The sequence below is a fragment of the Paenibacillus harenae DSM 16969 genome (genome assembly GCF_000422465.1).
Classification (GTDB): Bacteria; Bacillota; Bacilli; order Paenibacillales; family Paenibacillaceae; genus Pristimantibacillus; species Pristimantibacillus harenae.
Genome location: NZ_KE383842.1, coordinates 41,040 through 98,710, shown reverse-complemented (window position 1 = coordinate 98,710; position 57,671 = coordinate 41,040). Strand labels below are relative to the sequence as shown.

The following is a 57,671-nucleotide window of genomic DNA, read 5'->3' as shown; positions in this document are numbered from 1 at the left end:
ATGAGCGAGCGGTCTGCGATCAGCAGCTGCGGAATATTTACATACGGGAGATTGAATTTATTGGCTAATAAAGCCAGTGTCGTGCCCGGATTTACAATTTCCACATGATCGATCATTACTCCGACCGGATTTTTGCGGATGAAGTGCTCTAAGGTGTTAATTATTTTTATCGATTTGATCGATTGCGTATAGAGCCACTTCGAAAATGCGCTTGTTCCGAAAATAGGATGAGCCGTATTTTTCCTGACTAGCTGATAAATGATTCTTTTTACATTCTGATTGGTCTTCGCAGCTACCCTCTGCGATCTCATCGCTTGGTGATAGTCAAACTTTTTAAAGCTGCGCGGCAGCCGTTTCCCTTTTAGAGCCTCAAGGTCCTTCTTATCGGCTACAACGAGTACAACAGGCTGTGACTTCATCTTATCCAGAGCGAAGTCGACCAGCTTCGCGGGCATCATCGTCGTCGTGCGATGGCTGATCTTCGCTAGATTTCGTTCGATCTTGGGTTTGCGAACAAGAGCGGTCTGCACGTTGCGCATCGTAACGAGCTTATGCTTCGCTCTGTACCGGGCCGCCAGCGCCGTATTCGACTTCTGCGCGATCACATAATCTTTAATATAAACATGGAAGGACCTGATAAGTGTAAGGGGGATTTCTATCCCCTTATAACGAAGCGATTTGAACTGTTCGAAAAACTCCTTCGTCAAGCCGTAGCGCAGCGTATTATGAGCATTTAACTTCTCTTCACCGTACATGAAACGCACCTTCTTCTTCTTATTTTATAGATTCCCGGCACCAATCATCGGTGCGTAGAACCTGTCGTGCCAATCGCATTGCTGACCAATCGTTATGAGCGAGGAGGGGTCGCACTGGTCGAGGAAAGCTGCCGCCAAACGGTAGAGCCCCGGTTTATAGAGCAGGTCAATTTCGTCCTCCAGCTCGGCCTGCTCGGCTGCCGTACTCCCGATTTGCTGAACATACAGCTGCTCTAACGGTCTCATGATTAATCTGCGCTTTCGGGTCATCAGCTCGATTCCCCAGCGGCCGGGCGCTATCCAATTCGCGTGATACGAGAACAATGCGCCCGTATCCGTGGAACCTGCGCCGCTGAAGGCAGCTGCCGCAGGATGCCAGGATAAGGCTCCCGAGATAAAACAGTTCATCGTGCGGGGCGGTCCGCCAAGGAAGAATGCCAGGTCCGCCACATGCGTCGAATTCGCGAGGAACCACTGTTTTTTCACTTCCGGCGATTGGGCCGACCGGGCAATGAGATGGCTCCACTCCGAGAATTCGAAGTGAAAGGAGCTGACGCCGCCATCCTCTTCGATGAGCTCGATCGCCTTTCTTGTCGACGCGTAGAACCTCCGGTTGTAAGCGATGAATACTTCCGCTTGTACGGCCTTTGCTGCTTCCCGGATGCTGTGCAGCTCGCCCCCGTTCAAAGCGCCCGGCTTTTCGAGCAGCAGACGTTTCACGCCGCGGCTTAGCAAGCATAACGCCGCTTCCGCGAGCCCCTCGACCGGCAGCGCAACCACTGCCGTTTCAGGTAGGCGATTGATTTGCGACAGCCCGGTCTCAAGGCCGCCGGTTATAGGCGGAATGCCGGTCTCCCGCTCGAACTGTACGGCGGATTGCGGTCCGCGGCCAATGACGAGCATGCTCCGGTTCATCGCACGAAATACTCTCGCATAGGCTGCCGCCATTTTCCCCGCTCCTATGAGCAGAAGTTCGGAGCTCAAGTGATCGGACATGCCATCACCCCTCCAGGTACGATCGATTGGTATTTTTCCGTGAGCGCGGTAATTAGAGGAAGATGCAGTCCGGTAGATGCGGAGTAGGGCGTCAATTCACAGCTGCCGCTGTTAAGAAGCTGCTGGATCGCGAGATGAGTAAGCTGGCTTTGAAGCGGCTCGGTATAGTTCATTTCGGTAATGGACCAATTATGCCCGGCTTCGGCGATCCAAGCCTTATGCTCGCTCGATCGAATCAAGCAGTGGAAGGTGTCGGTTGCCAGATGAATAAGCATGGGGGTCTCCCCTTTGGCATGCGAGGTAATCGAGATAAACGCCTTGTCGGATCTGGCTTCCAGCGTTCCGGCGAATTCCACGTAGCCCGGTCTCTTGCTTCCCAGCAAGCGGTCGCTAAGCTTGCTGCCGTTCAACGTGAAGGAATAACAATCCGTTAAATAAGCCACTAAGTCCAAATGATGAATCGCGTTAGTGCCAATGCCTAAGAACGATGCGCTTACCTGGTATTTCATTTTTGCAGCGGGATCCAGCTTTGCTTTCAACTGCCGGTAGAACGGGAGCATCCGCATCGGGCAGTTCACCCAAGCCGATACCTTCTTTGCTCTGAGCAGCTCTTCCACTGCGCTGTAATCTTCCGGATTCTGAAACAATATCTTTTCCAATATCAAATGCTTCACTTTTTTGGCTGCAAGCAGCTGTTCGATAACCGCACGCCGAATACCGCTGTTTGTTGCAACGATGACGGCATCCAATTCATCCGGCAGTCCGGTGATAGCGGTTAGAAACTTCGGAGACGGTGCGCTCGCAGCAACCGCAACCTGTTGATAAAAAAGCTTGGCTCTCTGCAGCGACTGAACCGAAGGATCGACGACCCAGACGGCTATCGTATGCCCGAGAAGAGCAAGCGCCTGCAGATGACGGCTGCCGATGTTGCCGGCACCGATGATCGCAATGTTTGGCAGAGTCATACTATTTCCTCCTTTCTTACCACGCGCTTAAACCGCCGTCGATAATAATGTTTTGGCCCGTTACGTAGCTTGAGGCGTCCGATGCCAGGAATATAAAGGCTCCGACGATTTCATCCGGTCTGGCCATCCGGCCGAGAGGAGTCCTTGCCGCATACTTTTGCTGAAAGGTGTCATTATGACCGCTCTCGATTCCGCCCGGCGTAACGGCATTAACCCGAATACCGTGACCGGCCCAATAGGTAGCCAGGTATCTGGTCAAGCCGTACACGGCCGCTTTCGATGCTGAATAGACGGCAGGCGAATTAATGGGACGCCCCATGAAAGAGGAGCCTTCGTATACGCGATGATCCGGTCCGAGCATACCGTATATCGACGCCGTCTGTATGATGGACCCGCCGGTACCCTGAAGAATCATATATTTCCCGACGGCTTGCGCAACGAGAAACATGGCGTCGATGTTAACGTCCATCACTTTCCTCCACTGCTTCAGAGAATACTGCTCGAAGGGAGCAAAGAAGCTGTCCAGATCGGAGGATTTGGTTGCCGCATTGTTAAGCAAAATATCGATTTTACCGAAATCCTGAAAGATACGTTCCGCTTCCCGGCGAACCTCATCGACCGAAGTGATGTCGCAGCCGTAACCGCGGCAGACGGTTCCGTAGCTTACGCTGAGCTCAGCCGCGAACGCGGAGGCCGCGGCTTCGTCCAAATCGATGACGGCCACATTCGCCCCGCATTCCGCGAGTCCCGCGCATATCCTTCTGCCGAGTATGCCGATGCCGCCCGTGACGACTGCCGTTTTTCCCTTTAACTCAAACATGGACTTATAATGAGAATTCATCTAGCTTCACATTTCTCCTTTCTTCCACGGAGCGGCGGCCGGCCGCCAGTATCCGCATGATGGTCAGGGTCGTCTCCGCCGGAATGGCCGGCATCCCCGTTCGAATAGAATGGAAAAAATGCCAAAGCATCCGGCGAAACATGGAAAAATTATTCTCGATATGAAAGACGCCGCGCCTCTGGCTGCCGAACACATCGATTTGGAATACGGGAGGAGCGTCGCCCAGACAGTCAATTTGCAGCAGGAGCCCGCTCTCGAAGGTAACGGCTATCGACGGATGATCGGCGTTCAGCGCCATGACGGACTGCGGTTTCGAACCGATGAACGGCATAACGGCTTCGAGCATATGCACGCCATACTTCTCCCAGGAACGGACGACCGCGCAGCGCAGCAGCAGCAGCTCGCCGTAAGAAGAGAGGCCGGCGCGAAGTCCATCCAGCTCCTCGGCGTACCGCATGCCCGAACAGGACATAAGCAGCCCGTTCTCCAGATACGGCCGTAATAAGCGAAGCTGCTCCATGCTCGTAGTGAGAGGCTTGTCGACGAATACGGGCACTCCGCGTTCAAGGAACGGCAGCGCGAGCTCCAGATGCGATTGTTCATCGTCCCTTGCCACGATAACGGCGTCCGTCTCTCCAATCATTTCCCGCCAATCGGTAAGCCGGTTGGGGATGCGGCACGCTTCGCACAAGCTTAACGTTGCGTCCGGATATTGCGTCCAGGCATGCGTCACTTGGATCCCGTCAAATCCGAATTCGGAAGCGTCGCGCTTCGCAAGGTAATGTTGGATCGGCTTCCAGCCGGCGGCTGCCAGCTTCTCGGAGTCGTAGCCGTTAAGGATAGCCGAGAAGGAGTAAGGATGGCCGTTGCCCTCGGACTGCCCGATGACGCCGACCTTCATTACCATACCGTCCATCCCCCGTCGACACACACGTTCTGCCCCGTCATATAACTGGAAGCATCTGAGCAAAGCAGGGCAACCGCTCCTTTTAATTCATCGGGCTCGCCGATCCGGTTCATTGGATTTTTGCCGGAAAGCTGCTTCATAAATGAGGTATGCTGCCGGGTAACCGGGTGTGGAAAGGCTCCGGGACTAAGGCAATTGACCCGGATGCCGTAAGGAGACAGGAAGCTTGCCAAATATTTAGTAAATTGGATTACGCCGGCTTTGGCCGCGCCGTAGCTGGGCGGATTAGTAAATTGCACGCCGTCGTAGATCCGGTAGTCAGGGGCGACATGTCCATACATGGAAGTAACGTTTAGGATGACGCCCTTCTTGGCGATTAAACCGGGCATCGCTTCCTTCACGCACCGGAAGACGGAGGTCATGCTCATTTCAACGTCATACAGCCAATCTTCGTCCGTAATGGATTCGAAGGAGTTTTTATTGCCGGACCATGCATTATTCACGAGAATATCCAATCCGCCGAAATCGGCATTGATCTGTTGAAAGCATTGGCGGATAGACGATTTGTCCATTAAATCCAAGGCGATTGCCGTCGTCTTCGAGCCGGCAACGCGGCCTTCGATCTCTTTCCCCTTCTGCACGCACTTCTTCAGGTCCCGGCTGGCAATTATGACATGAGCGCCAAGCTCCGCCAAAGTCTCGCAGATCGCCGTGCCCAAATAACCCGCGCCGCCGGTTACGAGCGCAACCTTACCTTGCAGCGACAATAATTGATAAATGTCAGCCATGGCTATCCCCTCTCTGCATCAGCAGCTCCGCCAGCAAAAAATCGATTTCGTCGTCGATATCAACCGAACGGCTGCCCGGCATAACGACGGCGCCGCAGCGGTCTGACAGAACGGAAATGCCGGAGCCCGAAATACTTTCCAATGTTAAGGCATACACGGCGCCGTTCAACTGATAAGCGTCCGAAAGCTGCTGCCGGGGCAGCCAGGGGACGGCGCCGTCCATGAACATGCCGGGTTTGTCTCCGACCAGTTTCCAGGCGCGGTACGGATGAAGGTCGGCCTTTTTGAACGTGGCAACCGTGTTAAAGCCGTTCCGGGGATCAGCCAGCAGAGCCAGACAGCCGCTAATATCTTCCGGCTTGCGCAGCGGACAGGTCGGTTCCAAATAAACGATGATATCAGCCGCCTCTTTTTCCGCTTGCAACTGCTCCATGCAGTACCTTATGACGTCGATCGGCAGCGAGTCGTCCTGCGCGAAACGGTCCGGCCTTATCATCACTTCAGCTCCGTATTGCCTCGCTGCCCGGGCGATTTGCTCATGATCCGTAGAGACGATGACGCGGTCGATTTCTTTCGTTTGGAGCGCTGTTTCGATCGTCCATGCTAGAAGCGGCCTCCCATTCATCATCTTGATGTTTTTGAGCGGGATACTTTTGCTGCCGCCGCGAGCCGGTATAAGAGCGACGACTCTTCTATTCTGAATCATTTGGTTTGCTCCTTTCTCGGTCCTAAACTCTAGCAGTCCTACTCTACTGTATGAAAAAAAAAGTAGAAAGGTTATAAGAAAAACATCCAACTTTGCTAAAAATGATAGAGATCATAGAGAAACTCCCCTGAAAATGGGTATCTGCCCTATATCACCCGGCTGCTGCCGCTCATACGATAAAACAGAGCTTTTACTGCGGATAAGGGGGGCTTTCATGTACGGAGCGGACCGCATGAATCCTTATTTACATCTAAAATACGGTTTAACGCGGGAGTTCTTCGAGGCATTTCGCGGCTTAACCTATCGCGGTATCGAGCTTCCGCTTGTACTTATGCGGAATTTTCACAGCTACACGAAAGCTCAGCTCCTTAAAAAATTGCGTCATTCGCTATATGTGCGTCAAAAAATAAAGCAGCACCGCTTTCGCTCTATCGCCGATGTGCAGCAGAAGCTTGTTCGCTGGCCGAGGCCGGCCCGCCCGCTCAAACGGGAACGCGGCCGAAACCGGATTCTTCTTCCAGGGCGGCTCGTTTTTCTCGCCAAGAAGCAATTTCCAAAGCACCGGGTCATCTTAACGGTCTCTAATCGAATCGATTGGGATGCGGTCAAGAAAACTAAATTGCCCAAACGCTTTGAAATCTACCGCTTTGACTCGCGAATGAGGCGAACGAGCGTCCCGCTGCGTACGCGGCGCAGGCTGCGGCGCGAGATTCATCGTATATGCCGGCTGAAACGGAGACATGAAGTGTTCGGAAAAACCGGGTTCCCGAGGTGGCTCTATGCGCAATGCCTGACGGCAGTCAAGCAAATTCATGCCGCGGATGCTCTTCTTCGCCGGAAGCCGGTTCGCGTCGTATTGGATTATGACACCTCCGTTGTGCCGGGAGAAGCGCTCTCGCTGTTAGCGCGCAGATACCGTCTCCCGTATGTGTACCTGCAGTATCACATGCCGATGATCGCTCCGTTACTGCCTTTCCGGGCGGCTTATTATTGCATGTGGGGAAAAAACTATAGGGAGTGGCTGCAGAATAAAGGCGTTCCGGCCGCGCGTATTCGGGAGATCGGGAGCATCCGGTTCGAGGAGGCCTTTAAAGGTTCGTGGAAGAGCCCGCAATGGTTAAGATCGAAATGGGGGATCCCGGAGCAGCAGCTGATCATCGGTTATACGACACAAACCGCTAAATGGATGAACGACCTCTTCCTGAAATGGCTGCTGGCCGCGATAAAGGATCTGCCGGTAACACTCGTTATCAAACGTCATCCTAAAGATAAACAAACCTACCGCCGGATTGCCGCCGGTCATCCGAACGTTATCGTTTTTCCGGCAAAGCATCATTTGTATGATTTATTGAACGGCATCGACGTGTTAGCGACCGTATCTTCGACGACTGCCGTTGAAGCCGCTATGTTCGGCAAAGGCATTCTCGTTCTGCAAACTGATTTTCCGACCGATTATTACGGCTGCCTGTCGATCCTCTCCCGGTCAAAAGCCGGTTACATCGCTACAGAACCCCAGCAGTTGGAAGCTTACTTGCGCGAGTTGATCGAGAGCGAGGATTCAAGGAGGGATCTAGCCGCCATTGGGCAGCAGTTCCTTGCCGAAACCTTGCACCAAGGAGGCTCGCCCAGAAAGCGCGTACGCAGCCTGGTCGCTTCTCTGCTCCGAACTTAATGTCAGGGGTGTATTTTGATGAAATACTTGCAATATCGGGCTTTCGAGCTAACGGCAAGCTTCTTTTATCTGTTCCGCAATGTCAGATACAAACACGTACCCGTTGTGCGGGCAATGGGCTACTCGTTCCATCGCAATGCAGTCAGGCTCTATAGACGGTCAAAGCCTGGCGGCCGGAAGTGGCTGTTCAAGAAACGTACCTTGTATAGCAGGCTTGTCGGGAACGATCACGTCACACCGGTTGCTTATCGTCCCGCCAGCCGAAATCCGGGAAAAATCGTCTACAGCATTTTGGTCACCAAAGGACTGGATGTAGATCGAGGGAATAGTATTACCTGTATCGAGAACAGAAGCAGACGGCGATTAAAGAAGCCGTTATACAATCCGGAGGCGAGCGGTCGTCTGCATGCCGGGCAGTACCGGTCCCTGCTTCGCCAGATTAGGTCGATTGTCAGGCAGCGTGGCATCCATCCTTATTTTAAACGCAAATCATTTATGAGGTGGATTCGGATACAGCTGCGATCCGTCATGCGCAAGATTGACGGAATAGACCGGTTATTCGGGAAAAACAACGTGAAAGGCGTCATTCAGTTTTCTTCCGTTAATCCGATGGGTTATTTGCTTGTGCATATGGGTAAACAGCGCCGCATTCCAACCATGAACATTCAATTCGGATTGAACGATACGTATCAAATCCTGTCAACGAATATCGATCATTACGTGGCTTGGGGAGAGCAGCATAAGAAGCGCCTAACGCAATTCGGAGTCCCGGGTTCCAAATTTCATTTATTGGGGAATGCGCGTTTCGATCCGATCTTTACGAACAAATGGATGAACAAAGCGGAGCTTCTAAAAAAATTAAAAATACGGCCGGGAAAAACCGTTTTCGTCTATCCTGAACAGCCTCTGCCGCAGCGACACAACAGAATCGTCATGAGAGCCATCCTCCGATCGCTGCTTCCGTACCGCAAGAAGGTTGTCCTGCTTGTCAAGAATCATCCCCGTCAGAGAGGAAGCGGTCTGACCCGCTCGTTGGTTCGCAAATACCCGTTCGCGCGGCTTATTCGCCACCGTTCGATTCAGCTTAACGATTTGCTAAACGGTTCGGACGCCGTATTTGTTCAATTCTCTACGACCGGTCTTGAAGCGATGCTGTTCCGGAAGCCCGTCATCTCGCTTGCCTTCTTCCCGGATACGAATAAACACGAGTATTCCTATTACGCCTCCAGCAGGCGGGTAACCTCCGCGAAGGGATACAAGCAGCTAAAGTCAATTATCAAACCGTTCATGAGGAGCGGCTCTTATCGCCGCCTCATGCTGGCTAAGCAGAATATGTACGTCGCCAGCGCCTATAACGGCGGAGGTGACGCCAAGAGAAAGATAAAGCAGTTTATTCAGTCCGTTACCGGTATAAAAATGGGAAAGGTTACGGCCGTCATTCCCGTCAGCGCTAACCGCTACTGTCCCATTAGCTTAATTGAACAGACGGTTAAGGCCGCCCGCGATAGCAAGACTGTCGACCGGATCATCATCGCTACCGACCGGAGCGATCTATCTAACCGTTTCAGCCGCAGCAGCGGTGTCAGTATGTTTCAAGTCAATTCTTCGGAACAGTCATTTTTTAGCATGGATGGAGATTTTGCGGAGCTTTGTTTAAGACAGCTCAAGCAAGAATTCGTCCGCAATGGCGGCGAATCGGATATGATTGCGCTCTTGGCTCCCGCATTCCCGTTCCGAACAAGCAGACATATCGGCAGGGCGATTCAACTGCTCATAAGCTCGCGAGCCGATACGGTACGCAGCGTCAGCACGCCTCCTAATGCTCCCCAAGAATCGGCCTTGGCGCCTAATGGGGCGGTCGTCGCGAGCAAAGCATCGGTGCTGCTGGAAACCGGCAGTCTAATCGGAGCAAATGTGATCCCGTACGAGATGCAGGCGGCCGATGCGCTTGAGGTGAACAACGAAGAGGAATTCGTGCAAGCTGACAGCCTGAGGGCTGAGCTGTCGCGGAATAACCGCATTATTCGCAAAAGAAAACGGGTGCGGCTGCGAAAAAAAAGGAGAAAAAAGCGAAAAGCTTCAAAAAAGGCTTAGGGGAGTTAAGAGCCCTAAGCCGTATTCATTTTCATGATCGTTAATCAAAAATATAACTGCGGTTTGTTGACTTATTATTTGCGGCAGGGGGAAAAATCCTCTCTGCCATCGCATTAAATTCCGCTATAAAGCCCTGGATAGGATGGCCAAGCCTCACATCATTCTTGTAAGAGGCCATTCTCCCGACAAAGTCAGGATTCGCCGATACGTATACATGCTGCACGCCTGGATTCATGCGTCTAACCTCATTGGCGACATTATCCTTGATTTGATCGGTCAGCATATGTTCTCCCGTGGACAAATTGCTCATTCTTCTGCTCATACGGGTACCTTCTTCTCCCATATAAACGGAATTCGTGCGGCTCATCATTTTAGAAGAAGAGGACGGCTCTTGTTCATCCAAGGATACCGCTACATACGCATTTTGATCGGTCAGCATGACGTAAGCTGATTTTACCGCTTCTATTTTCTTAAGGTTCCCGGCGATGACTTCGCTCATTTCCATACGGTAATTTTTATGGGAGCCAACTAAATTATTGCTATTCAGTCGCCGGCCGTTTACCCGGTTCATTTCATTTTTCTGATCAATCGCAAACCGTTTATCACGGATAAGATTGCCATTTGCATCTTGCCTTATACTATTAGTACGAATGTTTTTATTGCCCAAATCGCCTTGCTTTGCCGAACAGCCCGCAAGCATCGTCGAGAGAAGCACGCCTGCTGTCAAAGCCATGATTTGCTTTCGCATTTGATCAGCCTCCATTCCAATTTGATCAGGCTTCAGGCCCTTCTTAGCGTTTGCCCTTTCAGCCGGAACTATACATTTTGGGAGGCGTCAGAACAACAAAAATCAACGCTTATGAATCTGCGTCTTGCTATCGTGATCTGCCATTTTCAGCACACCGTTTTTTGCATACTCAGCAAAACGCAAACAAGTTGGTACAGCTTTGTTTTTGATTTCACATCATGCAGGTGAATGGTCAGACCTGGTCGAAACATGTACGCAGCCTTGAAAGGACGGCGCAATAAATCATTCCTTTCAATTTTGCCCGCATAGACCGCCTTTTTTTCCGAACTGTCTGTCCCTCTTCCGGAAACATTAATAAACGTCATTTGTGGATTCAGACCTGCCGGTTTTCCGCTCGGTTCAATTACTTCGCAGTGAATCCACCATCCATATTTAATAGGGTTTCGGTGGCAAAAGAAGCTTCATCCGAGCACAACCAATCAATGCCATCCGCAATTTCCTGCGGCCTGCCCATACACATCATGGGATGCATTTGTACAATCATATCTTGAATTATTTCGCTTGCACCACCTCCTTTGTGTCCACAAATGTTGGTAATAGTGTAAGCGTTTCCAATTTTGGTTTGAGGAAAGGCCGACATAGTGCTTCGTCGGCCTTCACTCATGCTGTTATTATTTGGTCAAATCACAATTTGCGCCCAGCGGATCAGAATATCCGCTTGTTCCTGTGTGAAATAGTTGCCGGTTTGATCCGTTACTTGCTCGATATAGTCGGCTATCATACTCTTCGCTGCATCTATTTTTCCTTTGCCGGCCGCAGCTTTCGCCTGATCCAGTTTTTGATTATACGAAATTGCAACGGTTTCCCACGATTTGTAGCCCGTCTCCTGCAGGAAAGAATTTGTCACGGTTTTCAAGCTGTCGAACGTTACCGTCACCGTAAACGTATGGGTGGCCGTCGTTTGATGGCCCGCCACGTCCTCTGCAGTGACCTTTGCAATATTCTCTCCGGATTCCAGCATATACGCCTTCACCTGAAGAAGAGGCTGATCGCACGGCTTACCATATACGCTTGAAGTAACATCCGACGCGCTGCACGTAATCATCACCGTCTGATCGACTGTGTACGTTGTCTCGCCCGTTATTTGCACCACAGGCGCTGTAAGGTCGATATGGAGCTCCAGTGACTCCGTCTCTCCCGTGTCGACGGAACGGCGGTACAGCAGCTGTTGTGTTCCCTCTTCGCTCAAGACTACAGGCGCACTGTAGGCCGTCCACGTAATTCCGCCGTCCTGACTGTATTCCGCGATTGGCTCAGGTGACAGTGTTACTGTGACCGGGGAAGTATACCAGCCGTTCTTACCGCTTGGTTCCACAGGATCCAGGGATGCGGTTATGTCCTTCCAATGCAGCCCTTCGAGTGCCGCAATCAGCCCTTCGGATGCCGCATCGATCTCTTCCTGGGTTGCATCAAGTTTTCCATAGACCGATTCTGCATTGGATACGGCCGCCTGAAGCGCTTGTACGCTTTCCTCTTTGTACAGCTCGGTGTCGATCGCCGCGGCTGCTTCCAGCAGCAGCGTGATCAAGCTATTATCTAACCATGTTAACGTATGATTATAAAGCGCTTTGATCTCGTCAGCGCTCAAGACGGAGTTCTTAATGCGGAACTCGTCAATTTTGCCGTTAAACAACGGATCTGCTGCATTGTTGCTCTCGCCGATATAGTTGTTTTTTGGTTTGAAGTCGCTCGGTTTGATCGTCAGATTATTATTCTCATCCTTTAGTTCGCCGTTCACGTACAGCTTCGCCGTACCGCTTCCCAGCGTTACCGCCACATGCGCCCAGTCGCCTACCGGAAGCTGCTGCGTCTCCAATTCCAACTCACTGCTTCCGTTTTTGATCTTGAAACGCAACTTCTTATCATCCCTCGAGCTTGGTGTCAGTATCAGGTATTGACTCGTGCTGTTTCCAAAGTCGAAGATTCGCTGCCACATATTCCCACCGCTCCAGTTCACCCAAGCGGCAATCGTGATGTCATCGGCACCCGACAAATGATGCCCCTGAGGAAGCGTGACATAGCTGTCCGTTCCGTTCAGTTCGATGGCTTGCCCGACTTTACCGGTCGGATAGGCAGGCGATCCGGCGACAGTACCGCTCATTGACCCGAACGTATTGTTCGCATCCCCTTCAAACGAATAAAGTGATATGGTATAAGGAACAAGCAAATTCTTGGCCTGATCGTGCTCGGCCGCAAGCCCGCTCGTATCTGCACCCGGTTCGCTCATAGCCGCTTCGATCCGCGTCACTTCCTTCATGTACAGGTAGTAGCTGCCCTTCGTGTAGTCCGCGGCAGGAAGCGAATGCAGCTTGACATTAACGTTCACCATCTGGCTCGCTTCGAAGCTTCCGTTGCTCACCGTGAAGGTGACCGGATAGGTGCCATAATCCGCTTGGCTCGGAGTCCAAGTGAGGATGCCATTCGCGGAGTCGAACGACGCGCCCGCCGGCAAATTCTCTACGCTGTAAACGAGCGAAGCGCCTGACGGATCGGATGCATCCACTTGGTAGGTGAACAACTGCTTCGCCGTAGCCTCCACCGCCGTGTCGGGAGCGATGACCGGCTGCCCTTTGACGGTGGCCTTGATCGTTTGAGAAGTAGACAAGTCACCGGAAGCGACGGTAAACGTAACCGAGTAAATGCCGCCTTGTTCTAACGCCGGGGTCCATTCGAACGTCCGGGTTTCCGCGTCGAACGTTGCGCCGTCCGGCAAATCGGTTGCCCCGTACACGATTTCTTCCGCGTTCGTTGCGTGAACCGTGAACGCAAGCCGTTCGCCGGCCAGGACGTTTTTATTGCCGATCGGATCAAGCACCGGCAATCCCGCAATATATTGCAATCCGTTCAGCGCCGCCAGCAGCTCTGCGGAAGCCGCATCCACATCCTCCTGCGTCGATTGATCTCCCGCCTGAACCGCTTGCGCATAAACAACCGCCGCTTGCAACGCTTCAAAACTTTCGGCTGTGTAATAATCTTCGACAGCCGCCGCAGCCTCTTCTAACAGAAGCGTAAGCAAGCTATTATCATACCATGTTGATGTTTTATTATATTGCGCTTTAATCTCATCAGCGCTCAAGACGGAGGTCTCAATGCGGAACTCGTCAATCATGCCGTTAAACAATGCATCTGCCGCATTATTGCTCTTGCCGATATAGTTGTTTCTTGGCTTGAAGTCGCTCGGTTTGATCGTCAGGTTATGACTCTCATCCTTTAGTTCGCCGTTCACATACAGCTTCGCCGTACCGCTTCCCAGCGTTACCGCCACATGCGCCCAGTCGCCTATCGGAAGCTGCTGCGACTCTAATTCCAACTCACTGCTTCCGTTCTTGATCTTGAAACGCAACTTCTTATCATCCCTCGAGCTTGGTGTTATCATCAAGTATTGCGATGTACTGTTTCCAAACTCGAAGATTCGCTGCCATATTTCTCCACCACCCCAGTTTACCCAGGCGGCAATCGTGATGTCATCGGCATCGGACAAATCATGCGACGAAGGAAGCGTGACATAGCTGTCCATGCCGTTCAGTTCGATCGCTTGCCCGATCTTACCGGTCGAATATACAGGCGATCCGGTGACGGTGCCGTCAAATAAACCGAATGTATTATTCATATCCCCTTCAAATGAATAAAGGGATGATGTATACGAAACAAGCAAATTGCGGGTATCGTAGATTTCGTCAATCAGCATCGCCTCGTCGGCATCCGGCTTCGCCATCTCCGTCTTGATGCGCTCCAGTTCCTTTTGGTACAGGTAATAACTGGCCTTTGTATACCCCGAAGCCGGCAAGCTCTCCGCGTTCTGCATCACAACTTCAATCGGATCCGCGGTAACCGATGCGGCATAGAACGGCTGTGGCGATCCGTCCCCGTGAACCGGCAATATCCTGTAGTACACGCTGCCGGTCCGCAGGCCCTCTTCCACGTACGAAGTTGCTCTCGTCTCCGCGAGAACGAGCGTCCAGGGGGAACCGTCTGCCGGCTCCGCCCTACCCGGTTTCAATTCCGGATCGGTCTGGCTCGCCGCCGCATCCGCGGCGCGATATACATTGAACCAAGAAGCTTGCTTCGGTTTATTCCAGTACAGTGTCGCTTGATCCTGTACTTTTTCCACGAATGGAGTCAAACTGCCTTGCGGCGTTTCCGCCACGTTGACTTCGCTGAACTCCGCCTGATCGGAAGCGGTGACTCCCGTATAGTAAGCATAAGGAAGCAATGTAGACATCTTCGTCACATACGTCCAATTCGTCCCATCCTTGGATACAAAGGCGTACACCGTCTGCGAGTCATGGTCGCGCATCAGTTTGATGTACGGATACTCCAGAGCGGTGTAGCCTTGAATATTCGCATTCAACGGGCTTACGACCGCCTGATTCGTAAATTGATGGATCGAGATCCTCGTGCGGTTTTGCAGCACAAGGCCGCCGTTCTCGTCCGCGCCGAAATAGATATAGCGGGCTTTTCCCTCAGTGAGCCGGTCGCGCATCATGATGCCGCCCGCTTCTCCCGAAGCGCTGTCGATCTTCGCACTAATGGAGCTGTTGCCGGAAGCGACCCTGCTTACAAAATGCAGCGAATCGAAAATATCCCGCTTGTAAATATTGGAGTCATCTCCTTCACCGAAACCTGTCCCGTCTACAGCATCGATCGATATCGAGGGGCCGTCGATTACAGCGTTGCCTGTCGTGGTCCCGATGCGGTCGTCGCGCCATACTGCATCGGCATCACCGGATACCGGCGCTGTCAAGTCAACCTTAGCGCGCCAGGAATCCCAGCCTGTCCCGTTTGCGTTTACGGCAGCGACTTTGTAATAGTAAACCTTGCCGTTTTGGACCGTCTGATCCTTATAATAATTGCCGGTTACTCCACTTGCGATGGTCTCGTATTCACCATCCTCTGTTTCCGAACGTTTAATCGTATAGGATTGCCCGCCGGAAGTCGTTTTCCATGAGATGCCTGCGTAGCCATTGCCCGCAAGCGCATGGACGAAATCGACGTGGAACGGTTTCGGAGCGAGTTCGAAATCCGACGTCAATTTCAGCACCATAGCGGTTTTTGGCAGGGCGGTCACATTGCCGTCAACGACCGCAATGTTCGTCCCCGAGACAAGGTCGAGCACCTCGCTTCCCGTGAAGTCGGCCGGCAGTTCCACATCGAACGTCATCTTGTTGCCGTATTCATCGCGGGTCGTGTTGAAAATGATGAAATATTTGCCGTACCTTGACGTTTGCAATTCCGGGTAACCGGAATAAGGATTGTCCACTTCAAAGTTATCGCGGTTGATCGTTCCTACGCCCGGCTGATAAGAAGCCGGAGCAACTTCGCCGGCCAGCGCCTGCGGAGCCCCGCTCCAATTGTTCGCCAGGCCGTTAAAGTGAAAATCCCAGTCGATGTAGGGCGCCCGCAAGTAGTAATCTTCATACCGGAACTTGTTGTTGGTTGCGATCTGAACGATATGGTCGTAGCTGTCCTTCATCACACGAAGCCGTCCGTTGCTTGCCATACCGCGATTTCGGTAAAACAGCGAGCCGAACATTCTGAAATCGCCGTCTTTTACCGACACGTACATATTGTCGATATCCGTCCATGCAAACTGCTCGTAGTCGTCCGGATTGACGCCAAGCGCGGCAATTTCTTCCGGCTTGTATACATCGAAATCCGAATGCGGAAGGACAACCCCAGCCATAACATTGCCGTCAAACCGGCTGTAGTCGGCCCGATCGGAAGTCACATAATCATAGTCATCCGCTAAACTGTAATTCGGTCGGCTCATCGAAATTCTACTTCCGAAGTCTCTGGTATGCAATAGCTGGTGATCCGCAAGCTGCTGCTGCACGAAACCGACCGCTTCTCTTGCGTACTGCCAGTACTCGTCCCATTCCGGACCGCTGTATCTTTGCTCGTTCTGAGCCATCGCCTTTTCCAAGGATGCAAACTGCATCCCCATTCCAAAGCCCACTCTTGCGCCATACGCGTGAAGCCCGTTTATCGACTGGTTTCGCTCGTCCGTGACTTGCTCCGCTCTCATCACTCGTTTTCCGTCATCGGTTAGTGAAGAGTAACGGACAAATCCGCGGGCGTGAACCGATTTCAATGCCGCTTTCAGAATTTCGTCATTCATCTCTTCATCGCCGGCATGGTTCAACGTTTTATAGAAATAAGTCAGAAGATAGTTGGCAGCCTCACCATAGTTTGCAACATAACCGTTTTCCCTTGTTAGTCCCGCCTCCGTCAAGCCGGTATAATGCTTGCCGTAAGGCAGTCTTCTAACCACGTTGCCTTCCGCATCCAGCTTGCTCCCCGCAAGCCCTTTCCCGACAATGTGGACAAAATCGTCCGTGAAGACCGCATTTCCATCGTGATAGAACAGCGAATGGTATAAATCCAATTCTTCGCCGCTGGGACCGACCAACACCTCTTCTCCCAAGAATGGCTTGATCCCCAATGATTCCAGAAGGATTTGATTGCTGCGCTCTTTGCCTTCGTAGAAGCTTGAGCCGATAAGACGCAGCCCTTCATGAGCCTCCCACGCGCCTGCGTACGTATAGTACACCTGGTTATAGATATAAGAAAGCCGTGTACGGGCAAAGTCAAAATTCCCCTTCAGCACCCGTTCCCATGCTTCGCGGCGCGTCAGCTCGCCGCCTTCCCAGTCCACGCCCGCCAGAGAGAATTCGCCTTCGGTCGTTCCGGTGACGAACGGCTCGTCCAGAAATGCGCCCCACGCCGCTTCCCCATAGATCGTGTCGTCCTTGATCAGGTTCTCAACTATGTACAGCGCTTCACCGAGCGCGCCGTAGTAGCCGCCCCAGTCGCCCTGATGTCCGCCGCGCAGCACCAGCCTCGTATTGCCATAATAATCTTTGACATGGTTGTCGATCGTTTTGAAAATGCGCTGAAGCGCCGCTTTCTTCTCTTCCGGCGTCTTTGCCGGAGACCAACTTTGTTTCAGAACGTCCGCGTAAAACATCAGTTCGTCCTGATAACGGACGATCGACATCTTACCTCCTGTGCTTCCATCCACTTTATTCGATAACGAGTTAAACAGGTTTACCTGATCTTGCATGTAGCCATCGATCAGAGCCTGTTTCTCCGTATCCGTCAGATCCGGCGACAGCATCGTATCCGGATTCTGATCGGGCCCCCATTTATAGCCCTGCTTTTCCCCATCTACGTTAATATAGGCTTGTGTATGAGTGTAGGCGCTATAATAGCCCCTTGTATCGGAAGTCATGTTACCCCAAGGGTTGAACGATTTAACCGTGATCTCGACGGTTTCCTTCCCTGCCGTCGATTCCAGCGGAAGCATGATCGTATTGTATAAGAAACGGTTCGGCAGTACCCGGCGTTTGTTAATCGTTTCATAATCGCCGTACGAGATATATCCGATCTGCTCGCCGTTAATATTGATCATGCCGATGTAACCATCCGAGCTTTCATTACCAAATTTCAAAGTCAAATAGTTGCGCAAATACGGATCGACCTTCACTGTGAACGTCAGATCCCCGCCCTGCCCTTCAGCCGGAACACGAGGATTCGATACCCGGGCAGGCTCGTCCATAAAGCCGGTCATTACGCTTGTAAAATCGCCCTTGAAATTGTGAGCGCTTTCAGAATCCGTATTGCCGAATATGATTTTATCCAGATAACCATCAGCTGACGGCTCTTCTGCCGCATGCACCACCCCCGGACCTGCTGGTCCGAACGACGGTAAAATCAACGCGGCGAGCAGGAAAACAATCAAAAACCTTCCGGTTTGTCTTGGTGTTTTCTTTACTTGTTTGAGTATATACTTGATTCTGTTTTGCATTTAAATATCTCCCTCCTGAAACATCATTGAACAGTCTTGCCTTTTGGGCTAAATGACAAATTCGAATATGAAATCGCTTTCATATTTATATCAATGGACTCACCTCCCTAGTTAATTTACGCATATAAACTAGTAGACTGTTCCATAAATATCGATATCATCGACCTGCTAGACACGGCCTCTTCGCGTCAAAAGGAATTCCTTCAGTTTTAAATAAGCCAAAGGAATCAACCGATTTTCAAGTTCAGCTTGCTGATGGCATCGGCCGCCATTTGCGCGACAGCCTTCGCACCTTGTTCATTATAATGCGTATTGTCTTCGATCCCTCCGGGTATTTCGGATATTCGCCCGGGTGCAACCATGTTAGTCACTCTCTCGATTTGGCATCTCCCATTTCCTTGAATGCAACGGCACTTCGCCCGCATAAATCGATGAAAGGCACATTTTCCTGAAGGGCCAATGCTTCCATCGACCTAGGATAATCGCCGTGCGTGTTGATCAATAATCCGTCAATGTCAAAATGTCTGCGACAGAGAGACGAAATGAGTACGGGATGAGCCCCCTTCGCTCTCGCTCCGTCTACATATTGCCGTAAATATTGATGGTACGTGCTCCACGGACTTGTATGTCTTTCAGCATCTTCCTTGATGTCATTGTGACCGAATTGAACGAACAAGTAATCACCTGGCTTGATCATGGTTAAAATTTCCTCGAGCCTTCCTTCCTAGATAAAGCTCTTGGAGCTTCTACCGCATACGGCCTTATTTACAATCAAGACGGAATCGGGAATAAATAAATGGCGCTTATTTCCCAGCCCTGCATAGGATAGGATTCCGGCGTATCATCCGCCATTGTCGAGTCTCCTGCCAAATAAATCGTTAGCTTTCCCAAAACATCCTCATCGGTTCATTCCCTTCTCTCTTTGTTGACCCCAATCCCCAAAAAGCGCCGGGCCGGGGCGCTTCAGCCCGGCGTATTTATTTCTTCAACCGCATTATTCCAAAATATACGCTTAGACGCCGAATTTCTCCGCTAGCCTTTGGGCCAGTTCGTCTGAAAGAGGTTTACGATGCGTGTTCTCCAGGTAAATATGCTTCTCTGTTTCCGGCATCAGAAACTGCTTGTACCACGCAAAGAAATTGGGGCTTCGCCGTGCATGCGAAGCCAGCGGCGAAGCGTATCCATGTTTGCACCTTACTCTCGATATTCGTCAGCCAGTCCGCCCGGAAGAAATTCTCCCACTTCCCATGTTCGGCTTGCTTTAACGCGATAAGGCCCTTCTCATACTTCCACATCGCCTGAGCAGCATAAACGAATGCAAGCGGGTAGTTTCCTTCTCGGTAAGCGGAGTGCGATTTTCCCAATGCCTCAAAGCCCTCGCAGCCGGATAAATGCAGCTCTACGTGAAAAAGCAAATGATCCTTTAGCCGAATTCGGTCCGGGTCCGCCAGCTCCGGAAGCAGCCGTTCGATCCGCTCCTTCAGCTCTCGCCAGCCCGGGACGGCCTCGGCGCACTTCCGGCGAAACCATTCGACTTGCTCTGAAAATCGACGGTCCCCGTTACCCACTTCAGGCGGCCATCCGGATGTTCCGATCTTCCCTGAAGCCAGTGACCGACGATTTGGCCGGCCGGATGGGTCCGGTTTATTGCTGCTTGACGGTGATGGTAATCATCTCGCTGGACGTCTCCCCTGCCGCATTGACCAGTACGGCCCGGTACTCGTATTCACCCGACGATTTGCCGGAAACGCTCGTTACCGCTTTCTGGGCATTCGGCGTCGCCTCGCTTAGCGTCTGCGTGTCGATCAATTCGCCGTTCTCGTACAGGCGGTATTCGGAACTGTTCGTTCCCCGCCACATATTCATCGTGACGTCGTAGCTGCCGTCGCCGTCCCAGTTGTTATGGGACAAGACCGGTTTGCCTGGCTCGGCATCGGTGACGGTTAAGACAAACGGATCGCATGCCGTCGTACCGAAGACGTTTGTCAGTTCGCAGGTGTACGTATACGTTCCGTTCGCTTTGCCCGTAATATCGGTCTTCACGGTTTGCGCTTTCGGCGAATAATCGGTCAGAGCCTGCGTATGAATCAATACGCCGTTCTCGAACAGCTTGAACTCGGTGCCGTTATTCCCCCACCACAGGTTCATCGTAACGGTAAAGCTGCCGTCCTTCAGCCCCGTATCGTGACCATTGTTGTCTGAGAGGACCGGTTTCCCCGGTGCCCCTCCCGCGAGCGGCGTCTCATCGTGCAGCCATTGCGCCCAGCGTACGAGCACTGCCGCTTGTTCAGCCGTGAACACTCTGCCGCTTTGCTCATTCACTTCCTTGATGTAAGCTTGGAGGATTTTGCGGGCTTCCGCGCCGTTTCTTTCGGCGGCTCTCGCTTTGGCAATTTCAAGCTGCTGTTGAAGCGATGCTGCAACTTCCTCCGCACCCGCCGCACCGGTTTCGACCGCGAATGTACCGGTTAGTGCGGACAGACTGTCGAACGTCGCAACTACGCTGTACGAATGCTCGGCCGATCCCCGGTGACCCGCTGCATCTTCCGCTTCCGCCGATACGGTATGAACGCCAGGCTCAAGAGTATACGCTTTGCTCTCTTCAAGCGGAATGCCGCATGGCGAATAGGTGACGCCGGATACAGTATCAACAGCACTGCAAGTGATAATAACCGTCTGATCAATGGTATACGAAGCTTCGCCGGCAATCGTGACTTGCGGTGCAATCAGATCGATCTTGACATCTGCCGATTTCGGATATACAGAATCCGTTACGGTAGCGGGACGATACAGCATTTGGTTCGTGCCTTCTTGGTTCAGGGTAACAGGCGCGTCATAGGCGAACCAGTTGCTTCCGCCGTCCAAACTATACTGCACATTCCCGTGAGACGACAACGATACCGTAATAGGTGAAGTATACCAGCCGTTCAGACCGTTCGGTGCGGATGGATCGAACGATGCCGTGATCTTGATCTCCAATCCTTCCAGTGCCTGCAGCAAGCTCGCTGCTGCCGCATCGATCTCTTCTTGTGACGTATCTGCATTGTTGAACACCGATTGAGCGTTCGAAACTACCTCCTGAAGCGCTTGTACGGTCTCCTCATCGTAGAGTTCGGTATCGATTGCCGCGGCTACTTCCAGCAGCAGCGTGAGTAAGGTATTATCAAACCATGTTGATGTTTTATTATAAAGTGCTTTGATCTCGTTAGCGCTTAAGACAGAGTTCTCAATGCGAAACTCGTCAATTTTGCCGTTAAACAACGGATCTGCTGAATTGTTGCTTTTGCCGATATAGTTGTTTCTTGGCTTGAAGTCGCTTGGTTTGATCGTCAGGTTATTACTCTCAGCCTTTAGTTCGCCGTTCACGTACAGCTTCGCCGTACCGCTTCCCAGCGTTACCGCCACATGCGCCCAGTCGCCTACCGGAAGCTGCTGCGTCTCCAATTCCAACTCACTGCTTCCGTTTTTGATCTTGAAACGCAACTTCTTATCATCCCTCGAGCTTGGTGTCAGTAACAAGTATTGACTCGTGCTGTTTCCAAAGTCGAAGATTCTCTGCCACATATTTCCACCACTCCAGTTCACCCAAGCAGTAATCGTGATGGCTTCCGCAGCGGACAAAGGATGAGCCTGAGGAAGCGTGACATAGCTGTTCGTGCCGTTCAGTTCGATGGCTTGCCCGATCTTTCCGGCCGAATAAGCAGGCGATCCGATGACGGTGCCGCCGTTTGACCCGAACGTATTGTTCGCATCCCCTTCAAACGAATAAAGCGATATGGTATAAGGAACAAGCAAATTCTTGGCCTGATCGAACTCGGCCGCAAGCCCGCTCGTATCTGCACCCGGTTCACTCATGGCCGTTTTGATCCGCGCCACTTCCTTCATATACAGGTAGTAGCTGCCTTTGGTATAGCCGTCCGGCGCCTGCACGTTGGAATCAAAGTAATCTGCATCATAATCCAGATCGCCGTGGAATCTCACTTCGGACATATTCCCGAACCAGTTATTCCCATTGGTAATGCGGATATACCGGTAAGGGGTATTGTCGCTAATCGACAAGAACTGCCAGTCCCGCGTGGAGACCGCTCCTGTGGAGAGGGTCTTCCATGTCGCATTGTCATTGGAGCCCTGAATGACCGTTCCGCCAATTCTGGTGTAGTACCCGTCTTGCCTTGCCAGCAGCTCCACATAGGACAATTTCGCATATCCGCCTTGACCGAAGTCAAATTGAACCCATGCTCCGGCACCGCTTCCGTTCAAGCGGTAATCGGTCACCGTACCCGGATTGTTATCGAACAATCTGTTCGCCACCGCGATCGCGTCTGCCGGCGATCTGCCGTAGGAATCGCTCACTGCAGCGATTGACGTCACATCGGGGATCACGTCCGATTCATCCACCAGTATCAAGCGTGACCCGTCGGTTACGAACAACGTTTCCGGGGCTTCAATGCCTTCCGCCGTCTGATAATTGAGTTTAAATAATACCGTGCCGGGCGCCGCTTCCGGTCCCATGACCGCTTCGGCCGTCCAGTTCAGGCCATCCTCCGAATGGACGATCGCGGGTACACCCTGAATCGTAACCTTCACATTCTGAATGGCTTCCGTCGATTGGAAGGACAATTTCGCCGTGTCTCCCAGGACAATCCGCCCTCCGAAGGCCTGATCCGAGCCGATGGAGACCGATGAGATTTTGTTGATGACCTCGTGACGCTTCCCGAAGATCCGGAACTCGGACAATTCCGGCCAAGGAGCGTCGTACGGCTTATTAATCATTTGGATTTTCAGAAAACGGAATGGCTCATTCTGGAGTTCCGGCGACACCGTCAACGTGTGCAGGTCTGCTGACACGGGGGTCACCTCCGGCGTCAACCGGGTCCAGGTTTCTTTGTCATTGGATCCGAACATGGTTATGCCGCCGCCGCGTTCAGGAAAACCGGCCCGTGCCTGAATCTGGAACTTGCTGGCCGAAACCCGGAAATTGGGTCCCATGTCCATATGAACGCCCAGATTAATCGCTGTATTACCGAACGTACTCGTGACACTGTCCAGAAAATTTTTCGGGTTAAAGCCGGAAGATAAGAACATATTCAAATAATTAATGCTGCCGTCGGTGTGCAACGGCGTGGTTAACTGAAGTCCTTGCACGGCGTCATACAGAGCCGCCAGCTTCTGATAGAACTCGGCATCCGTTGCGGTGTCAATGACGCTCATGGTGTCGTCGTATGTTAGTTTATACGTATCGTGCGTTGCCCGGATATAATCCGTATTGGCGTCATAGGGCGCAATGACGGCATCCACCGCCGACTGCCGATCATTGGCGACGGTCACCGTGACATCTCTCGTGGATACCGTCGTGCCGTCGGAAGCTTCCACGCCGAAGGCATACGTTCCAGCTTGCGACGGTTTCCAGTCAAATGCGCCGGTGCTTGTATCGAACACGGCGCCTTCGGGCGCACCCGCAATCCGATAGGTCACAACATCGGACGGGCCTGCGTCCGTTGCCGAGAAATCATAATGGAGCGCCGCCTCGGACCCTGCATAGGCAAACAAGTTCAAAGCGGTATTTCCTTCCTTAAACACCGGCGGCGTCAGTTCATTGGCCGCGTTGACATTGATATGGTCGATATCGACCGTCGTTCCGTTGCCTATAATCGTGAAATAATTCATGGTCCGGAGCCCAGTGTCTTTCGGGAGATTATAATATACATATCTCCATTGCCCCAGGGTATCCGGCAACGTGGTCGTTTCGCCGAAGGCTTCCAGCTTCGCCGCACCATTCGTCCGGATCTTGTATCCGATCGCTCTCGTACTACTATCGGATTGAACCAAAGCGATTTTGCTGCCGGATTCCGTTGCGTTGATGCGGACGAAGGAAACATCGCCCTCTTGCATGGCGGTCGAGTTGCCGTCCAGGTTGGTGAACCGATCCTCGATCTCTTTCCAATTCGGGTTCGGGTTAACCTTCGGTAGATTTGCCGTTCCCTCGGCCTCGGCTTCGTTAGGGATGTACAGCCAATATTCCCCTCCGGAATCCCGTGATGCCCAATGGTAATCCGTCCTCTTTTTGAACATCTCGGCGAAGTACGGAGCAACCTGCTCCATGTCCAAGCCTTGCTCATATTTATAGTAATAGTACAGATCGTAGGCATTGCCGCCGATTCTTCCCTGATATGCGGTATTCAATACCTGGTAAATGACCGGACTGCCATCCTCGCGCATACGCGCCTCTGTCGGGATCCAAGGCGTATCATAGCCGTTCATATACCGGGCAAAATGATCGGTGCCCGCCAGAATGCGCTTGTCGAGAAAATCGTACGTGGTAACCGCGTTCTCCGCAGTGGAAACCGTGCCGTCTACCGGATCCACCTTGGTTCCCTGGGCCTGCAGCAGACGCGACAAAATGGAGACATTGATGACGTCGCCGGTGCTGTGAGCCTGATCCCTGCCCATCTCCGTAATCTGCACCTGCGGGTTATCCACCTTCTCGCCTGTCGCCGCATTCGTATCGACGAGCCGGAACAGTCTCTTGATGGAACCGTTTATGTGCTGATCCACAGCCGTCTTGTTCACCGTGAACCACTCGACTGCCTCGTGATACCGCTCGACATTGCCGGTGAAGATATATCCGGAAATGGCTCCGATCAGCGGATAAAGATGCTGGTTCATAAAGCGGTGATTCGTATGATTGAAGGTATCGGTGACCGGAACGATCACATTATTCGTGAGATTGACCGTATCCTGATCTGTCCATTCCAGTTCCGGCGTCTGAGTACTGGTATACCTCATGATCTCCGCGGCGGTGACCATACGGTAGAGAGGAACTCCCGTGTGAATGTGCGCATCGGTAAAATACGCGTAATTCGCAGGGTTCATCTGCTCCCAGTTGCGGATAATACGCATCGTATTGGCCCGATAAACCTCATCGCCCGTTATCACATACATAAGAGCCTGCGTATACGCTGTTAAGCCGTCCCATACGAATCTTTCGTTAAAGCCCTGGCTGCTAAAAGAGCCGTTGGAAAATCTGGACGAGACCGTCCGGGTCGCAAGCGGGGTTCCCCATGGGTCAACCGACGCGACCAGCTGGTCGAAATAGGTTTTCCAAGGCTCCTTTTGCGCCCGTACCTGCGTTTGCAAATTCTCGAGTAATTCCTTGGTTAGTCCGACACCCGGGTGTTTGAATCCGCTTTCGTCAATGACTTCGTGAATCGTCGGCAAATAATCGGTGATAACCGATTCCGAGCCTGTTTCGGCTGATACGGTTCCCGCCGATACGGGCAACAATGCGGCGAACATGCTGACGATAACGAGTAGCGGCAGAAACTTTTGCAATACTTTACTAGATCTTTTGTTACGAACCTTCATGTTGATTCCTCCATTTCAATTCTTTCATCCGACTTGCATTAGGTGAACTCGACGTCATGTGCATGCTCTCCAATCCGGATATTTCCGGACTCCGGACTGAGGATATGCCGATCGTTGATTCGTAAATTCCGGAACGTCACTCCCTTTACGATTCTGGACTCATCGAAGCCCGCGATAAGCGACGGGTTATCGCAAGTTCCGTTGAACGCGATATTCTCGAAATAAATATTTTCCACCCGGAAGCCGGGACATGGATTATATTTGGGATTATAGAGCACGCGGATATCGATCAGCTGTCCAAGCTCGAACTGTTCTACCCGGATATTCCGATAGGTCACATTCCGGACTGTATTGTTATCGCCGCAGTTAATCGAAAAACACCCCCAATAATAAGGCTGCGGCTCATGATGCTCGAGCACATCGATATTTTCAAAAAGAATGTTTTCGATAACGTCCCCTTTATCGTGATTGCCGTGCCCGCCGACATTCATCGGATGAGCCACGTCCGCCCATAACACCGAATTGCGGACTGTGATATCCTGTGTATCCCCCTGATAGTCCCAGCGGCTGCCATAAATTGCGATGCAATCGTCGGACGTTCGCAGAAATACATCGTCAACGTCCACATGGGCACTTGACATCATGTCGATACCGTCCGACCACCCGCGGGTACTGAACGATTTGATGTTGCGGATCGAGATATGCTCGGATTTCCCGATCTTAACGGTATAATGGGGCGGATCAATAACAATGATTCCTTCGACGGCAATATGTTCGGAGAACAAAATCTCAACGGCGCGATAATACGTCGTTTTCTCGAAGTCGGACATATAGACGATTCCGCGGCCCCGGACCGTCACATCCCGTACATGATCGCAGATGAACGCCCCATAGACGACCGATCCTCCGGCAACATAGACCGTTACACCGGAAGGCAAGCGGAATTGCGGCTGTTCCAGAACATGTATGCCGGCATCGAAGTAGATGACCGATACTTCCGGCGTGATCAGACGCTGAAGATCTTCGGTCTGATGTTTGCCCGGCGCAACGACGATTATGCCCGGATCTCCAGGGTTCGGCGCGTCTTCCTCCACCGGATTGGCAAAGATATGCAAATTGTGGAATCGGTCTCCGTTCACTTCGAGCGACAATTTACGGGGCCCGTCCATTGTGAACGTCACGCGGTTTCCGCCCACGACGCCGTCAATCCCAGCTGATGAGGGGCGGATCGTCACGTCGCGAATCTCCCCGTCATTCTTGGTGACTTCGACTTCAACCGCGCCGGCACAATCGAAATAAACCATGGAGGCGTCCCGCACATCATGCATGTCCACCTTCACGTTATAGCTGAACAGCTGCCGCCATTCGCCTTGTCCCTGCCGGACGCGTACCGTATAATCGGAATTGCCAATCGCTCCCTCGGGATCTGGATATGTGATTAATCGATTTGACATGTATGTCATGATTGTCTTGTCCTTTCCTCAAATCTAATTTTGGATGCTGCGCTCTGCTTGCCGTGAAATCGCTTTCACGCCTAAATTATGGGACTCACCTCCCGAACTAATGTACGCATATAAACTAGTAGACTGTTCCATAAATATCGATATAATCGAACTACTAGACATGGCCTCTTCGCGTGAAAAGGAATTCTTTCAGTTCTAATAAGCCAAAGGAATCAACCGATTTTCAAGTTCAGCTTGCCGATGGCATCGGCCGCCATCCGCGCGACAGCCTCCGCACCTTGTTCATTAAAATGCGTATTGTCTTCGATCCCCTCCGGGTATTTCGGATATTCGCCTGGGTGCAACCATGTCAGCCACTCTCTCGATTTGGCGTCTCCCATTTCCTTGAATGCGACGGCGCTTCGGCCGCATAAATCGATGAAAGGGACTTTTTCCTGAGCGGCGAGCGCTTCCATCGACCTGGGATAATCGCCGTGCGTGTTGATCAAAAGACCGTCTACGTCAAAATGTCTGCGGCATAGAGGCGAAATGAGTACGGGATGAGCCCCCTTCGCTCTCGCTCCGTCTACATATTGCCGCAAATATTGATGGTACGTGCTCCACGGACTTGTATGTCTTTCGGCATCATCCTTACTGTCGTTGTGACCAAATTGAATGAACAAGTAGTCGCCCGGCTTGATCATTTGTAAAATTTCTTCGAGCCTTCCTTCCTCAATGAAGCTCATGGAGCTTCTCCCGCACACCGCCTTATTCACCACGCGAACGGAATCCGGGATAAATAAATGGAGCTTGTTCCCCCAACCTTGCATGGGGTACGATTCAGGTGGATAATCCGCCATGGTCGAATCGCCAGCCAAGTAAATCGTTTGTTTTCCCAAATCAACCACTATCTTTTCATTCCCTTCTCTCTTTGATGCATGAAAGATGCCGCGCCTTTAACTCCAGACCCAATCTTCCACAAAAAGCGCCGGGCTGGACTTGATTGGATTAGCAATTTCCGATATAAATATGTATTGCTAGACACTTCACTTTGTTAGAGGTTGAGGCAAAACCCATGCTAATCATCATCACCTCATTACCCTCAGCGCCGCCAGAAAGATCATACATAAATTCCGTCACTAGGGCATCATACTCAGCTTTGCGACTAGCCTACTAATCACTCTTCAATCCTGCGGTATCGAAATCGAGAAAATTCAACATCCCCGTTACCTGCCGCATAAATACCTAGACGAAGGCCAATAAACTCGCCAAACGTATTATGGTGATAACCCGAGACTTCCAATGATGAAGGATGGCGATTCCATTCTATGCCATCGGTACTGTAAAATATCGATACGGTATGATGGTCGTTCCTAAGCTTCAAATAAAGCCTGCAGCCCAGGCCTCGTACAGAATAGCCTTTGATACCTCGCCGCAGTCGATAAATTTCATGCTCCGTAAAGCAGATTCCCGCATAACAGCTGTCGTTATAAAAGAGTACAAGTCCTGCTTCAGCTTCTGGCCCGACCTTAATCTCAACTTCAGCTTCATAAGCCCGGTCGGGCGGAATGACGACGAGCGGTGCCGAATCCGCTGGTGAATCCCCTTTGGCCTTCAGCTTCAAGACGCCCCCGCCTGCTTCATAACGTTCAGGATCCAATTCCTTGTAAAATCTCCACTGCCAACCAAGTGCGGCGCCTAGGAAATCGTCAGACAGCTCCGGAGAATTCCCTTGCACCGGATTCATCTCTCCGCCCGTATCCTGCGATACGATCGGCCAGCCGTCTTCCGTCCACTCGATAGGGTCCAGCAAGGTCTGTCTTCCAAGCGTGTAATAATCCTTTTCATAGGCATGATAGACGAAATACCATCTTCCATCAGGTGTATCGATGAGCGTACCGTGCCCCTTGGACCACCAGCGTTCTTCCTTCGACCAAGTATGCACAAGAGGATTATAGGGAGAGTTCTCCCAAGGCCCTAAAGGATGTTTGCTCCTGGCTGCAACCGCCATATGGGTCGTCGCAGGACCAGCCGTTCCGCCTTGCGCGCAAATCAAATAATAATACTCGCCTCGAACAAGCAGTTTTGGAGATTCGAGAGCCATCCCCTCCACAACCCAATCCTCAGGGATTGGCCACCCTTCATAAACCGTTTGTAATTCGCCGGTAGCGGAAAGGCCGTCCGGGGCTAAGGAAACAGCCCTTCCGTAGTTTACGTACAGGTACCGTTGCCCATTCGGCGCTAGCAGGTGCCCCGGGTCTATCCCATCTACTTTCAGATCAATTGGATCAGACCAGGGACCTTCCGCTTTCTCTGCATAGATTACATAATTTGTTCCGTTAGCCGGAAAATAAATGTAAAAGAGTCCGTTCACATAGACCATATCCGGTGCCCAAACGTCTCCGACATAAGTCCGGAGAGCGTGGCAAAGGGGGACCCAGTCGGTCAGATTGCGGGAATGCCACACGAGAAGCCCTGGAGCATACATGAAAGACGAGTGTGTCATATAATAATCTTGACCTGCCCGGACTATGGAAGGATCGGGATAATCGCCCCTTAGAATAGCGATCGTTGCGTTTAATTTCGAATCGGACATGGTCCTCATACACCTCACAGAAGGATCTGCCTTATTTCAATCCCGTCGCGGCATCCCCTCGAAGATTTATTTTTGCAATAACGCTCAGACGCCGAACTTATCCGCCAGCCTCTTGGCCAACTCGTCATCCGAAAGAGGATTGCGGTGCGTGTTCTCCAAGTAAATATATTTTTCCGTTTCCGGCATCAGAAACTGCTTGTACCACGCGAAGAAATCGGGGCTGTCGCCGTGCATGCGCAGCCAGCGGCGAAGCGTGTCCATATTTTGCACCGTGCTCTCGATATTCGTCAGCCAGTCCGCCCGGAAGAAATTCGCCCACTTCCCATGCTCGGCTTCCTGCAGTGCGACCTGGCCCTTCTGATAGTTCCACATTGCTTGCGAAGCATACACGAACGCCAGCGGATAGCTGCCATCACGGTAAGCGGAGTAAGATTTTCCAAGCGCTTCGAAGCCTTCGCAACCGGATAGATGCAGCTCTACGTGCAGCAGCAAATGATCCTTCAACCGAAGGCGGTCCGGTTCCGCAAGCTCCGGAAGCAGCCGTTCGATCCGCTCCTTCAGCTCGCGCCACCCCTGGACGGCATCCGCGCATGTCCGGCGAAACCATTCGACTTGCTCCGGAAAATCGATTACTCCCGTCGCCCAATACAAGCGGTGATCCGGTTGATCTGATTTCCCCTGCAGCCAGTGTCCGACGATTTGACGGGCCGGATGATGATAGAACTCATCCCCCGCCCGGTCGTCTTCGTTCGGACCGTACGGAATCGTCCGCTGTGCATAGTCGCGAAACATCTCGGCGATTTCCGGAGAACCTGAAGGGAACATCCGGCGGACAAACGACCCAAGATGCTCTTCCGTATCCGCCTCCCCCCGCGTCCACAGCTCCCGTATCAAGTCCAGCGTATAGACATGCGGCCGGATATTGCCGCTGTTGACGAGCACGTAATCTTTTGCGCCGGCCCGAAACGCCTGCTCCAGCTCTCCGCTGATCAGACTGGCCGGTGCCGGGAACAAAGCCAAATGATTCGATGCTTGAAGATCATGAAACGTCACATGGTAGTAAATGCCGTGCTTCCCTTTTTCATGCGGCTCGGGCAAAGCCGGTACCCGCAGATTCAGGTTGCCGTGGCGCCGGGACACCATCTTGCCGTATCCATTATCCGCCCACACCTTTATAACGTCGTCTGGTACATGGACATGACCTGCTTTATACAATTCCGAGATCTCCCCATACAATGCTACGCAATACTGTGGATCGGCTACCTTGCTGCGAACCATATCGTATTGTTTGCGTACGACTCGGCTGATCATTTCTCCGCGCTTCTCGGGCGTGTCGAATGCGGGATCGTTTATCCAGAAGGGCTGGTCTCCTTGTCCTCGGAAGGATAGAACCCAAACAATGTTGCGGTCCTTCTGCTTCTCGATCGCTTCTTCCCACAATGCCTCGAACAGCTCCGAATTCTCTTGATAGCTCGCTTTCCTTCCTTCATACGCTCTCAGAAACATCTCGGCGCCTAATGGCTCTGCATGGTGGTGGGTAATCCATAATCCCATCTCCGCGGCCACATCCGCATGCACGCCGTCTTTAGGCAGATCGGTGCCGGGGATAACCATATTCCCTCCGCAGCGCAGAAGCGCTTCAAAGACAGGCTCCCATACCTCACGGGTCGGCGGGTACTGCTCCTTCCAGCCGATCAGGCAAACCTCGTCGTTGACGAACCAGCCGCGGAACCGGACGAACGGTTCCGGCGAATCGTAACCGTCAGCAGATATTTCAATTTGGCTGCGCCGTACGGGAGGAAGATCCGCCCAGAACCAGAACGGATCTACGCCGAGATGCTTTCCGCTGTATTCGAGCATGCCGTAGACCAGACCAAGATCGTCGCCCGCAATAATGTGAAGCTCCGTTTTGCCGCCGTATTTGAAGAACCGGAAGCAAAACGCCTCCGGCCTGTCCGGGCACCGGTCTTCGGGCTTCGCATATCGGATGACCACGTCGGCCGGCTCATCCTCCGCCGAGATGAGCCTTGGAACAGCACCAAGAACCTGTTCATGGTCCCGCTGCACCATTTCCCAAGCATGGCGGATAGGCGATGCCGGATTATTCGGGATGCGGTAAGTTGTATTGCGGTCAATGATAAGCGCCAATTTAAATTCCTCCCAACTGACACATACTAAAATGCAATGCACTAAGTCACATTGATAACTAGTCGAGCTGTATCCATGCCTTCTGAAACCGCGAAACATTCAACTCGCCCTTTTTTACCTGTAAGCCGAATCACCGTACTGACACATCCACGATACATATGCATCCCATTATTGTCGTATGGCTCACTTGATGAGAGATCTCCATTATCAACGGCAACGACTTCTGCCGGTCCAGTAACGCTGAAGACGACCTTTGCACTTTCGTGGAATACAGGGATTCCCTCCATGTCCTTTGCCCGAACGGTGAATAATTTTTCATAACCTTCATTCGCATCCAGATTGATTTCCTCATAATCAAAGTCAAGTCTGACCGCAGTTCCTGCTGTTTTTAACGTATACTGGCATACCTCTTTGCCGTTAATTAAGCCCCTTACCGTTACTGTTCCAGGTCTATACGGCAGATAGCCTGTGATCATTCGATTCGGATGGGAGCATGGTTTTTTGACATAAATCGGGCTATCGTTCAGCTCAATGGTTACTTCTTCACAATTCGTTGCGATCATATATGGAATGACCGCCTTGTTAAACTGGGGAAAGTTCCACTGACTTGCGTATCTTGGGGCACCCCAGTGATCCTTCATTCCCTCATCCTGCAATGAATTGTCCATTACTGCCATATATACCATCGGTTCCTCTGACCAATAGCTTTGATACAGATAAGACATCGGCTTGCGCTCATTATTTGTCCAGAACAATGAATTCGTCCGTCCTTTGGATGGATATCCCATCGATTCGCCCAAATAATCAATCCCCGTCCAAAGCATACCGCCGATGACATAATCATATTTTTCGACATCCATCCAAGGAACTTCCTCGCTGAAATTCTTCATCTGATCAGGATGTCCCTTAAAATATTGGAATGTTTCCGATCCTAGTATTAATTTATCCGGAATGGCCTTGTGGATGGCAGCATACCACGGTTCTTGGTAGTTGCAAGATATCACATCAACATGCTCTGCAATCCTCCGGACCCGCTCCACTCTTTCGTCTATATCATAAATCTCCATATCATCCACTTCATTTACGAACTTTTGAATATCGATCACTTTCGACATGTCCACTTTGCTCTCGTATTTAAAATGGGGGTTCATGGCGTAGGTAACCGGTCTTGTATCATCCATTGTTACCAGATGTTCCTTCAGCATTTTCAATATCTCCAGCATCGATGCCTGGGCTTGATTTTCAACCTCGTTGCCCACGCCCCACATGAATATACACGGATGGTTCCGGTCCCTCTTCACCATGCATTCCACATCACGTTTCCATTCCGTCTCGAAATATCTCCTGTACGAACCTCCTGTCCATTTGTCAAACGGTTCCTCATAGACAAGAAATCCTAATTCATCGCATAGATCCAGGAATTCCGATGCAAAGATATGGTGTGACGGTCGAACGGCATTGCATCCAATTTCTTTAAACTTGATAAGCCGCTCTCTCCAAATTTCCGGCGGTACGGCAATTCCCAGACAGCCTGCGTCTTGGTGGATACACAGCCCCTTCACCTTAATCATTCTGCCGTTGATAAACATCCCTTTACCGGCAACCATCTTGATTTCTCTGACACCAATTTTCAATTCAACCGTGTCAACGACTTCATCCCCTTCATAAAGGGACAATTGCAATGGATATAAATGGGGCTGTTCAGGACTCCATAGCTTTACATTTGGTATTTCGATACAGATCATTCCGTCTTCAGATTCACCTGTATAACGCACATTTTCATCTGAAATACATGCTTTTACCAAAGAGGAGACTCCGGTCATTATGGTAATGACGCCCGTATCGCCCTGAATGGCGGTTTTCACTTGAATCTCTTCCGAATTGAAATGATTCTTATAACATTCAAGCAACTTGACGGTTCTGTATATCCCTGCCCCGGAATACCATCTGTCTGCGGGAAAAGTAGTGTTGTCTACCTTGACCAGGATCTGATTGTCCCCTTCATGAATGCAATCCGTAATTTCCAGGGTAAATCTTGAATACCCGTACTTTTGACCGCCAACTTCTTGACCATTCACCCATACCGTACTGTTCTCATAAACGCCGTCAAATTGCAATTGGTAAACCGTATCCGCTTTGAGCTCTTCGAGTACAAGATTTCGTCTGTACCACCCGATTCCCCATCGGTCTCTAAATCCTTGATCCGTTCCCTGCTTCATGTCTCTATTGATTGGAGCATGAATGGCCCAATCGTGAGGAAGCTTAACGGGCTTGAAGTTTGGGTCTTCCGGCTTTTGTAATGTAAACTCCCAGCCATCCATCATCTTTGTCTCAACTCTGTACATGATACTCATCACAGCCTTTGCTGATTTTTTGCATTTTGACTCTGGTTTTACATCTTATATATTGACACAACCATTCAAGTGCAGACTTTAACACTTTCAAGTGTTACGAAGTAATCAACACTGCCGAATTGCGTGCCGTCTTTTTTATACCAGACCCCATTTTCGCCGATTACTCCGACTTTCAGCGTATAGCTTCCATGTGGAAGTTTCGGGGAAACGTATTTCATACTGGAATCCGGTACCAAACTGTAAAAATCAATAATTGCGCGATGAATAAGTTCGTCTGTGCCATCATAGATGGCAAACTCCGCATAGCCGCCATGACAATCACTTGTGCCGTAAACCATAATTTGTGATCCTTCAAAGGCATAACATACTGAATCTCCTCGTTCATTTGAACGAAATGGCAAAGGTTTATCCATTCCTTCAAGAACCGCCTGGGAGATCGATTCACTCGCCCATACCGACCAATATTCAGAAATGGAACAAGTGTCTTCTTTAACTTCGATGGGCAGCCAAACCTGTGTGGCACTTGAAGCTTGACGAGGAAATGACCAACGATCCCCCATATAGACCGGTATTGTTTTCCCGTCTGCTTCTAATGAAAAGACAAAAGAACACTGAGAATTATAGGTTAAACTGCCTTTCGGACAAAATAATCCCCTTTTATTCCAAGGTCCATGCAAGCTGTTCGAAACGAAATAATAGTTGTCATTTCTTTCCCAACTCGTTTTATTGGAGAACATCATAAAATAGTTGTCCCCGTGGCGGAACATTGCCGGTGATTCGCCGCCAGGCGCAATATTTTCCGCAACCTTTTCCACTGCAGTCAGACCGTCATCGCTTAACCGATAAATGATTCCTTCGTGAACCAATAAATAAGCTGTTCCATCCTCGTCAACGAAGGTACCCATGTCCCACATTCTAATGGGCTTGCCTTCGAAAAGCAGCGGTCCTTGAAACTTGAATGTACCGTCAATCGAATCGCAAGTTGCAAGCCCTATGCACGGATCCGTGTATTTCAAATTATCCGTGTGCATCAACATGACAAAGGTGCCGGTTTTATGATTCTTTACTACCTTTACCCGTTCACCAATTCGATCAGGGCCAAGAAGCCCTTGTTCCTGCGGCGGCAATGCCAAGCCTTCAAAATGCCAATCCGACAGGTTATAAGAGGAATAACACGAAAAACCTACGAACTTATTCACATCGTTCGTTTTGTATTCTCCAAAAAGATAGTATTTGTCTCCTTCCTTTAACACACAAGCACCGTGTGCATTGACCGTCTCCCCATGTTGATCAAACCACGGTACCCCGTTGAAAATATAAGCTTTATTCACTATATTTTTATCCTCATCCCTTAAGCGATCCGATGAACATGCCTTTGTTGAAATACTTCTGCAGGAACGGATAAATGACCAGCAATGGCAATGCCGTAATCAGGATTGCCGCCATACGCGCCGCCGGGGTGTACGGAAATATCGGTTCGATGAGTTCACCGAATTTTTGGTCGTCCAGAATTAACATCTGTCTTAAAAATACTTGCAGCGGCCACTTCGAACTGTCGTTCAAATAGATCACGGCCGAAAAATAGGTGTTCCAGTTTCCCACAATACCAAACAAGGTAAACGTGGCAATCACAGGCTTAGACAAAGGGAGGATGAGGGTTGCAAACAATCTCCACTCCCCGCATCCGTCGATCCTTGCAGATTCCTTAAGTTCATAAGGAAGCGATATGAAGAAGCCGCGTATGACGATTACGCTAAACGCACTTACGGCTCCCGGCAACCAAAGCGCCCAATACGTATCGACAAGTTTAAGCTCGGATACAACCAGGTAAGTTGGGATGAGACCGCCGGAGAATAGCATCGTAAACAGAATCAAAAAATTAATCACCGATCGACCTTTGAGCCAGCGTTCCGACAATCCATATGCCAGCAAAGAAGTCAACGTCATACTGATGATGGTTCCGAAGAAGGTAATGATGACTGAGCTCTTGAACGCGCTGACGAAACTGGGGTTGTACAGTAAATATTGATAGGCTTCGAGCGTCCAGGAGCTTGGGAGGAGGAAGAAGCCTCGCGTGTAATAGTCCCCCTCCGGCGCAAACGAAGTTGACACGACATAGAACAATGGAAACAGGATCAACAGCGTGAAGACGATCAAGAAAGCGTATACTAAGACCGTATAAACCTGGTCGCCCTTCGACATTAGTTTCATTATTAGTAGACTCCCTCCTCTCCGAACCGCTTGGCGATCTTATTGGCTGCGACAATCATCACGAGTCCAACGACGGATTTAAATAATCCGACCGCGGTCGAGTAGCTAAAGTCACCCTGCACGAGACCTATGCGGTACACAAACGTTTCGAATACGTCCGATACTTGGAGGTTCAACGGATTTTGCAGTAAGAATATATGTTCGAAGCCAACATCGATAAAATTACCGAGCCGCAAAATAAACATAATCACAATGACTGTTTTGAGCGACGGCAAAGTAATATGCCACATCTGACGCAGCCTGCTGGCGCCGTCCACCTTCGCGGCCTCATACAATGCCGGATCGATCGAGGCAATCGCCGCCAAATAGATAATCGCGCCCCAACCGGCCCCTTGCCAAATATTATGGAATAACCAAATGGAGCGGAAACTCCCCGCATTTGAGAAAAAATTAATACTTTCAAACCCTAAAGCATTGAGGAGCACGTTCACTCCGCCATCCTGTGTACGGAGAAACAACATCGTGATCCCGACGATAACGACCCAGGATAAAAAATGCGGCGCATATAATATCGTTTGAATCGAATTCTTAAAATGTTTGCTGCTCACTTCATTGAGAAAAAGCGCAACCATGATTGTAAACGGGAATGCGATGAAAGTATCCAGCATATTCAGGAACAATGTGTTTTTTAACAAAAGCAAGAAGTCGTGTTCCGAAAAGAGGCGGACGAAATTTTCGAGCCCGATCCACTCGCTCTTCCAGACGCCTCGGAACGGCGAATAGTTCTTAAAAGCGATGAACACACCGAACATCGGCACGTATTTAAAAACGAGGAATACCAACAACCCAGGGAAGATCATCAAATAAAACGGGAAAGCGCGCTTCAGATAATCCTTTCTTTTATTCGCTAAAGGTATCCTTTCGGATCCAACAGACTCCGCAAGTCTAGCGGATTGATTCATGATCTCCAAGCTCCCTTCTACTGTGTCGCAACACAAGCGCCAAGATTAGAACAGGCCGCAAGTAAAGATGCGGCCTGTTAAAACCAACCTCGTGAGAGACATTATTTCTTGGCTGCTTCGTTGATTTCTTTTATAATTTGATCACCGCCGCCTGCAAGCCAGTCCTTGGAAGCCTGTTCGATATATTCGACTGGCTTGTCGCCAACAATAATCTGTGTAACCGCTTGTTCGAACTTGGTGTCCAAAGCAGCCCATTTATCCTTATACGCTTCCGAGTAGAATGTGAATCCAAACGCTGGATCCTCCCAGATATATTTCTTTGCGATTTCCTCATAGGCATTATGACGGTCGATATCTTCCTGTTCCGACCAGAGGTAGACAATGAAATCAGTGCCAGGGCGTTTAAACAGGTTGCTGTTCAAATAGCGCGGATGGTTGTTTTCCCACTGCTCAGTAACTTGATAGGTGCCGTCGGCATTCTTCGTGTAGTCGATGCCTTCAATGCCATTCTTCATGATCGAACTGCCTTCATCGGTGACCCACCAATCGAAAATTTGCAAAATCCGATCGATCTTCTCATCATCCGCCTTCGCGTTAATGACCACCTTTAGCGTGCCCGTCTTTTCGGCAGTGTTTCCTCGGACACCCGTCGGTCCGACAGGCGGAGCCATTGGCACAAGCTCCGGATTCAGGTCCGGATTGGCCTTCCCTATATCCTCTTGGAGTATATGGTAGGCGTTATGATAGTGGAACAGCCCTAACTTGTTGCCTTTCTTCATTTCATCAACTTCATTCCCTTTGCGAATCACAAAGTCTTGGTCCAGTACTTTTTCGTCGTAAGCCTTCTTCATGAAGGCAAGAAAAGCCTTATACTCCTCTACTTGCGTATGACGCGGGATCAGCTTTCCGTCTTTCTCTATCCAATCACTTGCAATGCCGAACGCATTCCGGACCTGCGGGGTCGGAACCATGCCGATCGTGTCACCGTTAACGCCGTTTTGGTCGGGGTCCTGCGTCGCAAACGCCTTAGCGATTTCATAGAAATTGTCGACCGTAAACTCATCTTCAGTGGGAAGCGGTATGCCAAGGTTATCCAACCAATCCTTGCGAATTTGTACCGTGTCCCGCGCTATCCAGGAGATACTCGGGATCCCGTATAGCTTCCCTTCCGGATTCAGCAGCTTCATCGCTTCGCTATCGAGCGGGAATACCTTATTCAGATTCGGGTATTTCGCCCATACTCCGCTCAAATCTGCGAATGCGCCTTCGGATGACCAATTCAGAAATTCGGCTCCGGAGGATCTGTAAATGTCCGGAAGATCGCCGGAGGCTGCCATAACCTTAAACTTTTCATTATATTCTGGTCCGTTAATGAGCTGCAGCTTGATGTCGACATTGAATTTCTCGTTCAAATACTTGATGGTCGCATGATCATCCGTCCATTTCCCGCCGCTCCAATACTGTGTAGCGATCGTAATCGGAATCTTCTTTTCATTTTTTACCGGTTCCGACGTTGGAGCTTCCCCCGTGTTTTCCGTCGTTGCATTTCCGCCGCTGTTGCCGGTTGAACAACCGACGACAAGACTGAGAGACAGGAACAACAATGTAACCACTTTCAAAAACTTCATTGTAACACTCCCCTGATAGTTTGTTTTGTTTACATTGTTAATTATAGATCCTTCTCAACCCTCTAAAATTGTACAATCTCACGAAATGTTATCTTTTCTTATGAACGGGATCTTTACCGAAATGACGGTCCCCTGATTCGGGAAGGAATGGATATTGACTCCGTAGTCTTTGCCGTAATAAAGTACCAACCGATTGTGCACGTTCGTAAGCCCGAGTGAGTCAGACGCTTTCACTCCATGATTTGGCTGTTCGGTGATCATCATAAGCCGTTCTTTCAGATTTTGCAGAATTACGGCATCGATTCCGGACCCATTGTCCGCAATTTCAATAATCAAGTCATTTCCTTCGGGATACGCGCTAACCATCACAGCGGCCTTCCCATTTCGGGGCTCAACCGCATATTTCACGGCATTCTCGACGATCGGCTGTATAGAAAGCTTGATAATGCGCGCGTGCAAATATTTATCGTCCACATAAACCTTGCTTTCAAAATGCCGGGTAAACCGAATGTGGATAATCTCGAGGTACCGCTTCAGCTGATCCAATTCCTCTGCAAGACTAATCTCCGACTGCTCCAGCTTTGCCGTAAACCTGTAAAATGAGGCCAAATTTTCCGCCATCTTTTCGATCTTGGGGACCCCCTCCAGATAGGCGATACTTTTGATGATATCGAGTGTGTTGTACAAGAGGTGCGGGTTGATTTGATTTTGCAGCGCTTGAATCGTCGCTTCCTTCTGAAGCAGCTGCGTCTGGACTTCTTTAAGCTCCATTTTGTATACCGTATTTACTAGCTCACTGAGCCGTCCGGCCATACGATTGAAGCTCAAACTAAGCAACTGGATCTCATCGCCCCCTTGAGTGACGGGCGCTCGTACGGTTAAATCGCCGGTCTGCAGCTTTTCCATCGCTCTCTTCAGCTCAATCATCGGTCTTGTAATACGATTTGCTGCGAACGGTACCGATATCATAATAAGCAGAATGAGCAAACCCATCACGACGACGGCGGATATCTGCGCGATTTGCAGACCGGTGGCCATCTCCCCCAGAGGCACCAACGCAATCGTCTTCCAACCGGTCAGTTCGGAAATGCTGTAGGAAACCAGATACTGATTGCCCTGCCATGTCTGAAGGGAGTTCGGCTTGCTAAGCGTAAGCCACGAAAGCTCGGTTTCCTCGATTGGGGAAGCAAGCATATCCTCGCCGGGGTGGTATACGATTCTTCCGTCCGGGGATACCATAAGGATGTAACCGGTATCGCCTATCCGCATATTACCAATCATGTTCTCGATTTCGGTCAATCTCATATGCAATACAAGCCGGCCCGATAGGGTTGTGTCTTTCACGTCAAAAATTGGAATGGCGACAGCAATGAGCGGAATGGTTCGACCGTCCTCGTAGAACGTCGGGAATATTTCCAATTTTGTATTCAGGGGCCGCTCGTACCACGGAAGTCTTGCCAGCTCGGTATCCGTGGAAGAGCCCGATGCCTGCAAAACTCTCCGATCCTGCGACATGAGATAGATGTTCTCGATCTCGGGATAATTAAACGCAATGTACTTGTTGAGAATTTCTCTGATCATGTAACGATTCTCCATACTCATCGTCGAATCGTCCCTGAGCCAATCCTGAATCAAGCTCGAATTGTTCTGCTGCAGTATGCTTGAATAGCGCAGCACACCCGCATTCATGGCGTAGGTGGATCTGGCAATCTGTTGAATATAAATTTCCAACTGATGATTTAGACCTACCGTCGTGGTTTCGGCGATATTGTAAAAATCCTGCTGCGTCGCCCGGCTGTAGTAGAAGTGAGAGATATAGTTCATGGATAATACAGCGACCAATGCGATACTGATAAAGCTGGCGACGATTTTCTGCCTTAAGGACAAACGTTGGAACAGCTGCTTCATTTTCACATCCCCATACCCTTTCGATACTCATTCGGGGACATCCCCGTCACATTTTTGAACACCCGTATAAAATAATGCTGGCTTGAAAAGCCGACCTTCTCGGCAATCAAGTAAATCTTATCGTCAGAGCTCCGAAGCCATTCCTTCGCCTTCTCAACCCGTACCTGGTTAATATAAGCAATGAGCGACTCTCCGGTATACCTCTTAAACAGCGAACCGAAATGGGAGATGCTTAAACCCGTATACTCCGCCATTTGTGTCAGTGTAAGATCGTCCTGGTAATGCTCATGAATGAAATCGCATGCCGATTTAATGATTTGTTTGAATTCCTTTTTATTGCGTTCCGGGTGAAGAAACCAGGATTCCGCCAATTTGCCCAGATGCTGCCGAATTTCCTGATCCGGAACCCCGCTAAAGTGAGACATCAAGGAATGCTTCGCTTCGATGCTGTTGAGCAGGGAGCTGATCTTTGATTCCACAATCCGGAGCAAGCTCAAATAAGCGCCGTAGTTTACATGTTTGATCGTGCGAATATTGTCAACAAGCTGATACAGGCGTTTCATGCCCCCTGCAGGGTCGATATCGTTGATCGTATCGAAAAACGTCTGGATATTAATCAAATAATGGTTCATTTTCTCAATTTCCGTCAATTTCCCCATCACTTCGAACATAGCGTCTTTAAGTTCTTCCCGTTTTACAGGCTTAAGCAGATATTTATTGACCCCGTAACTGATTGCTTGTTGCGCGTATTGAAAATTTTCATATCCGCTGATGATAATGACCGCCATCGGGATCTTATTCTCTGAGATATTCCGCACCAGCTCCAGACCGTCCATCACCGGCATCATAATATCCGTTATCAATACTGTCGGCCACAATTGCTGAATCATGTGCCATGCTTCTATGCCGTTCGTTGCGTCGCCTACGACTTTAATATCATGGCCGAAACCCTCTACCATCTCTACAATGGCCGCTCTGATCCAAGGCTCGTCTTCCGCTACCAAAACTTTAAGCATTTTGTAACCTCCCGCATCATTTTCTAATAATCGAAACATAAGGAGCCCCCGTCCGAAATGATGATGAGGGCTACAATAGGGCAAGTTATTTCGCGGAAGCTCCCGGAAATGGCTGCGAGTTCATTTCATCCTCATCATATCGGACAAATAAGCTCTTACCTGGTTAGACATTTCAAACTTTCGGGCAAGATGGGAAGTTTTTTAAAATGAAATCGTTTCATGTGACATTTCCTTTTTCTAAAATTATGCTTGTACCCTTTAAGAAAAACAAGTCTTTCAATTGTTCAACATAATGGTATTAATGTGAGGGTAGACCAAGAAAAAGTAAAAGGAGAGCTTGCGCCCTCTTGCGTCATGCCGATATATTGGGTATCCGTCAGGTTATCGGATCCTTATTACTTTAGCCGTATTTTCCGGCAGATTACCGGTCTAGCGCCTCGCGAATTCCGGCAACATGCTCTGGCGCAGCAGCAAACATAAATCAAAGGCATACACCCGGGCAGGGTTGTATGCCTTTGATTGATTTCGAATAACATTAGCCAAGCGATACTTCTTGTTCGTTTCCGTCGTGTCTTACTCTATATCACATTCATAACCAGCCTGGCAGTATCCATTCCTTCAGAAACCGAAAATAATTCTACTCTCCCTTGTTCACCTGTAAGCCGAATAACCGTGCTGACACTTCCATGATACATATGCATCGCATGATTGTCGTATGGTTCGCTTGAAGTGAGATCTCCATTATCAACGGCAACGAGTTCAGCCGGACCAGTCACGCTGAAGACGACCTTTGCGCTTTCGCGGAATACAGGTATGCCCTCCCGGTCTTTTGCCCGAACGGTGAATAACTCAAAAGCCTCATTGGCTTCAGATTGATTTCTTTACAATCAAAGTCAAGGCTGACGGCTGGTCCTACTGTTTTTAACGTATAACGGCATACCTCTTCGCCTTTAATGAAGCCTCTTGCCGTTACGGTTCCCGGTATATACGGCAGATAGCTCCCTCATCCTGCAAAGAATAGTCCATCTTTCTAAAATTCGAAGCGTATTGGACACCGACGAATCGGACTATACTTTAAATAGCATCAAATACTCCAGCATCGTATACTCGCTTCTTACAGACATTGTGCAATACGCTTCTATCGAGTCCCAATCAATTCAGAAAGTTACATTATTTTTTAAAAAAACAGTCGAATGAAATTGGATCACAAGTACCGCAAGGGTTCACATGGGATATCGGCGGCTGGCAAATATGGCGGATTGCAAAACCATCGTAGCGCCTAATCGAAATATGAATTTACCGTCCCGACTTCCTATGAAACTGAGCCAACTTTGCGTAGAAATCTTCCATAATAAAGCGTGGATCTATCGTTTCGTATACACGAATCGGGCGGTGTTTTCCGTTGTGGATATACTTCATCTGTTCGTCGAATTCCGGCGCGTGCTGCCAAGACCACTTCCCGCAATCCGGATGTAAAATGACGCCTACAGCCGGCGAATCGCCCAGCACGCGGTACTCCGTCGGTCTTTGAACACTTGCGTTATTGAACTCGATCAATTGATCCACGAGATACTTGCCAATGTCCCCGTACGGATACACCCGCTCGACCAGCTCCGCGAAGCCGACCGGCATCTGGCGGTACACCGGGCGGGAGATTTGCCACACCTCGAGCTTCGATTTGAACACGACGTTCGCCGAATGGATATCGTTGGCCAAATTATACTCCCAACCGCCGGACGGCCAATCGCCGCCGCCGATCCAAATCACTTTGATGTTCCGTTCCGCAATCCGCGGTTCCAGCAATAGCGCAGAGGCCATATCCGTTAAGGGACCGTAAAATGCGACATATAGCGGTCTATCGTCCTCTTTCATAGCCTCTTCGATGATCAGGCGGGCACCTCGGGAATCAACCGGCGTTGCTTCATCCGGCATGGCATGTTCCGCGCCGTCTTCAACCTGGAATTTATCTTCCATCCCCATCAGTCTTAACACAAGCATGGTTTCATCATGACTGTCCTTTAAGCTTGTTGCCGATTTACGGTCGCCGAAATGTGCCGGAATGATCCCGTGCAACTCGAACGACGGCGTCAGCACGGCGTGCACGATGGCGAATTGATCATCCACTTCGTTCTTCGCATCGGTATTGATGATGACTCTTGCTTTCTTCTCGTCTGGAATATGGATTTCCATTAGGTATCCCCTTTCCTCACCGAATGATGGACTCTACTTTCGGATCGTTCCTTTTTTTTCGGACTACTAATCGCAACTAAATAATTTTTAGCTTTACAATTCTTTGAAATGATCGTATCATTTGGATTTTTAAGCATCAATACAACATTTAGTTCTTTTTTAATTAATATAATCGGCTCATTGAATAAAAAATTAGTGACTTATACATGCCCGTTTATGGATTTTTTATGGTTTAACCTTGCATGTTCCTATATTTAGTTGTAAACTAAACTCACTAAACCAAACATCATTAATAAGAAGCGGAGAACGAGAAAATGAATATCGAATATATCGCAAAGGAAGCAGGAGTTTCCAAATCGGCCGTTTCCTTCGCTTTAAACGGAAAGCCGGGCATCAGCCAAGAAACGAGAGAACGGATCTTGGCGATTGCCAAACAGTATGGCTATACCCCCAAATCCAAAGCCGCCGCCGAGGCTCCGAATAAATCGCTTACGTTCCTCGTGCTCGCCAATTCCGGGATTGTGCTTGAGCAGTATTACCAACAACCCTTTTTCCGAGAGCTCATCCAATATATCGAGGAACGATGTCGCTCCCACGGATATTCGCTGATCTTCTCTACTGTGGATATGGAAAACTTTGAGCGAAATATTCGTATCGCTACAGAAGAGAAGCGTAGCGACGGAGCCATTTTGCTGGGGACGAACCTTGGGGCAGAGCAAGTCTCAGCTATCGCCGAGAAGATAGGGTCCCGGCTCGTCGTGCTCGACACTTACTTCGAGACGCTGCCGCTGCATTTTGTAGGGATAAACAACTTTATGGGAGCTTATCAAGCGGGCACCCATCTTTGCGAATTAGGTCATGACAGCTTCGGCTACATTGCTTCTAATGTAAGAATTCCTAATTTTGAGGAGCGCAAGCGGGGATTTCTTGAGGCGCTCAGCGAGAACGACCGGAGTATCGCCCAGGACGCCTTCTTCTCCGTATCGCCGACCATGCTGTCGTCGCAGGATGAACTCAAGGCACAGCTGAACCGTTATCTGGAGAATGGCCGCACTTTGCCTTCCGCCCTGTTCTGCGAGTGCGACTACATTGCGATCAGCGCAATGAAGACCTTGGCGGAGCTCGGCATCCGAGTCCCGGAAGACGTATCGGTCGTGGGTTTCGATAACATTACAGAAGCGGTGATCATTTCGCCTGAGCTCACCACCATTCATGTGGAGAAGGAACGCTTGGCGGCGATCGCGGTCGATCTTCTTGTAGAATCCATTGAGGACGGCTTGGAAGTCAAGAACAAGATCAAAGTCGACACTCAACTCGTCAAACGGAAATCCGCAAGCTGCCGCTGATCGATACAGCGGCATTTTTATGACCTGATTAAGCCGGCATTTAACAGACAGAGGCTGCCAAACGGTTGTTCCTCCGGGCAGCCCTGCCTATTCAGTCCTTGTTCACTAATAACCTTTTATCCCTCATAGTCGACCTTCGTCATCCTGACCGCCATATATATCTTTCCCGGAAGGTCGATCCGGAACGAACCTTCATAGCTGCCCGGCATCTTCTCAATGGTCATGTTCCACGTATCGATTATTTCTACTTCGTATCGAGTTCCCTGCTTTAAGTTGAAAGTCCGGAACCGAGGTCGATTGAAGCCGAAATAATAAATATGGTAAGCATCATCCACGCCGGCACTCGGCAGGTCCCAATCGGACGGCAGCGGATCGAGTTCCCCACCGGGGCTCTCTTCCAATATCTTGCGCAGGAAGGCGATCCGTTCCGGACTTGTTCCCGTGAGCTTCCCGCCTTTAGACCACCACAGCACTTCTTCCGGGTTCCAGTACGTTTCGCCGTGACCGACATATCCGCCCCGGACAGCGCCTTCCCAGAACCGGCGGGTCATTTCTTCTCCGGTAATGTTGCCCCAACCGTGATCGATGTCTCCCTCGTACGCACACTCGTCGATAACGATCGGTTTATTCCATCGTTCACGCCACTCGTTCGTCATTTCGGACGTCTTATAGACGTCGATGCGTTGGACGCTGCAATGCGTAATCCACGGCTTGGAGTAATCGTAGAAACGTAAACAGTTATGAATGGAGATTAAGTGGCCGACCGGATCGTTCTCCGTGACGATGGTCGCAAACCGTTCCCAGTCGGCCTTCTCTTTGGCATGCATCAAATCGTATTCATTTGCAAGCGACCACCACACGTTGCGAAAGGCGGACAGCCTTGCGACGATATACCGAAGGTAACGGTCGTCTGCGTCGCGGCTCATCTTCGAGAACCCCCACCGGTCGTAAGGATGGAACAGGATCAGATCGGCCTCGATGTCCAACTTGCCTAGGTCGGCGATCCGCTTTTCCAAGTGGCGAAAGAAATCCGGGTTAAACCGGGTATCATCCCAGCCTTCTTCCGGGGAACCTTCGAATGGGTACCGCGGCGGCTCATTATGATTGAACGTATATGATTTCGGGAAAACGCACATCCGCATCTTGTTGAAGGGAGACGTCTTCAGTGTGCTCAAGGTTTGCTCTTCCAGCTCGTCGCCCTGGTGCGTCCAGACGTAACAGGTCGTACCGACGGGAAGATAGGGAGATCCGTCTTCGTAAGCAAAATGGTACGTATTCCTGACGCGAACCGGACCGTGATTGCCGCCCGAAGGTTCAATGCATCGGAACGATCCTTCGTTACCGTCCATTGACGGCTCGCTGCTGAATGTCCGGAACGTCCAATCGCCTAGAATGTGAGGCATGAACCGGACCCGATAGATGCCGTCGCCATCATAGAATCCTGACGTCCGAACAACCTGGTCTTTCATACGGAATACAGCGCCTAGCATAACATCCGTGAAAGGATTGCCCCGCTCGGGGCCGTGAAGCGTAATTTCGTAAATACCCCATTTTTCTACATTACTCATATTATTAAACTCCTCTCGCTGACGGTCGGCATTGGTATAAGACGGATTCCACCGCTCGCTCCCAACCTTGATAAAGGCGAGCGCGTTCTTCCTCAGCCATGGCAGGACCGTAGATTTTGTAAGCCTTTTGCAATTGTATGACATCGTCGGTTGAAAACCAAAACCCGACGGCAAGCCCTCCTAATAATATGGAGCCCATAGCGGAGAGCTCGGCAAGATCGGAGCGAATAATTGAGCGGCCGAGCATATCCGCCTGAAACTGCATAAGGAATTCGTTACTCGCAGCCCCCCCGTCCGCGCGAAGCTCTCGCAACGGGATTCCCGATTCGCGCTGCAACAGCTCTGCCGCATCCCGAACCTGGTACGCGATGCTTTCCAAAGCCGCGCGTACGATGTGCGCCTTCTCCGTTCCTCTATTCATCCCGACGATAGACGCTCTAGCGTAGGCGTTCCAATGGGGCGCCCCGAGTCCGACAAAGGCGGGAACCAAATAAACGCCTTCGTTGTCATTCGCCCGAGCTAGAAGCGCTTCCATTTCATCCAAAGTCTGGAATAGTCCGAGACTGTCCCTCACCCACTTGATGGTGTCGCCGGTCATGCGGATGACGGCCTCCAACGCGTAGGTGACCTGCCCCCCCATTCCCCAGGCGATCGCGGTCACTAGACCATGGCCGGTAGCGACGGGGCGAGCTCCGGTATTCATGAGTATCGAGGTTCCAGTCCCGTAGGTCGCCTTCGCCGTCCCCGGCTCTAAGCATAAGTGCCCGAAAAGCGCAGCCTGCGAATCCCCGATAACGCCGGCAATCGGTACGGCTTCCGTAAAGAGCGACGGGTCCGCCGTATAACCGAAAACCGCGTCCGAATGCTTTACCTCGGGAAGGATACCGATCGGGACGCCGAACTGAATGCACAACTCTTCGTCCCACTGCAGCTCATGAATGTTGTAAAGGGAAGTCCGGCTAGCATTCGTCACGTCTGTCGCATGCGCCGCACCGCCCGTTAGCTTCCAGAGCAGCCAGCTGTCGATCGTGCCCGCCAGCAGCCTTCCCTGGCGGTGCAGCGCCGATGCTCCTTCGACATATTCCAGCAGCCACTTCCACTTGGTCGCAGAAAAGTAAGGATCCAGCATCAGTCCTGTTTTCTCGTACACGACGGTTTCCATCCCTGACGCTTTCAAGGCGCCGCACATATCCGCCGTACGTTGGCACTGCCATACGAGCGCACGGTGAATCGGCTGCCCGGTGAACCGGTCCCATAGCATCGCTGTCTCCCGTTGATTCGTAATCGTGATTGCCGCAAGACTGGACGGATCTATGCTCGCATGACGCAGTGCATGTTGGGCCGCTTGCTTCACATTGTCGTAGATTTCGATCGGGTCGTGCTCGACATAGCCTGGCGCCGGGTAATACTGCTTGTGCTCTAATGCGCTTTTCGCAATGACGTTCCCGCTTCGATCAACGACAAGCGCCTTAGTTCCGGAAGTGCTTTGATCAACGGCCAATAGGTATGATTTTGTCATGATCCGCCCTCTATTTCTTAAGCATCGAGAATGCCGTCCGTTTGATGTTGTCGGCGCTGATGCCGTAATGGGCGAACACTTCCGCGGTTTTCCCCGCGATTGCCGGATCATCGGGAATGCCGAGAATTCTCATCGGCACCGGAGCTTTCTGCACGACGACCTCGGCTACGGCCGCGCCAAGCCCCCCATGAATGCTGTGCTCCTCGACCGTGATGATGCCTCCCGTCTCCTTCGCAGCGCGAAGGATCCCCTCTTCGTCAAGCGGCTTGATCGTATGCATATTCAAGACTCGGCAGGACACGCCTTCCTTCCGCAGCAGCTCGTTAGCGTCCAGCGCAACCCGAACCGTCTCACCTGCGGCGATAATCGTGATATCGGTTCCTTCACGCATCGTCACCGCACGTCCGATCACAAATTCGTAATCGTCAGACTCGTAGACGTCTTCCACGGGGTTCCGTCCAATGCGAACATAAACCCCGCCCTCATAATCCACCAGCGCTTGTGTCATCCGTTTCGTCTCGTGACGGTCCGCAGGCAGGATAACGGCGAGCCCGGGGATCGCGCGCGTTACCGCAATATCTTGAACGGAGTGATGCGACATCCCTAGCGCGCCGTAGCTGACGCCGCCGCTGATTCCGACGAGCTTCACATTCGTGCCCGAATAGGCGACGTCAACTTTGATTTGTTCGATGCTCCGCATGCTGAGGAAGCAAGCCGGAGACGTAACGAACGGTTTTTTTCCGCTGTGCGCAAGTCCTGCGGAAATCCCCACGATGTTTTGCTCCGCAATGCCAACCTCGACGAATTGTTCGGGGAACGCTTTCGCGAACGGGGCCATCGCCGCCGAACCGCGCGAATCGCTTGCAAGCACCATAATGTCGCGATCATCCTGCGCCAATTGCAGCAGTATCTCGCATATTACCTGTCTATTCGCAATCGCATTGGCCATTAGGGCTGCACCTCATTCTTTTGGTTGATACGCTCCAATGCGGCCGCAAGCTCCTCCAATGCTTTCGCAAGCTCCTCGTCATTCGGTACATGGTGATGCCAGTGAGGTGCGTTTTCCGCAAAGGATACGCCTTTTCCTTTCACCGTGTTCGCCATGATGAGCGTTGGTTTTCCCGGAACTTCGGGAATGCTGCTGAACGCATTCTTCAACGCTTCCATGTCGTTGCCGTCGATCGACACGACGTTCCAGCCGAAGGCGGCCCATTTCTCTTCCAGCGGTTCCAGGCCCATCACTTCTTCGGTTGACCCGGAGATCTGCAGCCGGTTTCGATCCACGATGCCAATTAAATTATCAAGCTTATAATGCGCCCCCGCCATCGCCGCCTCCCAGACGGATCCCTCCGCCTGCTCGCCGTCCCCCATGAGGCAGTATACTAGATAGGGCTTGGAATCGCGTTTCGCCGCGAGAGCCATGCCCACGGATATCGCGAGACCGTGACCGAGCGCGCCCGTATTCATTTCAATGCCCGGAACCTTGTTATTCGGATGTCCGATGAGGCGCGTACCGAAACGGCTGAACGTTGCGAGCTCTTCCTTCGGAAAAAAACCGAGATCGGCGAGAATGCACCACAAGGATTCTACCGAATGGCCTTTACTTGCGATGAAGCGATCTCGATCCTCCCATTTGGGCTGCGACGGATTGATCCTCATGACACCGTAATAGAGCGCCGTTAAGATGTCTGTGTTGCTTAAGCTGCCGCCGGTATGTCCGGTTTTTGCCCCATGAATCATAATTAGTAAATCCTTACGAATTTGAATCGCCTTTTTCCTTAGCTCCAAAACATCCAATTCGTTGCCTCCTTTCCCTCTTCTCAGAGTCCTGCGCCCCGGAGCCATGCTTGAATTTCTTTCTCGGATGGATCAACCGGATCCGGCGTCAAACCCGGAATATAATTGCATGCTTCGTATAATGCCGGAATCGCGTTCGCATGAATGCCTACCGCATGATGGACGTACGGTCCTTTCACCAGCGTTTCTTCCCACAGCGGCCAATCGTTCACCTCAACCCACACGTAAGAGCCCCGAGTATAAGGTCCCTGAATACCGCGCGCCTTGCCAAGGAACAATCGATACTCCCCGTGGTCTCCGTCGAATCGGGCGATCGTCATCTGCTCGCTGCCTTTGATTTCGCCTTCATGGGTGCCAGGCGCATGAGCATCGAATAAAAAATGTTTGCGCAGCTTCGGTTTGTCCTCCACCGAAAGGGAAACGGGGAAGTTCCCGCAATGGAACAACAACTCGCCGTTCGGATTTTCCGGATGGCGAATGGTTAAATCCGCAAAGAAGGTTGGAGCTGTATTCATTGTTGCAGCCTGAACCATGATGGACGTAATCGCGCCGTGAATATCGGTTTCGCACGTAACCGGAATCTGCTCGTCGGTCAGAATCGCATTCGCGAGGCACGGCATGATACCCATGGCATCCTGCAGCGACGACCAGCATTGGATTGCAATCGCGGAGCTGCCCGAGCGATCCGCGTACTGCCGCATCGCGACTTTCAGCGCGGCGATCCGTCTGACATCATCCTCCGTCACCTTGGACCAATCGAGTTTTGCCTTAATATAATCGATCGCGGCGGCTAATTCCGGGCTGTTTCCCTTCTCGATTCGTTTCGAAGCGTTCTGAATATCTATCAGCGTAATCGGATGGAGTTCGATGCCGAACCGCTCGAGTAGTTCACCTTCATTGCACATCATCGACCAGAACGAATGCGGACGCGGGCCGATCTGCAGAATACGCAGGCTTCGGAATTTGCGAACCACGTTCGCTGCCGCGACAAAGTTCGTAAACCCGCGTTCAAACACCGGATCGTCGACTCGGCTGTTCGTAATGTAAGTGAACGGAACGTTGAAGCGGCGCAGCACCTTCCCTGTTGCGAACAGGCCGCATTGGGTATCCCGAAGCCTCATCCCGTCCTCGAGCGGAGCTTCATCCCTTGGTCCCCATAGGAGTACAGGCTTCCCAAGCGCTTTGCCGACCCGCGCCACGGTGTCCTCCGTACCGAAGTTGCAGTGTGGGAAGAAGACGGCATCAATCTCTTCCTTCTTCAGGTGAGCGGCGATCAGTTCCGCATTCATATGGTCGTCGTAAAGCAGACCTTCGGAATTCAAACCTTCCAGATCTGCGATATCGATGTCCAAGCCGAAGCTCTCCATCTTTTGTCGGATCGCCGCCTTATACCGAAGTGCATCCTCCGCGCTGAATACGAATCTTCGGGTTGGAGCGTACCCCAGCTTAAATTTCTTCACATGCATAAACCTCCGCAACTAAAGTTTAACTAAAATTTTCGAACTAAAAAAATCCTTCTTCCCTCTGATCATAAGATTAACATTGCTTTTCAGTAACGTCAATCATTAGTTTAGTTATTTTTAGTAATTTTTTTATCTTATTTAAGTAATGGTTTAACTGATGTTTATATTCTGTCTATATGTACTGCGGTAGAGTTTAAGTGGGCTGCTTTTTTTGAAGGTATGAGGACAAAGGATGCTCCCGTTTAAGCAACAGGTTTATTTTAGCCTGTCTACTCAAAGGGAGCTCATCAGGGAGAGTTTTTTACTTACTAGAAAGAACAGCAAACCTACCCATTTCATACAAATCGACGTATATTTATGCAATTTCTCATGAATATTGAAAAATCTCTCTCACTAATGATGAAAAGATTATCCCTAATTCCGACACATACACATTTTGGATGGCGTCAGAAATACTGAGAAAATGAAAGTGAAAAAGCTTGATTATCAAGAGGCAATTTCACAATTTCTGATAACGAATATAACGCAAATCGAACCTTATCTCCTTTTTGATCATAATTTCTGATAGTATTCTCCAAAGCCGCTGTATAATTATGCAACACCATCGGATTCAACCGCTTTCGCCGTCGGCATTACCGCCGTCAGTTCCAATATGGCGTAAGATGACGGCCGCGAGTATGGAAAGAACCGCGATGCTGACTGCAATCGTTGCCGCTGCTGCATTGATTCCCGCCGTGAAGGCTGCCTGCGCCTCATCAAGCAAGCCGGGAGGCAGTTCTTGCGCCACCGAGGATGCCCCCGCGAGGCTGTCTCCGACGACCTTGTGGACGCCCTGAGCCAGCGTATCGGGTATCCGGTCGAGCATCCGGCTGCGATAGACGGCAGTCGTGAGGCTGCCCAGCGTGGCAATGCCAACCGCCAGGCCGAGTTCCTGCACAGTCTCGGAAATGGCCGAGGCTGATCCTGCCTTCTCCGCTGGCGCCGCGCCTACCACCAGGTCCGTGCCTAGCGCAGCGATCGTCCCAAGGCCGAGATAGACGAGTGAAAACGCGGCGGTGACCAGAGCAATGCCAGATGGCTCGTTTTCGAGGCGCGTGAGCATCAAATAGCCGATGAACGACAGTCCTAGCGCCCCCGCGATCACATAGCCGGGTCGGATACGCCGCGATGCCAGCGGTGCCGCGACGCCAGCGGCCAGCATAGCGAGCGCCGGTGGCCCCATCCAAAGCCCCGCTATCAGCGGCGGTAGGCTGGCGACCAGTTGTAGGTACTGAGTGACCAGCAGCATCGTTCCGCCGACGCCGATGAGGCCCACAAGGAGTACGACCAATGCGACGCTGAACACCTTGTTAGTGAAAAGATCCAGGTCGATGAGAGGACTATCTAGTCGGCGCTGTCGCCGAATGAACAAGATCACGAAGGCGAATCCACCAGCAATCGCAAGCGCCGTTCCGGTACTGAACCCATTATTGGAGATTTGCTTGATGCCGTAGATGATGGGCAGCAGGGCTAGGAGCGAAAGGGTGACACTCAGGATATCCAACCGGCCGTCCTGTGGTGCCCGGTATTCCGGTAGGAGAAATGGTGCGGCTACAAGCAGGAGCCCAACCACCGGCACCGCGACAAGAAAGGCCGCGCCCCACCAGTAATGCTCAAGCAATACACCGCCTACGACCGGGCCAGCCGCCATGCCGAGCGCGAACATGGTCGCCCACACCCCAATCGCCAGTGCACGTTGGTGACGGTTGACAAACATGTTGCTGATAAGTGCCAGCGTCGATGGCATCAGTGTCGCCCCCGCCACACCAAGCGCCGCTCGTGTTGCTATAAGCGTGGAGGCGCTGTTCGAATAGGCCGCGAGTACAGAAGCAATTCCAAAGACAGCCGCCCCGACCATCAGCAGCTTGCGCCGCCCCATGCGATCACCAAGCGTTCCCATCGTGATGAGGAAGCCGGCGATCATGAAGCCATAGGCGTCCACGATCCATAAGGCCTGCGCGTTCGTCGGCCGCAGATCGATTGCTAGCGCCGGCAATGCCAGATGCATCAGCGTCAGGTCGAGCCCGAGTAGGATAGTTGGTAGGGAGAGAAGCGCGAGCCCGGCCCATTCGCGTGGGCCGGCAAGCCTACCGGAGCGAAGTGTTCGCCGCGCTGGCCCTTCAGTGATACATGGATTTGCCAAGAGAATCACTCCTTCTGATCTTCAATGCTTAAATAAATTACACAAGCTTCCTTCTTTAATGGCATACCACCGACCCCAGCCAATTGGCTTGCAGTTCCATTTGAGCGGCATGAGCAAGGTGGAACGACCTCCTATATTCGGCACCACATGACCAAAAGCCGAACGGAGAGGCCATTGTTTCCGAAAACGCGCTTAGCCGGATCTTTGGCCGCGAGCAGGGAATTCCGCGTGCTTGAACCAAATCTGGACAGATTCTTCTCGAGGCTATCGCCCGGAATCTGCAGGTGATTGAATAAAACCGACGTCGGTCGTGTACTCGCCGATATGGACCGGCAGCGCGGCGTATAATACCGTACATTTTACGCGAGAGGTAACAGACAGCTCCAATTACTCTTAAAAAGCCGTTCATGCTTGTAAAAGATAAGCCATTTTTCCTCCTCCACTCTTTATTATCTAAGTTGAGTATAATTGCATATTATTATCAAGTATAATGACTGATAATGATATTAGTATCACTTTTGATGATGGAGGTGTGAATCTTGGAACTTAGCGACCTTAAGATATTCCAAGCAATTGCTGAAGAAGGAAGCATTTCTGGAGCTGCAGAGCGATTAGATTATGTTCAGTCCAATGTAACTGCTAGGTTACGTAAACTAGAGGATGAATTAGGAGTCCTTCTTTTTTATAGAAGACCTAAAGGAGTTCAGATCACAGAAAAAGGCGCACTTTTCCGTAAGTATGTCGATTCAATTTTGCAAATGGCAGATGAGTCGATCAAAATACTTCAAGACCACGGTGAACCAAGTGGATATTTAAAAATAGGTGTCGTTGAAACGGTTACGTGCGGTAATTTCATGAACCTAATTGCTTCCTATCAATCGCAGTATGAACAAGTATCTCTCAGTCTAGAAACAGGCAATCCTGTTGAATTAATGGAGAAGGTAAAGAACTTTGAATTAGATGCTGCATTTGTAACAGGTGAGCTGACTATTACAAATTTTGTTACCGACTATTTATTCACGGATGAAATTGTATTATTAACTGGCAGGACATTAGATGTCTCTGCTTTAAAAGAGCAAAAGTGGGCGATCTCTCCAAGAGGTTGTCCCTTCAGAATGAAATTGGAGCAATGGTTGAGGGAAGAAGGAGTTGAACTTAAGAACTTTATTGAGATTAGTTCATTAGAAACGATTTTAAGCAGCGTGAGAGCCGGGTTGACATCCACCATTCTGCCTAAATCGGTTTTAAAAGGCCCATATGAAGATTTACATGTATACCCTATACCCGAATCGTATCAATATATTGAAACAGGTCTCATCAGAAGAAGAGAAAAATATTTGAGCTATGCTTACAAAGCTTTTGCAGATCTAGTTAAGGAGGAAGGCCTATAAAATGTAATGCACACCAATTTCAAGACACGAATTTCTGAGAAATAAGTTATGTCCTCTTTCCATGATGCGATTCACGTTTCGCCGATTACAACAAAGATGCCGCCATTTGTGGGCGTCGCGGGCGATTCCTACAAAAACGCGCGTCAAAGCCTAATTCCAGTAAGCTGAACCATAAACAAGTGCTATGGCTTGGGCTCGTTGCCGATTCGGAGGAACACATGGTAAAGAGACAATAAGAAACCGGCATCTTAACGACGCTATAGCCAGTTATTGCCGGATTACAGATAGCCGGGTTTGAATTATTTTTCAGCAGCGGCTGAGTCTATTTTTTAACGAATTCTCAGGATCTTGCTTCCCCACTTGCCTACCATCCGTACAGCCGCTTCCAGGTGACCTCAAGTTTACGTTTCGTTTAATTTCTTGCACCCAAGTATGCCATTTCGGCGATAGTCATACACCACGAAGCGTGCATTAGTACACCATACTTAGCAATTATTACTCAATATGTATAATTATACAGTTATAAATATATTTGATTATTTGCTATCCCAAGCCCTGCAAACTTTCTCAATAATTATGACGCCACACACATTTCATTGACAAAAGCATGACGATCCGTTAAATTAGTACCAACTACTAATACTTAGTACTAATTATGAAGGGATGTGTACAGCTCATGAAAGAAGCAAAGACTTCCGTCATGCAATCGAACGCCGTTATAACTGCAATAGGGACGTACGTACCTGAACGAATTTTAACGAATGCCGACCTGGAGAAGCTGGTGGATACAAACGATGAATGGATTATACAGCGGACTGGCATTAAAGAACGCCGGATTGCCGGCGATATGCAATTCACAAGTCATCTCTGCTTCAAGGCTGTCCTTAATATGGTTGAGCGCTACGGCGCAGACGTATCGGATGTCGACTATATAATTACCGCAACCTCAACGCCTGATGCCGTATTTCCGAGCGTTTCCTCCCAAGTACAGGCGCATTTTGGAATTGCGGATTGCGGAGCGGCGGACATACAAGCTGCATGCGCCGGTTTCGCATCGGCTATACAACTGGCTAACGGTTTGCTTCTCTCCGGCGCTTATCATAAAATTCTGGTAATCGGCGCCGAGACGCTTTCCAAAATTACGGATTATACCGACCGTACCACCTGCATCCTGTTCGGTGACGGCGCAGGAGCATTCCTGATCGAAGCATCGGATGACGGCAATGGCGACATCCTTTCCGTATACGCCAAGACAGATGGCAGCCGGGGGCATTTGCTCTACCGTAGCAGCTTGTCTCCCTCGCTGGACGGGCATGATCTCTTGGAGAACGGATACATTGTCCAAAATGGCCGGGAGGTCTACCGATGGGCGGTTAGTCACGTATCCGAAGGGATCAATCAATTGATCGGTCGGAGCCAATTATCGGTCGATGAGATTGATTGGTTCATCCCTCACAGCGCCAACATGCGTATTATAGAATCGCTCTGCGAAAGAACCGGTTTCCCGCTTTCCCGGACGCTCTCAAGCATTCAACGATTCGGCAATACATCCGCCGCTTCCATCCCGCTTGCCATTGATCAAGCCGTTCAAGCCGGAAAAATAACATCGGGACAGCTCTTGCTTCTCTATGGCTTCGGAGGCGGATTAACGCAATCCGGCGTCGTCCTTCGCTGGTCGATTTAGGGATAACAAGAAGAAGAGGATTCTGTCGCGATGCGCACGCGTACAAAATCCTCTTTATGACAAGATTATGCCCGACCTATGGCAATCCAGTTTAAATTGCCGCTTGGCTCAAGCGTGATCCTGGTACGGATAATAACGATAACCGCTTTATCGGCCGATTTCGAATGGACTACCGCATAACAGGCCGGATTGTCTGTCGTAACCGTCAGTACATAATTGCTGTCCGCGTAAGGCTCATGGAAGGACAGGTCAAGCTCCAGCTGTTCGGCTTGCGAGGTAAAGCTATATGGTGCAAGACCAAACTGCTGCTTTACGGTACTTTCATTCAAGCTCGTAATGACCGGCGAGAACCGCAATGCCGATAATTCAATGGACCGCTGCCGGATATGATGAGCTGTTATCGAGCTGTCGGCAATATGCTCCGCTTGAATAGCTGCCGAACCAATTGAATAATCCGTAAGCAAACCGGGTGCTAGCTTATCGGCTGTTATGCTGCCGCTGATCAGCTGCTCCGTCCCTACGCTGCCCGCCGCAAGCTTACCGTTCGTTACGCTGCCGTCCG

General features: G+C 50.6%; 40 protein-coding genes (1 of these 40 only partly in view). 6 read left to right on the top strand and 34 right to left on the bottom strand.

Annotated features, from left to right (window positions below; genetic code table 11):
* The 7 genes in view from H581_RS0110520 to H581_RS0110490 are tightly spaced (at most 24 nt apart) and all read right to left on the bottom strand, a layout consistent with a single transcriptional unit that may run on beyond the window.
* A protein-coding gene (locus tag H581_RS0110520; RefSeq protein WP_028609949.1) for a CDP-glycerol glycerophosphotransferase family protein crosses the window boundary here: on the bottom strand, positions 1-755 show its 5' end (the start). Its footprint begins 793 nt before the window's first position; 755 of the gene's 1,548 nt are visible here — the first part of the coding sequence; the start codon lies at positions 753-755; the stop codon falls past the left edge of the window.
* Positions 756-779: 24 nt separating this feature from the next.
* A complete protein-coding gene (locus tag H581_RS0110515) occupies positions 780-1,751 on the bottom strand; it encodes a Gfo/Idh/MocA family protein (protein ID WP_028609948.1) in 972 nt (323 codons plus the stop codon).
* Positions 1,736-2,716 carry a Gfo/Idh/MocA family protein gene (locus H581_RS0110510; RefSeq protein WP_028609947.1) on the bottom strand — a complete coding sequence of 327 codons (981 nt, stop codon included), beginning with the start codon at positions 2,714-2,716 and terminating at the stop codon, positions 1,736-1,738. Before H581_RS0110510 ends, H581_RS0110515 begins: the two co-directional genes overlap by 16 nt.
* A gap of 16 nt (positions 2,717-2,732) precedes the next feature.
* Complete coding sequence (locus H581_RS0110505; RefSeq protein ID WP_028609946.1) at positions 2,733-3,557, bottom strand: SDR family oxidoreductase; 825 nt, start codon at positions 3,555-3,557, stop codon at positions 2,733-2,735.
* Positions 3,541-4,464, bottom strand: coding sequence for a Gfo/Idh/MocA family protein (locus H581_RS0110500; protein ID WP_036718456.1), 924 nt, complete (start codon positions 4,462-4,464; stop codon positions 3,541-3,543). Before H581_RS0110500 ends, H581_RS0110505 begins: the two co-directional genes overlap by 17 nt.
* Entirely contained in the window at positions 4,458-5,252 is a 795-nt protein-coding gene (locus H581_RS0110495; protein WP_028609944.1) for an SDR family oxidoreductase, read from the bottom strand. Before H581_RS0110495 ends, H581_RS0110500 begins: the two co-directional genes overlap by 7 nt.
* The gene (locus H581_RS0110490; RefSeq protein ID WP_028609943.1) at positions 5,245-5,958 is read right to left on the bottom strand and encodes an acylneuraminate cytidylyltransferase family protein; all 714 of its coding nucleotides are present in this window, start codon (positions 5,956-5,958) and stop codon (positions 5,245-5,247) included. The genes H581_RS0110495 and H581_RS0110490 overlap by 8 nt, the downstream gene beginning before the upstream one ends.
* Positions 5,959-6,172: 214 nt before the next feature.
* Between H581_RS0110490 and H581_RS0110485 the strand changes: the two genes are divergently transcribed.
* Complete coding sequence (locus tag H581_RS0110485) at positions 6,173-7,630, top strand: glycosyltransferase family protein (protein WP_028609942.1); 1,458 nt, start codon at positions 6,173-6,175, stop codon at positions 7,628-7,630.
* Between the two features lie 18 nt (positions 7,631-7,648).
* Positions 7,649-9,724: a capsular polysaccharide export protein, LipB/KpsS family gene (locus H581_RS0110480; RefSeq protein WP_028609941.1), complete on the top strand. Its 2,076-nt coding sequence runs from the start codon at positions 7,649-7,651 to the stop codon at positions 9,722-9,724.
* A gap of 40 nt (positions 9,725-9,764) precedes the next feature.
* On the opposite strand, the gene H581_RS0110475 is transcribed toward H581_RS0110480, so the two are convergent.
* The 18 genes from H581_RS0110475 to H581_RS0110390 all read right to left on the bottom strand — a co-directional run bounded on the left by H581_RS0110475 (position 9,765) and on the right by H581_RS0110390 (position 41,969).
* Complete coding sequence (locus tag H581_RS0110475; RefSeq protein WP_028609940.1) at positions 9,765-10,472, bottom strand: YhcN/YlaJ family sporulation lipoprotein; 708 nt, start codon at positions 10,470-10,472, stop codon at positions 9,765-9,767.
* A gap of 403 nt (positions 10,473-10,875) precedes the next feature.
* Entirely contained in the window at positions 10,876-11,112 is a 237-nt protein-coding gene (locus tag H581_RS39305; RefSeq protein WP_028609939.1) for an SDR family oxidoreductase, read from the bottom strand.
* A gap of 39 nt (positions 11,113-11,151) precedes the next feature.
* Positions 11,152-18,339, bottom strand: a complete 7,188-nt coding sequence (locus tag H581_RS36380) for a LamG-like jellyroll fold domain-containing protein (protein ID WP_051250654.1) — start codon at positions 18,337-18,339, stop codon at positions 11,152-11,154.
* A 227-nt stretch (positions 18,340-18,566) separates the two neighbouring features.
* Positions 18,567-18,701 (bottom strand): hypothetical protein, encoded by a 135-nt coding sequence (locus tag H581_RS39300; RefSeq protein ID WP_281169531.1) that lies wholly within the window; start codon positions 18,699-18,701, stop codon positions 18,567-18,569.
* Positions 18,702-18,706: 5 nt separating this feature from the next.
* Entirely contained in the window at positions 18,707-19,036 is a 330-nt protein-coding gene (locus H581_RS37840; RefSeq protein WP_051250652.1) for an SGNH/GDSL hydrolase family protein, read from the bottom strand.
* Between the two features lie 367 nt (positions 19,037-19,403).
* Complete coding sequence (locus H581_RS0110450; RefSeq protein WP_028609938.1) at positions 19,404-19,907, bottom strand: hypothetical protein; 504 nt, start codon at positions 19,905-19,907, stop codon at positions 19,404-19,406.
* 76 nt (positions 19,908-19,983) lie between these two features.
* Complete coding sequence (locus tag H581_RS36370) at positions 19,984-25,704, bottom strand: LamG-like jellyroll fold domain-containing protein (RefSeq protein WP_051250650.1); 5,721 nt, start codon at positions 25,702-25,704, stop codon at positions 19,984-19,986.
* Between the two features lie 38 nt (positions 25,705-25,742).
* Positions 25,743-27,167, bottom strand: a complete 1,425-nt coding sequence (locus tag H581_RS0110440; protein ID WP_084134541.1) for a glycosyl hydrolase family 28 protein — start codon at positions 27,165-27,167, stop codon at positions 25,743-25,745.
* Between the two features lie 212 nt (positions 27,168-27,379).
* Positions 27,380-28,054, bottom strand: coding sequence for a rhamnogalacturonan acetylesterase (locus H581_RS0110435; protein ID WP_028609936.1), 675 nt, complete (start codon positions 28,052-28,054; stop codon positions 27,380-27,382).
* Positions 28,055-28,323: 269 nt separating this feature from the next.
* Positions 28,324-29,742 (bottom strand): family 43 glycosylhydrolase, encoded by a 1,419-nt coding sequence (locus H581_RS0110430; protein WP_051250648.1) that lies wholly within the window; start codon positions 29,740-29,742, stop codon positions 28,324-28,326.
* Positions 29,743-29,826: 84 nt separating this feature from the next.
* The gene (locus tag H581_RS0110425; protein ID WP_028609934.1) at positions 29,827-31,890 is read right to left on the bottom strand and encodes a glycosyl hydrolase 115 family protein; all 2,064 of its coding nucleotides are present in this window, start codon (positions 31,888-31,890) and stop codon (positions 29,827-29,829) included.
* A 41-nt stretch (positions 31,891-31,931) separates the two neighbouring features.
* Entirely contained in the window at positions 31,932-34,235 is a 2,304-nt protein-coding gene (locus H581_RS0110420) for a glycoside hydrolase family 2 TIM barrel-domain containing protein (RefSeq protein ID WP_028609933.1), read from the bottom strand.
* 74 nt (positions 34,236-34,309) lie between these two features.
* Positions 34,310-35,575, bottom strand: coding sequence for a family 43 glycosylhydrolase (locus H581_RS0110415; protein WP_036718452.1), 1,266 nt, complete (start codon positions 35,573-35,575; stop codon positions 34,310-34,312).
* A 13-nt stretch (positions 35,576-35,588) separates the two neighbouring features.
* Positions 35,589-36,455, bottom strand: coding sequence for a carbohydrate ABC transporter permease (locus H581_RS0110410; RefSeq protein ID WP_028609931.1), 867 nt, complete (start codon positions 36,453-36,455; stop codon positions 35,589-35,591).
* 2 nt (positions 36,456-36,457) lie between these two features.
* Positions 36,458-37,417, bottom strand: a complete 960-nt coding sequence (locus tag H581_RS0110405; RefSeq protein WP_036718450.1) for an ABC transporter permease — start codon at positions 37,415-37,417, stop codon at positions 36,458-36,460.
* Between the two features lie 101 nt (positions 37,418-37,518).
* The gene (locus H581_RS0110400) at positions 37,519-39,045 is read right to left on the bottom strand and encodes an extracellular solute-binding protein (RefSeq protein ID WP_028609929.1); all 1,527 of its coding nucleotides are present in this window, start codon (positions 39,043-39,045) and stop codon (positions 37,519-37,521) included.
* Positions 39,046-39,123: 78 nt separating this feature from the next.
* Positions 39,124-40,953 carry a cache domain-containing sensor histidine kinase gene (locus H581_RS0110395; protein WP_028609928.1) on the bottom strand — a complete coding sequence of 610 codons (1,830 nt, stop codon included), beginning with the start codon at positions 40,951-40,953 and terminating at the stop codon, positions 39,124-39,126.
* A 2-nt stretch (positions 40,954-40,955) separates the two neighbouring features.
* Positions 40,956-41,969, bottom strand: a complete 1,014-nt coding sequence (locus H581_RS0110390; protein WP_028609927.1) for a response regulator transcription factor — start codon at positions 41,967-41,969, stop codon at positions 40,956-40,958.
* A gap of 354 nt (positions 41,970-42,323) precedes the next feature.
* Here H581_RS0110390 and H581_RS39650 point away from each other — a divergent pair, with 354 nt between their 5' ends.
* Complete coding sequence (locus H581_RS39650; protein WP_156889618.1) at positions 42,324-42,449, top strand: AraC family transcriptional regulator; 126 nt, start codon at positions 42,324-42,326, stop codon at positions 42,447-42,449.
* A 98-nt stretch (positions 42,450-42,547) separates the two neighbouring features.
* Here H581_RS39650 and H581_RS38875 read toward each other — a convergent pair whose 3' ends face one another.
* Together H581_RS38875 and H581_RS0110380 are read right to left on the bottom strand one after the other, a co-directional pair.
* Complete coding sequence (locus H581_RS38875) at positions 42,548-42,784, bottom strand: hypothetical protein (protein WP_245600069.1); 237 nt, start codon at positions 42,782-42,784, stop codon at positions 42,548-42,550.
* Positions 42,785-43,265: 481 nt separating this feature from the next.
* Positions 43,266-44,159, bottom strand: coding sequence for a nucleoside hydrolase (locus H581_RS0110380; RefSeq protein WP_028609926.1), 894 nt, complete (start codon positions 44,157-44,159; stop codon positions 43,266-43,268).
* 314 nt (positions 44,160-44,473) lie between these two features.
* Between H581_RS0110380 and H581_RS0110375 the strand changes: the two genes are divergently transcribed.
* Positions 44,474-45,505 carry a LacI family DNA-binding transcriptional regulator gene (locus tag H581_RS0110375; protein WP_028609925.1) on the top strand — a complete coding sequence of 344 codons (1,032 nt, stop codon included), beginning with the start codon at positions 44,474-44,476 and terminating at the stop codon, positions 45,503-45,505.
* A 116-nt stretch (positions 45,506-45,621) separates the two neighbouring features.
* On the opposite strand, the gene H581_RS33660 is transcribed toward H581_RS0110375, so the two are convergent.
* The 6 genes from H581_RS33660 to H581_RS33655 form a co-directional block, all read right to left on the bottom strand.
* The gene (locus H581_RS33660) at positions 45,622-47,073 is read right to left on the bottom strand and encodes a DUF5605 domain-containing protein (protein WP_036718445.1); all 1,452 of its coding nucleotides are present in this window, start codon (positions 47,071-47,073) and stop codon (positions 45,622-45,624) included.
* Between the two features lie 4 nt (positions 47,074-47,077).
* Entirely contained in the window at positions 47,078-48,592 is a 1,515-nt protein-coding gene (gene glpK, locus H581_RS0110365; RefSeq protein ID WP_028609924.1) for a glycerol kinase GlpK, read from the bottom strand.
* A gap of 10 nt (positions 48,593-48,602) precedes the next feature.
* On the bottom strand, positions 48,603-49,541 hold the full coding sequence (locus H581_RS0110360) for a transketolase family protein (RefSeq protein ID WP_028609923.1): 939 nt from the start codon (positions 49,539-49,541) through the stop codon (positions 48,603-48,605).
* The gene (locus tag H581_RS0110355) at positions 49,541-50,389 is read right to left on the bottom strand and encodes a transketolase (protein ID WP_028609922.1); all 849 of its coding nucleotides are present in this window, start codon (positions 50,387-50,389) and stop codon (positions 49,541-49,543) included. The genes H581_RS0110360 and H581_RS0110355 overlap by 1 nt, the downstream gene beginning before the upstream one ends.
* Positions 50,390-50,412: 23 nt before the next feature.
* On the bottom strand, positions 50,413-51,849 hold the full coding sequence (locus tag H581_RS0110350; RefSeq protein ID WP_028609921.1) for an L-fucose/L-arabinose isomerase family protein: 1,437 nt from the start codon (positions 51,847-51,849) through the stop codon (positions 50,413-50,415).
* Between the two features lie 613 nt (positions 51,850-52,462).
* Positions 52,463-54,034, bottom strand: coding sequence for an MFS transporter (locus tag H581_RS33655; protein ID WP_051250646.1), 1,572 nt, complete (start codon positions 54,032-54,034; stop codon positions 52,463-52,465).
* Between the two features lie 539 nt (positions 54,035-54,573).
* Between H581_RS33655 and H581_RS0110340 the strand changes: the two genes are divergently transcribed.
* Together H581_RS0110340 and H581_RS0110335 are read left to right on the top strand one after the other, a co-directional pair.
* Positions 54,574-55,425: a LysR family transcriptional regulator gene (locus tag H581_RS0110340; RefSeq protein WP_028609920.1), complete on the top strand. Its 852-nt coding sequence runs from the start codon at positions 54,574-54,576 to the stop codon at positions 55,423-55,425.
* A gap of 676 nt (positions 55,426-56,101) precedes the next feature.
* Positions 56,102-57,109 (top strand): ketoacyl-ACP synthase III, encoded by a 1,008-nt coding sequence (locus tag H581_RS0110335; protein ID WP_245600009.1) that lies wholly within the window; start codon positions 56,102-56,104, stop codon positions 57,107-57,109.
* Positions 57,110-57,174: 65 nt separating this feature from the next.
* Here H581_RS0110335 and H581_RS33650 read toward each other — a convergent pair.
* The coding region (locus tag H581_RS33650) for a WIAG-tail domain (protein ID WP_036718441.1) at positions 57,175-57,671 on the bottom strand (497 nt) is incomplete at its 5' end.

What these genes read in the sequence shown, in the direction of transcription:
- H581_RS0110515 (WP_028609948.1), bottom strand. Translation starts at nt 1,751, where the DNA reads ATGTCCGATCACTTGAGCTCCGAACTTCTGCTCATAGGAGCGGGGAAA.
- H581_RS0110510 (WP_028609947.1), bottom strand. Translation starts at nt 2,716, where the DNA reads ATGACTCTGCCAAACATTGCGATCATCGGTGCCGGCAACATCGGCAGC.
- H581_RS0110505 (WP_028609946.1), bottom strand. Translation starts at nt 3,557, where the DNA reads ATGAATTCTCATTATAAGTCCATGTTTGAGTTAAAGGGAAAAACGGCA.
- H581_RS0110500 (WP_036718456.1), bottom strand. Translation starts at nt 4,464, where the DNA reads ATGGTAATGAAGGTCGGCGTCATCGGGCAGTCCGAGGGCAACGGCCAT.
- H581_RS0110495 (WP_028609944.1), bottom strand. Translation starts at nt 5,252, where the DNA reads ATGGCTGACATTTATCAATTATTGTCGCTGCAAGGTAAGGTTGCGCTC.
- H581_RS0110490 (WP_028609943.1), bottom strand. Translation starts at nt 5,958, where the DNA reads ATGATTCAGAATAGAAGAGTCGTCGCTCTTATACCGGCTCGCGGCGGC.
- H581_RS0110485 (WP_028609942.1), top strand. Translation starts at nt 6,173, where the DNA reads ATGTACGGAGCGGACCGCATGAATCCTTATTTACATCTAAAATACGGT.
- H581_RS0110480 (WP_028609941.1), top strand. Translation starts at nt 7,649, where the DNA reads ATGAAATACTTGCAATATCGGGCTTTCGAGCTAACGGCAAGCTTCTTT.
- H581_RS0110475 (WP_028609940.1), bottom strand. Translation starts at nt 10,472, where the DNA reads ATGCGAAAGCAAATCATGGCTTTGACAGCAGGCGTGCTTCTCTCGACG.
- H581_RS39305 (WP_028609939.1), bottom strand. Translation starts at nt 11,112, where the DNA reads ATGTCGGCCTTTCCTCAAACCAAAATTGGAAACGCTTACACTATTACC.
- H581_RS36380 (WP_051250654.1), bottom strand. Translation starts at nt 18,339, where the DNA reads ATGCAAAACAGAATCAAGTATATACTCAAACAAGTAAAGAAAACACCA.
- H581_RS39300 (WP_281169531.1), bottom strand. Translation starts at nt 18,701, where the DNA reads ATGGTTGCACCCGGGCGAATATCCGAAATACCCGGAGGGATCGAAGAC.
- H581_RS37840 (WP_051250652.1), bottom strand. Translation starts at nt 19,036, where the DNA reads ATGATCAAGCCAGGTGATTACTTGTTCGTTCAATTCGGTCACAATGAC.
- H581_RS36370 (WP_051250650.1), bottom strand. Translation starts at nt 25,704, where the DNA reads ATGAAGGTTCGTAACAAAAGATCTAGTAAAGTATTGCAAAAGTTTCTG.
- H581_RS0110440 (WP_084134541.1), bottom strand. Translation starts at nt 27,167, where the DNA reads ATGACATACATGTCAAATCGATTAATCACATATCCAGATCCCGAGGGA.
- H581_RS0110430 (WP_051250648.1), bottom strand. Translation starts at nt 29,742, where the DNA reads ATGTCCGATTCGAAATTAAACGCAACGATCGCTATTCTAAGGGGCGAT.
- H581_RS0110420 (WP_028609933.1), bottom strand. Translation starts at nt 34,235, where the DNA reads ATGTACAGAGTTGAGACAAAGATGATGGATGGCTGGGAGTTTACATTA.
- H581_RS0110410 (WP_028609931.1), bottom strand. Translation starts at nt 36,455, where the DNA reads ATGAAACTAATGTCGAAGGGCGACCAGGTTTATACGGTCTTAGTATAC.
- H581_RS0110405 (WP_036718450.1), bottom strand. Translation starts at nt 37,417, where the DNA reads ATGAATCAATCCGCTAGACTTGCGGAGTCTGTTGGATCCGAAAGGATA.
- H581_RS0110400 (WP_028609929.1), bottom strand. Translation starts at nt 39,045, where the DNA reads ATGAAGTTTTTGAAAGTGGTTACATTGTTGTTCCTGTCTCTCAGTCTT.
- H581_RS0110395 (WP_028609928.1), bottom strand. Translation starts at nt 40,953, where the DNA reads ATGAAGCAGCTGTTCCAACGTTTGTCCTTAAGGCAGAAAATCGTCGCC.
- H581_RS0110390 (WP_028609927.1), bottom strand. Translation starts at nt 41,969, where the DNA reads ATGCTTAAAGTTTTGGTAGCGGAAGACGAGCCTTGGATCAGAGCGGCC.
- H581_RS39650 (WP_156889618.1), top strand. Translation starts at nt 42,324, where the DNA reads ATGCCGATATATTGGGTATCCGTCAGGTTATCGGATCCTTATTACTTT.
- H581_RS0110380 (WP_028609926.1), bottom strand. Translation starts at nt 44,159, where the DNA reads ATGGAAATCCATATTCCAGACGAGAAGAAAGCAAGAGTCATCATCAAT.
- H581_RS0110375 (WP_028609925.1), top strand. Translation starts at nt 44,474, where the DNA reads ATGAATATCGAATATATCGCAAAGGAAGCAGGAGTTTCCAAATCGGCC.
- H581_RS33660 (WP_036718445.1), bottom strand. Translation starts at nt 47,073, where the DNA reads ATGAGTAATGTAGAAAAATGGGGTATTTACGAAATTACGCTTCACGGC.
- glpK (WP_028609924.1), bottom strand. Translation starts at nt 48,592, where the DNA reads ATGACAAAATCATACCTATTGGCCGTTGATCAAAGCACTTCCGGAACT.
- H581_RS0110360 (WP_028609923.1), bottom strand. Translation starts at nt 49,541, where the DNA reads ATGGCCAATGCGATTGCGAATAGACAGGTAATATGCGAGATACTGCTG.
- H581_RS0110335 (WP_245600009.1), top strand. Translation starts at nt 56,102, where the DNA reads ATGAAAGAAGCAAAGACTTCCGTCATGCAATCGAACGCCGTTATAACT.